The 57,457-nt window shown below is 36.7% G+C and carries 64 protein-coding genes and 1 riboswitch (1 of these 65 cut by a window edge); of the genes, 18 read left to right on the top strand and 46 right to left on the bottom strand.

Annotated features, from left to right (window positions below; all coding sequences use genetic code 11):
- The 11 genes from CCK98_RS13510 to azlC all read right to left on the bottom strand — a co-directional run.
- On the bottom strand, positions 1-362 hold the 5' end (the start) of the coding sequence (locus CCK98_RS13510) for a Ger(x)C family spore germination protein (RefSeq protein WP_088087069.1). 802 nt of this gene lie to the left of the window's left edge; only the first 362 of its 1,164 coding nucleotides appear in the window; it begins with the start codon at positions 360-362; its stop codon lies off the left edge, out of view.
- Positions 359-1,819, bottom strand: a complete 1,461-nt coding sequence (locus CCK98_RS13505; protein ID WP_088087068.1) for a spore germination protein — start codon at positions 1,817-1,819, stop codon at positions 359-361. The genes CCK98_RS13510 and CCK98_RS13505 overlap by 4 nt, the downstream gene beginning before the upstream one ends.
- A complete protein-coding gene (locus tag CCK98_RS13500) occupies positions 1,785-2,912 on the bottom strand; it encodes an endospore germination permease (RefSeq protein WP_088087067.1) in 1,128 nt (375 codons plus the stop codon). The genes CCK98_RS13505 and CCK98_RS13500 overlap by 35 nt, the downstream gene beginning before the upstream one ends.
- Before the next feature lie 223 nt (positions 2,913-3,135).
- Complete coding sequence (locus CCK98_RS13495) at positions 3,136-4,335, bottom strand: phosphoglycerate dehydrogenase (RefSeq protein ID WP_088087066.1); 1,200 nt, start codon at positions 4,333-4,335, stop codon at positions 3,136-3,138.
- Positions 4,336-4,518: 183 nt separating this feature from the next.
- Positions 4,519-4,599: riboswitch (ZMP/ZTP riboswitch) on the bottom strand.
- 95 nt (positions 4,600-4,694) lie between these two features.
- Positions 4,695-5,720 (bottom strand): low specificity L-threonine aldolase, encoded by a 1,026-nt coding sequence (locus CCK98_RS13490; protein WP_088087065.1) that lies wholly within the window; start codon positions 5,718-5,720, stop codon positions 4,695-4,697.
- A gap of 97 nt (positions 5,721-5,817) precedes the next feature.
- Positions 5,818-6,267, bottom strand: a complete 450-nt coding sequence (locus tag CCK98_RS35315; RefSeq protein ID WP_088087064.1) for a CBO0543 family protein — start codon at positions 6,265-6,267, stop codon at positions 5,818-5,820.
- A 181-nt stretch (positions 6,268-6,448) separates the two neighbouring features.
- Positions 6,449-7,267 carry a class I SAM-dependent methyltransferase gene (locus CCK98_RS13480; RefSeq protein WP_088087063.1) on the bottom strand — a complete coding sequence of 273 codons (819 nt, stop codon included), beginning with the start codon at positions 7,265-7,267 and terminating at the stop codon, positions 6,449-6,451.
- Between the two features lie 504 nt (positions 7,268-7,771).
- Positions 7,772-8,167 carry an aldo/keto reductase gene (locus CCK98_RS13475; RefSeq protein ID WP_088087062.1) on the bottom strand — a complete coding sequence of 132 codons (396 nt, stop codon included), beginning with the start codon at positions 8,165-8,167 and terminating at the stop codon, positions 7,772-7,774.
- 36 nt (positions 8,168-8,203) lie between these two features.
- Positions 8,204-8,575 carry an iron chaperone gene (locus tag CCK98_RS13470; protein ID WP_088087061.1) on the bottom strand — a complete coding sequence of 124 codons (372 nt, stop codon included), beginning with the start codon at positions 8,573-8,575 and terminating at the stop codon, positions 8,204-8,206.
- 152 nt (positions 8,576-8,727) lie between these two features.
- On the bottom strand, positions 8,728-9,060 hold the full coding sequence (locus CCK98_RS13465) for a branched-chain amino acid transporter permease (RefSeq protein WP_088087060.1): 333 nt from the start codon (positions 9,058-9,060) through the stop codon (positions 8,728-8,730).
- Positions 9,057-9,800 carry an azaleucine resistance protein AzlC gene (gene azlC / locus CCK98_RS13460; protein WP_088087059.1) on the bottom strand — a complete coding sequence of 248 codons (744 nt, stop codon included), beginning with the start codon at positions 9,798-9,800 and terminating at the stop codon, positions 9,057-9,059. Before azlC ends, CCK98_RS13465 begins: the two co-directional genes overlap by 4 nt.
- Before the next feature lie 225 nt (positions 9,801-10,025).
- Here azlC and CCK98_RS13455 point away from each other — a divergent pair, with 225 nt between their 5' ends.
- Positions 10,026-11,414, top strand: coding sequence for a PLP-dependent aminotransferase family protein (locus CCK98_RS13455; protein WP_088087058.1), 1,389 nt, complete (start codon positions 10,026-10,028; stop codon positions 11,412-11,414).
- 107 nt (positions 11,415-11,521) lie between these two features.
- On the opposite strand, the gene CCK98_RS13450 is transcribed toward CCK98_RS13455, so the two are convergent.
- Positions 11,522-11,917 carry a cupin domain-containing protein gene (locus CCK98_RS13450; protein ID WP_088087057.1) on the bottom strand — a complete coding sequence of 132 codons (396 nt, stop codon included), beginning with the start codon at positions 11,915-11,917 and terminating at the stop codon, positions 11,522-11,524.
- A 389-nt stretch (positions 11,918-12,306) separates the two neighbouring features.
- Between CCK98_RS13450 and CCK98_RS13445 the strand changes: the two genes are divergently transcribed.
- Complete coding sequence (locus CCK98_RS13445; protein WP_088087056.1) at positions 12,307-12,852, top strand: TetR/AcrR family transcriptional regulator; 546 nt, start codon at positions 12,307-12,309, stop codon at positions 12,850-12,852.
- Positions 12,853-12,970: 118 nt separating this feature from the next.
- On the opposite strand, the gene CCK98_RS13440 is transcribed toward CCK98_RS13445, so the two are convergent.
- From CCK98_RS13440 to CCK98_RS13425, 4 genes are all read right to left on the bottom strand, one after another.
- Positions 12,971-13,954 (bottom strand): aldo/keto reductase, encoded by a 984-nt coding sequence (locus tag CCK98_RS13440; protein WP_088090400.1) that lies wholly within the window; start codon positions 13,952-13,954, stop codon positions 12,971-12,973.
- Between the two features lie 233 nt (positions 13,955-14,187).
- Positions 14,188-15,195 (bottom strand): DUF3231 family protein, encoded by a 1,008-nt coding sequence (locus CCK98_RS13435; protein ID WP_256942341.1) that lies wholly within the window; start codon positions 15,193-15,195, stop codon positions 14,188-14,190.
- A 162-nt stretch (positions 15,196-15,357) separates the two neighbouring features.
- Positions 15,358-17,238, bottom strand: a complete 1,881-nt coding sequence (gene htpG / locus CCK98_RS13430) for a molecular chaperone HtpG (protein ID WP_088087055.1) — start codon at positions 17,236-17,238, stop codon at positions 15,358-15,360.
- Positions 17,239-17,470: 232 nt separating this feature from the next.
- The gene (locus tag CCK98_RS13425) at positions 17,471-17,818 is read right to left on the bottom strand and encodes a hypothetical protein (protein ID WP_088087054.1); all 348 of its coding nucleotides are present in this window, start codon (positions 17,816-17,818) and stop codon (positions 17,471-17,473) included.
- Positions 17,819-18,358: 540 nt separating this feature from the next.
- Between CCK98_RS13425 and CCK98_RS13415 the strand changes: the two genes are divergently transcribed.
- Entirely contained in the window at positions 18,359-18,544 is a 186-nt protein-coding gene (locus CCK98_RS13415; protein ID WP_088087053.1) for a hypothetical protein, read from the top strand.
- Between the two features lie 223 nt (positions 18,545-18,767).
- On the opposite strand, the gene CCK98_RS13410 is transcribed toward CCK98_RS13415, so the two are convergent.
- From CCK98_RS13410 to CCK98_RS13390, 5 genes are all read right to left on the bottom strand, one after another.
- Positions 18,768-19,199 carry a GtrA family protein gene (locus CCK98_RS13410; protein ID WP_088087052.1) on the bottom strand — a complete coding sequence of 144 codons (432 nt, stop codon included), beginning with the start codon at positions 19,197-19,199 and terminating at the stop codon, positions 18,768-18,770.
- Between the two features lie 8 nt (positions 19,200-19,207).
- A complete protein-coding gene (locus CCK98_RS13405) occupies positions 19,208-20,200 on the bottom strand; it encodes a glycosyltransferase family 2 protein (protein WP_088087051.1) in 993 nt (330 codons plus the stop codon).
- A gap of 23 nt (positions 20,201-20,223) precedes the next feature.
- A complete protein-coding gene (locus tag CCK98_RS13400; protein WP_088087050.1) occupies positions 20,224-21,912 on the bottom strand; it encodes a DUF6044 family protein in 1,689 nt (562 codons plus the stop codon).
- A gap of 51 nt (positions 21,913-21,963) precedes the next feature.
- Positions 21,964-23,127: a glycosyltransferase gene (locus tag CCK98_RS13395; protein ID WP_088087049.1), complete on the bottom strand. Its 1,164-nt coding sequence runs from the start codon at positions 23,125-23,127 to the stop codon at positions 21,964-21,966.
- A 71-nt stretch (positions 23,128-23,198) separates the two neighbouring features.
- Positions 23,199-23,819 (bottom strand): DedA family protein, encoded by a 621-nt coding sequence (locus CCK98_RS13390; RefSeq protein WP_088087048.1) that lies wholly within the window; start codon positions 23,817-23,819, stop codon positions 23,199-23,201.
- A 258-nt stretch (positions 23,820-24,077) separates the two neighbouring features.
- On the opposite strand from CCK98_RS13390, the gene CCK98_RS13385 reads away from it, so the two are divergent.
- Entirely contained in the window at positions 24,078-24,503 is a 426-nt protein-coding gene (locus CCK98_RS13385) for an EamA family transporter (RefSeq protein ID WP_088087047.1), read from the top strand.
- A gap of 126 nt (positions 24,504-24,629) precedes the next feature.
- Here the strand turns inward: CCK98_RS13385 and CCK98_RS13380 are convergent, their stop codons facing one another.
- From CCK98_RS13380 to CCK98_RS36260, 3 genes are all read right to left on the bottom strand, one after another.
- Entirely contained in the window at positions 24,630-24,872 is a 243-nt protein-coding gene (locus CCK98_RS13380; protein WP_088087046.1) for a hypothetical protein, read from the bottom strand.
- Between the two features lie 472 nt (positions 24,873-25,344).
- Positions 25,345-26,046 carry a hypothetical protein gene (locus CCK98_RS36265; protein ID WP_256942340.1) on the bottom strand — a complete coding sequence of 234 codons (702 nt, stop codon included), beginning with the start codon at positions 26,044-26,046 and terminating at the stop codon, positions 25,345-25,347.
- A gap of 5 nt (positions 26,047-26,051) precedes the next feature.
- Complete coding sequence (locus tag CCK98_RS36260) at positions 26,052-26,894, bottom strand: amino acid permease (protein ID WP_256942339.1); 843 nt, start codon at positions 26,892-26,894, stop codon at positions 26,052-26,054.
- A 246-nt stretch (positions 26,895-27,140) separates the two neighbouring features.
- Here CCK98_RS36260 and CCK98_RS13370 point away from each other — a divergent pair, with 246 nt between their 5' ends.
- From CCK98_RS13370 to CCK98_RS13360, 3 genes are all read left to right on the top strand, one after another.
- Complete coding sequence (locus CCK98_RS13370) at positions 27,141-28,052, top strand: MBL fold metallo-hydrolase (protein WP_088087045.1); 912 nt, start codon at positions 27,141-27,143, stop codon at positions 28,050-28,052.
- A 95-nt stretch (positions 28,053-28,147) separates the two neighbouring features.
- On the top strand, positions 28,148-28,843 hold the full coding sequence (locus tag CCK98_RS13365) for a YhcN/YlaJ family sporulation lipoprotein (RefSeq protein WP_142292151.1): 696 nt from the start codon (positions 28,148-28,150) through the stop codon (positions 28,841-28,843).
- Positions 28,844-29,140: 297 nt separating this feature from the next.
- Positions 29,141-29,962, top strand: coding sequence for a GDSL-type esterase/lipase family protein (locus tag CCK98_RS13360; protein ID WP_088087043.1), 822 nt, complete (start codon positions 29,141-29,143; stop codon positions 29,960-29,962).
- 133 nt (positions 29,963-30,095) lie between these two features.
- On the opposite strand, the gene CCK98_RS13355 is transcribed toward CCK98_RS13360, so the two are convergent.
- From CCK98_RS13355 to CCK98_RS13340, 4 genes are all read right to left on the bottom strand, one after another.
- The gene (locus CCK98_RS13355; protein WP_088087042.1) at positions 30,096-30,275 is read right to left on the bottom strand and encodes a hypothetical protein; all 180 of its coding nucleotides are present in this window, start codon (positions 30,273-30,275) and stop codon (positions 30,096-30,098) included.
- Between the two features lie 65 nt (positions 30,276-30,340).
- The gene (locus CCK98_RS13350; RefSeq protein WP_256942552.1) at positions 30,341-31,159 is read right to left on the bottom strand and encodes a histidinol-phosphatase; all 819 of its coding nucleotides are present in this window, start codon (positions 31,157-31,159) and stop codon (positions 30,341-30,343) included.
- Between the two features lie 128 nt (positions 31,160-31,287).
- The gene (locus tag CCK98_RS13345) at positions 31,288-31,851 is read right to left on the bottom strand and encodes a DUF2062 domain-containing protein (RefSeq protein WP_088087040.1); all 564 of its coding nucleotides are present in this window, start codon (positions 31,849-31,851) and stop codon (positions 31,288-31,290) included.
- Positions 31,852-31,994: 143 nt separating this feature from the next.
- A complete protein-coding gene (locus tag CCK98_RS13340) occupies positions 31,995-32,801 on the bottom strand; it encodes an HAD family hydrolase (RefSeq protein WP_088087039.1) in 807 nt (268 codons plus the stop codon).
- Positions 32,802-33,038: 237 nt separating this feature from the next.
- Between CCK98_RS13340 and CCK98_RS13335 the strand changes: the two genes are divergently transcribed.
- On the top strand, positions 33,039-34,301 hold the full coding sequence (locus tag CCK98_RS13335; protein WP_088087038.1) for a nitrate/nitrite transporter: 1,263 nt from the start codon (positions 33,039-33,041) through the stop codon (positions 34,299-34,301).
- A gap of 61 nt (positions 34,302-34,362) precedes the next feature.
- Here the strand turns inward: CCK98_RS13335 and CCK98_RS13330 are convergent, their stop codons facing one another.
- The gene (locus CCK98_RS13330) at positions 34,363-34,875 is read right to left on the bottom strand and encodes a hypothetical protein (protein WP_088087037.1); all 513 of its coding nucleotides are present in this window, start codon (positions 34,873-34,875) and stop codon (positions 34,363-34,365) included.
- 212 nt (positions 34,876-35,087) lie between these two features.
- Between CCK98_RS13330 and CCK98_RS13325 the strand changes: the two genes are divergently transcribed.
- Both CCK98_RS13325 and CCK98_RS13320 read left to right on the top strand, forming a co-directional pair.
- Positions 35,088-36,185 (top strand): AbrB family transcriptional regulator, encoded by a 1,098-nt coding sequence (locus tag CCK98_RS13325; RefSeq protein ID WP_256942338.1) that lies wholly within the window; start codon positions 35,088-35,090, stop codon positions 36,183-36,185.
- 72 nt (positions 36,186-36,257) lie between these two features.
- Positions 36,258-36,995 carry a metallophosphoesterase gene (locus tag CCK98_RS13320; RefSeq protein ID WP_088087036.1) on the top strand — a complete coding sequence of 246 codons (738 nt, stop codon included), beginning with the start codon at positions 36,258-36,260 and terminating at the stop codon, positions 36,993-36,995.
- 135 nt (positions 36,996-37,130) lie between these two features.
- On the opposite strand, the gene CCK98_RS13315 is transcribed toward CCK98_RS13320, so the two are convergent.
- Together CCK98_RS13315 and CCK98_RS13310 are read right to left on the bottom strand one after the other, a co-directional pair.
- On the bottom strand, positions 37,131-37,784 hold the full coding sequence (locus CCK98_RS13315) for a YcnI family protein (protein ID WP_088087035.1): 654 nt from the start codon (positions 37,782-37,784) through the stop codon (positions 37,131-37,133).
- 80 nt (positions 37,785-37,864) lie between these two features.
- Positions 37,865-38,440 carry a DeoR family transcriptional regulator gene (locus tag CCK98_RS13310; RefSeq protein WP_088087034.1) on the bottom strand — a complete coding sequence of 192 codons (576 nt, stop codon included), beginning with the start codon at positions 38,438-38,440 and terminating at the stop codon, positions 37,865-37,867.
- Positions 38,441-38,675: 235 nt separating this feature from the next.
- Here CCK98_RS13310 and CCK98_RS13305 point away from each other — a divergent pair, with 235 nt between their 5' ends.
- From CCK98_RS13305 to CCK98_RS13290, 3 genes are all read left to right on the top strand, one after another.
- Positions 38,676-38,993, top strand: a complete 318-nt coding sequence (locus CCK98_RS13305) for a hypothetical protein (RefSeq protein WP_088087033.1) — start codon at positions 38,676-38,678, stop codon at positions 38,991-38,993.
- Positions 38,994-39,131: 138 nt separating this feature from the next.
- Positions 39,132-39,353, top strand: a complete 222-nt coding sequence (locus CCK98_RS13300) for a hypothetical protein (protein ID WP_088087032.1) — start codon at positions 39,132-39,134, stop codon at positions 39,351-39,353.
- 576 nt (positions 39,354-39,929) lie between these two features.
- Positions 39,930-40,148 (top strand): hypothetical protein, encoded by a 219-nt coding sequence (locus CCK98_RS13290; protein WP_088087030.1) that lies wholly within the window; start codon positions 39,930-39,932, stop codon positions 40,146-40,148.
- A 252-nt stretch (positions 40,149-40,400) separates the two neighbouring features.
- On the opposite strand, the gene CCK98_RS13285 is transcribed toward CCK98_RS13290, so the two are convergent.
- The 9 genes from CCK98_RS13285 to CCK98_RS13245 all read right to left on the bottom strand — a co-directional run bounded on the left by CCK98_RS13285 (position 40,401) and on the right by CCK98_RS13245 (position 48,101).
- The gene (locus tag CCK98_RS13285; RefSeq protein WP_088087029.1) at positions 40,401-40,616 is read right to left on the bottom strand and encodes a hypothetical protein; all 216 of its coding nucleotides are present in this window, start codon (positions 40,614-40,616) and stop codon (positions 40,401-40,403) included.
- A gap of 120 nt (positions 40,617-40,736) precedes the next feature.
- Positions 40,737-41,063 carry an antibiotic biosynthesis monooxygenase gene (locus CCK98_RS13280; RefSeq protein WP_088087028.1) on the bottom strand — a complete coding sequence of 109 codons (327 nt, stop codon included), beginning with the start codon at positions 41,061-41,063 and terminating at the stop codon, positions 40,737-40,739.
- Between the two features lie 118 nt (positions 41,064-41,181).
- Positions 41,182-41,571, bottom strand: coding sequence for a DUF4440 domain-containing protein (locus tag CCK98_RS13275; RefSeq protein WP_088087027.1), 390 nt, complete (start codon positions 41,569-41,571; stop codon positions 41,182-41,184).
- A 22-nt stretch (positions 41,572-41,593) separates the two neighbouring features.
- Positions 41,594-42,049 carry a GNAT family N-acetyltransferase gene (locus CCK98_RS13270; RefSeq protein ID WP_088087026.1) on the bottom strand — a complete coding sequence of 152 codons (456 nt, stop codon included), beginning with the start codon at positions 42,047-42,049 and terminating at the stop codon, positions 41,594-41,596.
- Between the two features lie 277 nt (positions 42,050-42,326).
- Positions 42,327-42,908 carry an ATP-dependent Clp endopeptidase proteolytic subunit ClpP gene (gene clpP / locus CCK98_RS13265; RefSeq protein WP_088087025.1) on the bottom strand — a complete coding sequence of 194 codons (582 nt, stop codon included), beginning with the start codon at positions 42,906-42,908 and terminating at the stop codon, positions 42,327-42,329.
- 27 nt (positions 42,909-42,935) lie between these two features.
- Entirely contained in the window at positions 42,936-43,658 is a 723-nt protein-coding gene (locus CCK98_RS13260; protein WP_088087024.1) for a sigma-70 family RNA polymerase sigma factor, read from the bottom strand.
- A 317-nt stretch (positions 43,659-43,975) separates the two neighbouring features.
- Positions 43,976-45,457, bottom strand: coding sequence for a sucrose-6-phosphate hydrolase (locus tag CCK98_RS13255; RefSeq protein ID WP_088087023.1), 1,482 nt, complete (start codon positions 45,455-45,457; stop codon positions 43,976-43,978).
- Positions 45,458-45,524: 67 nt separating this feature from the next.
- Positions 45,525-46,958, bottom strand: coding sequence for a sucrose-specific PTS transporter subunit IIBC (locus tag CCK98_RS13250; protein WP_088087022.1), 1,434 nt, complete (start codon positions 46,956-46,958; stop codon positions 45,525-45,527).
- Between the two features lie 156 nt (positions 46,959-47,114).
- Positions 47,115-48,101 (bottom strand): LacI family DNA-binding transcriptional regulator, encoded by a 987-nt coding sequence (locus CCK98_RS13245; RefSeq protein WP_088087021.1) that lies wholly within the window; start codon positions 48,099-48,101, stop codon positions 47,115-47,117.
- Between the two features lie 197 nt (positions 48,102-48,298).
- Here CCK98_RS13245 and CCK98_RS13240 point away from each other — a divergent pair, with 197 nt between their 5' ends.
- Together CCK98_RS13240 and CCK98_RS13235 are read left to right on the top strand one after the other, a co-directional pair.
- Positions 48,299-48,496 carry a hypothetical protein gene (locus CCK98_RS13240; protein ID WP_066253763.1) on the top strand — a complete coding sequence of 66 codons (198 nt, stop codon included), beginning with the start codon at positions 48,299-48,301 and terminating at the stop codon, positions 48,494-48,496.
- A 135-nt stretch (positions 48,497-48,631) separates the two neighbouring features.
- On the top strand, positions 48,632-48,820 hold the full coding sequence (locus CCK98_RS13235) for a hypothetical protein (RefSeq protein ID WP_088087020.1): 189 nt from the start codon (positions 48,632-48,634) through the stop codon (positions 48,818-48,820).
- Between the two features lie 44 nt (positions 48,821-48,864).
- Here CCK98_RS13235 and CCK98_RS13230 read toward each other — a convergent pair whose 3' ends face one another.
- Both CCK98_RS13230 and CCK98_RS13225 read right to left on the bottom strand, forming a co-directional pair.
- The gene (locus tag CCK98_RS13230; protein ID WP_088087019.1) at positions 48,865-49,233 is read right to left on the bottom strand and encodes a hypothetical protein; all 369 of its coding nucleotides are present in this window, start codon (positions 49,231-49,233) and stop codon (positions 48,865-48,867) included.
- Positions 49,234-49,619: 386 nt separating this feature from the next.
- The gene (locus tag CCK98_RS13225) at positions 49,620-50,978 is read right to left on the bottom strand and encodes an MATE family efflux transporter (protein WP_088087018.1); all 1,359 of its coding nucleotides are present in this window, start codon (positions 50,976-50,978) and stop codon (positions 49,620-49,622) included.
- A gap of 537 nt (positions 50,979-51,515) precedes the next feature.
- Here CCK98_RS13225 and CCK98_RS13220 point away from each other — a divergent pair.
- Both CCK98_RS13220 and CCK98_RS13215 read left to right on the top strand, forming a co-directional pair.
- Positions 51,516-51,839, top strand: a complete 324-nt coding sequence (locus CCK98_RS13220; protein WP_088087017.1) for a metalloregulator ArsR/SmtB family transcription factor — start codon at positions 51,516-51,518, stop codon at positions 51,837-51,839.
- Positions 51,840-51,913: 74 nt separating this feature from the next.
- Positions 51,914-52,789, top strand: a complete 876-nt coding sequence (locus CCK98_RS13215) for a permease (protein ID WP_088087016.1) — start codon at positions 51,914-51,916, stop codon at positions 52,787-52,789.
- Positions 52,790-52,834: 45 nt separating this feature from the next.
- On the opposite strand, the gene CCK98_RS13210 is transcribed toward CCK98_RS13215, so the two are convergent.
- Both CCK98_RS13210 and CCK98_RS13205 read right to left on the bottom strand, forming a co-directional pair.
- Complete coding sequence (locus CCK98_RS13210) at positions 52,835-54,310, bottom strand: SulP family inorganic anion transporter (RefSeq protein WP_088087015.1); 1,476 nt, start codon at positions 54,308-54,310, stop codon at positions 52,835-52,837.
- Between the two features lie 357 nt (positions 54,311-54,667).
- On the bottom strand, positions 54,668-55,762 hold the full coding sequence (locus CCK98_RS13205; RefSeq protein ID WP_088087014.1) for an MBL fold metallo-hydrolase: 1,095 nt from the start codon (positions 55,760-55,762) through the stop codon (positions 54,668-54,670).
- 143 nt (positions 55,763-55,905) lie between these two features.
- On the opposite strand from CCK98_RS13205, the gene CCK98_RS13200 reads away from it, so the two are divergent.
- The gene (locus CCK98_RS13200) at positions 55,906-56,184 is read left to right on the top strand and encodes a hypothetical protein (protein WP_088087013.1); all 279 of its coding nucleotides are present in this window, start codon (positions 55,906-55,908) and stop codon (positions 56,182-56,184) included.
- A 46-nt stretch (positions 56,185-56,230) separates the two neighbouring features.
- Here the strand turns inward: CCK98_RS13200 and CCK98_RS13195 are convergent, their stop codons facing one another.
- Together CCK98_RS13195 and CCK98_RS13190 are read right to left on the bottom strand one after the other, a co-directional pair.
- Positions 56,231-57,061 carry a hypothetical protein gene (locus CCK98_RS13195; RefSeq protein ID WP_088087012.1) on the bottom strand — a complete coding sequence of 277 codons (831 nt, stop codon included), beginning with the start codon at positions 57,059-57,061 and terminating at the stop codon, positions 56,231-56,233.
- A gap of 179 nt (positions 57,062-57,240) precedes the next feature.
- The gene (locus CCK98_RS13190; RefSeq protein WP_066253749.1) at positions 57,241-57,441 is read right to left on the bottom strand and encodes a cold-shock protein; all 201 of its coding nucleotides are present in this window, start codon (positions 57,439-57,441) and stop codon (positions 57,241-57,243) included.
- Positions 57,442-57,457: the final 16 nt, after the last annotated feature.

Below are 57,457 nucleotides of genomic sequence, written 5' to 3'. Positions count from 1 at the left end.
TCTACCATTACTTCCTTAAAATGATTCCTGACTATTCTTTGACTTAAAACAAATGTTTCTACGTGGCCAAAAAATAAAGGAGGCTCCGACTTTTTATAAAGGTTACCCACAGCTAAATTTAGTGTTTCTCCAGTTGCTGATGCAATAAAAATCGGGATGGGTTCAGTAGGTTTACCTCCTTCTACCTTTGCTACATTAGCGAAATTTAAGGATTGAAGATACGCGATATACTCCTTCTTTTCTTCATCATAGTCCATACCAATTGCCACAACATAAGTTAAATCTTGAATATTTTTTAAACCTGAACAACCGGAAAGAATCAGACAGCCGGCTAAAAAAGAAATCATCCATTTCCTTTTCATGATTGATTTCCACCCCTTGTTGGATCATCTGGACTGGTTAAGGTTGTTCTTGACTTATAAAATTGCCTTGGAGCCCTAAGGAATGACTTAATCATTCCTTTTAGATTGATTGGCGAAATAGAGCCTAGGTATGGAGACCCAAAGGAAGAAAGGGTTGAAAAGTAAAAAACCGTTAGAATAAAGCCAATAATGACTCCGAATAATCCAAATAAGGTACCCATTAAGATAATCGTGAATCTTAAGATGGTACAAGCCGTACTTAAAGTTTGATTCACCAACGTAAAAGACGAGATGTAGGTAATCGCCGCTACAACCAGCATGGTCGGTGATGTTAACCCCGCCCGAATCGCAGCATCCCCTACGATTAAGCCACCTAAAACAGCGACGGTTTGCCCAATTGCTCTTGGCAAGCGTACCCCAGCTTCATTAAATATCTCAAACAAAAATAGAACAATAAACATTTCAAGTGGTGAAGAAATGGGCAGCCCAAAACGCGAGATTGTAATAGTCGCAACCAGTAAGTAGGGAACCTGTTCAATATTATAGGCAGAAAATGCTATCCATGCACCAGGTAAAAAAGCAGATACGATCAAACCTATCATCCTGATAATTCTTTCTAGTGATACATAAGCATAGCTTATGTAATTGTCCTCAGGTGATTTAATCTGCAATAATAAATTGACCGGTGCATAAGAGACTGTAGGATTTCCATCAACTATGAGAGCAAACCGGCCTTGATTCAGCGCTTGAACAATAAAGTCAGGTCTACCCGTATAGTCCGTACTCGGGAAGATGGAATACGGTCTATCACGAACATATGATTCAAGTTCATGAATACTCGTCAAGATATCCAGTTCTACTTTTTCTAACCTTTTATGGATTTCATCTAAAACTCGCTGATCAATTAAATCATCTATATACATGAGTACTACTTTTGTTCTACTTCTTTTACCAATCGTATATTTCTCTAAACATAAAGACGAGGTGTTAAGTCTTCGTCTTATTAAGGAGATATTTGTCTTTAGATCCTCCACAAAACCATCCTTAGGACCCCTTATTGAGCTCTCAATCGCTGATTCTTCAGGTTGCCGCATAGGAAAGTATCCTGCCTGAATACTTAAAAACGAATCACTGAATAAAAATAAGACATTTCCATCAAAAAGTAAATTTGATAAATCGTCTAAGGATTTCAAACTTACATCATCTGCTTGAAATAAAGTTTTCAGCTTTTTCTTGATAGAATCTTCTTTATTACCGCTGAGTTTAGGTAAAATATATTGATCTAAATAATGTATATCAACTAAGCTTTCAAAATAGATAATTTCAAATGTTTCCATTTCTGTATTGTGCTCTATAAATCGTAGGTCTTGACTTTTCTTAAATTGTATTTTTAGGTTATCGGCTTTTTCCTTTAACCTTCCATTATGAAGTGGATTCGAGAATATTTTTCTTACCATGTTTTTCATCCCATTTCTTTAATACTTTTATAATTATGGCTGATAGCAGGATTTGAAAAAGAAAAAATGCCATAATAGCCGGCAGAAAGTATTTATATATGGCATCATAGAAATAATATGTCTCGACTTTTATTGTCATCAGGCCGAACAAAAAGAGATACATGACACCAACAAGCTTTGGGTTCAGTCTATAATGTTTCTTTTTATTAGTAAAAAATGTACCTAAAAGATACATGAATAAACCAATTCGAATCAACGCACCGCTAAGCCATTGATATAAAGCAAAAAAATCTAGATGTGATATATATTCCCCAATGCTTAATACACGCCACTGTTCATAAGCTGGATACCGAAAGTGAATTGCTTCAGTAGGTCCAAACTCCATAATTGATGCAGAAAGAGGCCCTAAGATTAAGCCTGTTAAAAAAGTCAATAAAATAAACAACTGTTTAAATTTAATAGGTTCCTGTGAAAATGGCTGCAACAAGATAACCATGTAAATCTCAAGAAGTCCTGATAGAACATAGATTCCCCCTCTAATAAGAGGAGAATAGCCGTCTGCAAACACAGGAAATAATAAGCTCGGGTCCTTTAAGCTCGTGTTTGTAATTGCAATTAATATGCCAAATAACACCACAAGCGGCAGTAAAAAACCGCTAGATATAGCCATGCTCTTGACCCCAGCAAGTGTGATTAAAAAACAGACTAAAATCAAAATAAAATTAATCATAAAAACAGAAGCATCCGCGAGAAAATAGGCCTTTAACCAGATCATTAAGTCCCTAAAAGTTACATAAGAGCTTGTGAATAAAAATAGGATGACAGAAATCGAAAAAACGGTAGAAAAAGTCCTTCCGAGACGCTGTCGAATCATAGAAAAGAAACCTTCATTTGGACTGTTTTTTACAATAAAATACACCAGCCATAGAAAGAAAAGAGCAATCGGATATGCCACAATGACACTTAGCCAACTGTCTCTTCCAGCTGCCGTAAGCAAATTTGGGATAAGAAGGACATGATTTAGTAAACCTGTCGAAAGGATAAGCAACAATAATAATTGCCTTGGAAGGAGGATTTTAATTAAGTTTTGCATTAATATCACCGATTTTTCTCATTTTAGGTATTATTATCACCAATAAAGAAAAATATATGTTTTCAAGGTTAATCGGCTCACGATATACGGAATCATTCAACGATTTGATTTTTGATCCTTTCCAAGATTACAACTGCAACGGTCAGCTCAAAAGAAAAATATCAGAAATAAAAAAAGTTCAAGGCCCCATTAATTTTATTAATGGGACCTTGAACTTTTTTGTTTATATAATACGTGCGGTTACGATTCCACCGATTTGATCGATTTTTTCTTGCAATCCAGGAATGATATCGCCATTTACTTTATTGTCAATGTCAATCATCGTATAAGCATATTCCCCACGGCTTCTATTAATCATGTCTGCGATGTTTAAATTATAGCTTGAAATAGCTAGTGTAAGCTGTCCAACCATGTTTGGAACGTTTTTATGGAATACTGCCACACGTTTTTTTCCTGTATAAGGTATGGATGCGTTCGGAAAATTCACTGAGTTTTTGATATTTCCGGTTTCCAGAAAATTCTTCACCTGGCGAGCAGCCATAATTGCACAGTTTTCCTCTGATTCTTGCGTAGATGCACCTAGATGAGGGATTGGAATTGCATTTTTCATTTTCAATACATTTTCATTTGGGAAGTCTGTAATATACTGACCAACCTTGCCGCCTTCAAGCGCTGCTGCCATATCTGTTTCATTCACAAGCTCTCCGCGTGAGAAATTCAAAATGTGAACTCCAGACTTCATAATGCTAAAGGTTGCTTGGTTAAACATTCCTCTTGTGTCATCGGTTAATGGAACGTGAACAGTAATATAATCAGAATTAGCAAACAACTGTTCAATCGTCATCGCGCGCTGTACATTTCGGGACAAATTCCAAGCTGTATCAACAGAAATGAACGGGTCAAAACCAATTACGTCCATGTCTAAATCTAGGGCATCATTCGCTACAAGTGCTCCGATTGCGCCTAAACCAATTACTCCCAGCGTTTTCCCCTTAATTTCTTTTCCAACGAATTGTTTCTTACCTGCTTCAACTAGCTTCGGAACTTGGTCACCTTGGCCTTCTAAGGCTTTAGTCCATGCTATGCCGTCAAAAAGGTTTCGGGATGAAGCCATCAATGTAGTAAGAACCATTTCTTTTACAGCATTAGCATTCGCACCAGGGGTATTGAAAACCACAATTCCCTGTTCTGTACATTTTTCAACCGGAATGTTATTAACACCCGCTCCGGCACGTGCAATGGCCTTTACATTATGACCCAATTCTAGTGAATGCATATTAAAACTACGCACAACAATCGCATCAGGATTTTCACTGTCATTGTCAATCGTAAAATTATCCTTATTGAATACATTCAGCCCGCTCTCTGCAATATTGTTTAAGGTTTTGATTGTTTTCATTTTGTCTAATGTTGTTGTGCTCATCTTGTAATCTCCTCTATTCTTATATGATAGTTTGAAATTTCCTAAATTCATTAAGCAAGCTGAAAGGGTCAAATTTCATTAAAATCTGTATCTACTTGATTTTTAAAATATTAAAGTAATCTTGGCTCATAGCCGGTTGAAATATCCCCTCCTATAAACAGAAAGAGGTAAGGAATAATTCCCTACCTCTGCCCAGGCGAACGGCTACGAGACATTATGTGCTCCCTCACGGTAATCCGTGTTTCGCCAGTTACACATCGTCTTTTTAATTTCTCTTACTATATCAAATTTTCTTACAATAATCAAGCTAGAAAAGGCATTATTTTTTTGTAGTTTGTGTTCAGAAAATTTTCCGCTTCCTACATTAATTTTTTCAAATTCTCAAGAAAAGCTGTTACCTCTTCCTCTTTTGTTGCCCAGGATGTTACAAGTCGAATCGCCGAGTAATCGGTATCGACCTTTTCCCAAATATGAAAGGCATAATGTTTCTCTAATTCCGTAATCAGCGCATTTGGTAAAATCGGAAAGATTTGATTCGATGGAGAATGGGTTAGAAACGGAATATTTGCTTTGCTGATTTCATCTCTAAGTATGGTAGCCATCTTATTAGCATGCGCGGCCAAATCAAAGAACAAATTGTCCCTGAATAGTTCAAGAAACTGGGTGCCCAAAAGTCTCCCTTTTGCGAGGAGTGCGCCCTTTTGCTTCATATGGTATCGAAAATCCTCCTTAAGAGAATCCTTGCAAATCACCAAAGCCTCACCAATAAGTGCCCCATTCTTTGTTCCCCCGATATAGAAGGCATCCACAAGTGTTGGCAGATGACTTAACTGAAGATCATTTTCTGTTGAACAAAGCGCTGAGCCTAACCTTGCACCATCCATATACAATATGAGATGGTTCTTTTTACAAAAATCACTTAACTGCACGAGTTCACTCCGGTTATAAATTGAGCCAATTTCGGTGGAGTTTGATATGTATACCAGCTTAGGCTTGACCATATGCTCATCTGGATGACCGTCAAGTACCGCTTGCACATCAGATGGGGTAAGTTTCCCGTTCACTGTTTCAATTGATAGTACTTTATGTCCTGTCGCTTCAATGGCTCCCGTTTCATGCCCCAAAATATGGCCAGTACTCGCTGCCATTGCTGCTTCATGCGGTCTTAAGAAAGCAGAAATCGCAATTAGATTTGTTTGTGTCCCGCCTGATAAGAGGTGAATTTCAACGTCTGTCCGTCCCATTCTCTCCTTTAACAGTTCAACCGCTTTTTGGGAAAATTGATCCTCCCCATAGCCATCCTCTTGGACAAGATTGGATTCTATTAAAGCATTTAATATTCTAGGATGTGCGCCTTCGCTGTAATCGTTCTTAAAGCTATACATCAGATTGCCCCCGTCTAATTTTTTATTAGTGTAACTTCATGTCCATCCTAACATATTTCTTAAAGAAAGATGGGTAATTAGAGGATAAAAACGGTAATTACCTTATTAGTCTTTGAACAAATTTCATGTTAATTACAAGAATTAAAAAGATGAACGGATATACTGCTGCAGAATACCAAAGTTTCCATCCACTATAATAAAAAAATTCAGTTTGCACGGTGAACCATTCAAAAATCACTGAGAATATGGACCAAAGGATAATATAAATTGCTTTATATGCTATTTTTCTTTTTGTCGGATAATAATTAAGAAATAAAAAGCTAATGGAAGGAAAGTATAGAAAGATCCCAAGTAAAGCTTTCCATTGAAAACCCTTTTCAAAATAACCATAAAGATGATAATGAATATCGAGCACCATGTCAGTCGTCATTCCGTATGCATAAGCAAAAAAACAAGTGGCATAAATCTCAATTCTGCCTATCCTTTTTGGAACAAAAAAGGAAATTATATTAAAGATAATAAATATGATAAAAATTAGGATCCACATTATAAATTTCCTTCCTTATATCAGGCTTTACTTTCTACCCACAGTATTCCAAAATTTGGTTTCGTCTATTCTATGAAAGAAATTCAAAATAAAAGAGACCTCTGAGGGTCTCTTTTAACATTCTATATTGCTTTTTAAATAACTTGTTTAATGGATTGAGATATGGCAAAATTCAATCATTTTACTTTCTCTCAAAACGCAAATAAACAAACTTCAACATCTTAAATAAATCAACTACCCTCATCATGAGGCGAGTTCCACTTTCCCAATTCTTACTTGCGACTATACCTTTAAAGTACGATTCGCAAGATAATACCTTAATTTTAGATGACCAGTCTTCAAGTACTTTGGGATTGTTAACGTAGAAATACATTTTTGCACCTTTGTTCCCCGTTTTTTCCACTGTTCGATTTGAAGTCTTTAACATAAATTTTGATTCTGCATCGAAGTACAACTCGCCCCCTGGAAAGCGAATTGCCATTTCCTGAAAACTTTCTCTGAGCTGACTTTCCTGAAAATAGTAGAAAACTCCAGCAGCTATAAACAGAATGCCGCCTTCTTCATTAAATATCACGTCATCAAACCAAGAAACGTCAAAAAATGATTTAGCAATGCAAACGTTTCTCTGAGAATCTGCAATCAGAGTTTTGCGAAAAGCTATCGCATCGGGTAGATCAAGGTTATACCAGTTAATTGTCCCATTATCCACTCTTGAAAAAGTAGTATCAAGTCCCGCACCGATGTTTACAATAGTAGCCCTAGGATGTTTTTCTATATATGCGCGGATGGTATCGTCTATTTTTCGCGCACGTACTATATAGCTTATGCCACCGTATTCACCAAAAGTCTTCGCTATTTCAGTAAAATCAAAGTCGCAACCTCTAATAATCTCTATCGCTTCTTTGTCGTACAGTATTTCTGGATTCTTCTCACTGGCAGTGGCTCGTCCCCAAAGAGGGATTAGCATCGTGCCTTGAACAGATTGTAAATTTAATGTCATATAATCATCCCTCCATTTTTTTAAGCAAATAATTCACTTTATGCAAAGCGAAATGAAGATCGAATTGCTCTTCACTATCTAACTTGGATAGATCATTGACGAAGTTCTGATAAATTATTGTCCATTTTTCATGTTGTGAAGTTTTGCCTTTGTCTGTTAACTCAATAACAAACGACCTCTTATCAACTCAAGATTATTTAATAATCCCAATAGTAGTACTAGCTGTCGTCGCTGGTATATTGAAATTCAAATATATGAGAAGTAGACAATTAAATGAACCTCCAGGCAAATTTGATCATCTACCACCTATGGATTAACTCACTTTAAACTTAGCTTAAAATCATGTTTTATGTATAAAAAAAAGCTAAAATATGCAAGTTGTGTATAAAACTTGCATATTTTAGGCTTATTAATTTTATTTATTACTGTGTTGAAGCACCCAGTTAGTTAAACAAGAAATTAGTCATTCTTCATTTTAACAACCTTTGCTTCATTAAAAATTTGTTAAAAGAACCATTTTTTCCGTGGTACCGGGTAGTATTCTCCGGCGACAAGTTCTGAAGGTACGACTTCTTCAATTCGTAAAAGATCGTTTGAACTTAAATTCAGGTCAACAGCGCCTATTGAAACATGAAGTTGTGACTGCGTTCTTGCACCAATCAATGGTTTAACATCCTCACCCTTGGATAAAACCCATGCGATGGCAATCTGCGCAATGGTTGCTTGCTTTTCTTCAGCAATTTCACGCAATGCCTCTACAAGGGATAAATTCTTTTCAATATTTTCTTTGGCAAACCGCGGACCATTACTGCGTTTATCATCCAAACCTAGAACCCGATCTTTTGACCATGTGCCGCTCAATAAACCTCTTGAGAGAACACCATAAGCCGAAAGCGAAATACCTAATTCCCAAAGTGGTTGCTTATACGCTTAGAATTATTTCCGCCAAAAAGTTGAACAGTCTGCCTTATCCAAAATATTAAACTCGATCATTTTCTCAAGTAATGAGAAATCAACCGGACTATCCCAATGGATACCTACCAACTGCTTGGTGTGATCATAGCCAGCCTGCACAATTTCATCAGAAAAATGATTAATCCCTGCCATTTCAGGGGCAACAGCCAAATGATGTTTGGCTACGCTAAAGCCAATAATAAATGTGCCGTGATCGGTAAACATAGGCTGATTCCACGCAACTTTTGGCATTAAAGTTGGAAATTTCTTAGTTACCCAAGCCAAAACTTCTTCCGTTCGGGCCCGATGTTGCGGGTTATCAATATGCGCTAAATATTCAGCAAAAACTTCCATGTTGTTCCCTCCTAAAATAAAAGGTATTCCTTCAGAGAAATTCCTCAAACCCATTCGCTTGTAACTGTTTAAACTTCTACAGATAATACACAATCTCCTTCTTCCATAAACTTCCTCCACCATAGATTGAAGAAATAGTAATACGTGATGGATTAAAATACCAATTGAACCAAAATCATATATACAATCGTTCCTCCAGCTATAGACAGGAGCATGTTTTTCTTCCATAAGTGAAGCAACGCCACTACTACTACCCCAATCAATTCAGGTAAACCGTGCCTTCCAGAAACTAAACTCACGTCCTTAAAACAATAAATGACCAAAAGCCCAATTACTGCTGCTGGCAGTACTTTACCGAGATACTGTACATACTGCGGTGTAGGCTTACCCGATGGGAAAACGATGAATGGAAGAAACCTTGTAAGCACTGTGCCCAAAACCACCATAGCAATCGTAATAATCTGTTGCGTTAAACTCATTGTCATATGGTGCTAACCTCAACTTTCTCCATTGGCTTTCTAATGAGGGTCAGTAACCCAAGAATGGCAAACATCGCAGGGATAATGAAGTGGTCTCCGCCAAAAATAAAGAGACTGACAGTTGAAAGCCCAACACCGATGAGAGCACTGTGGTGCTTTTTCTCTTTCATCCACTGTTCAATGAAAATGACTACAAAGAGAGCAGTCATAACAAAATCGAGCCCTTCTGTGTTGAACTTGACAAGAGATCCAAAAATACCGCCAATTGCTGAACCTATGACCCAATAAGAATGATTGAGTAGTGTCACAAAGAACATAAACCAGCCCTTGTCTACATTCTTCGGAATATCAACGGTACAATTGATAGAAAAAGACTCATCGCAAAGACCATAAATCATATAGAGCTTCTTTTTCCCAATTCCCTTATACTTATCCAGCATGGATATGCCGTAAAACAAATGTCGTGCATTCACCATTAAGGTTAGAAAAAGGGCGTTAATCGGATTGAAAGCGACAAGCAATAAATTGGCTGCCACAAACTCCATTGATCCTGCAAATATGAATAGACTCATCAGAATCGGGTAAATTGCACTAAACCCTAATGAATTCATATAGATGCCATATGCGATTCCCAAGAATACAAATCCAGCAAAAATGGGTACTGTATATGGAAAAGCCGCACGAAATGCAATCCATATTTGATTTCTTTTTTTCAAATGATTCACATCCTCAATTGATAAATTTATTTAAATTTAACATACAAAATCCATACAAAAAATAAGATAATTGTATGGATTACAATTATCCCTACATAGAAAATACCCCCTTTTATCAAAATGGGGGTACAGATCGATTTTGTCCCTATATAAAACATATTCGTTTCTTCACCTTTTCAAACGATCCGATTTCATTATAAGAATTCCATACAAAAATGATATGATTGTATGGAACACATTTATTAGAGGTGTACTATGCCAATCAATTCATTTGAAAATTATCCAATGTCTTGGAAACCTGATAAGAAATCCTTAAATCGTCCTTTTTATAAATCGCTTGCGTTACTACTTGAACAGGATGTTATTAATGGGTTTTTGGCACCTGGGACAAAGTTACCTCCGCAACGAGAATTAGCGGATTTTCTTGACTTAAACTTCACAACGATTACCCGTGCCTACAAAATATGCGAGGTAAAGGGATTGATTTATGCCGTTACGGGAAGTGGAACATTTGTAGCTCCAAATGCCGCCCGTTCTATAACCATTTCCACTGATAAAACAGCAAACCTCATTGAGCTCGGATTTGTGGCATCGTTTGAGCAAACCAATGCTAGCGTAACAGAGGTTATTCAAAAGGTTGTGAACAAAAGTTATGTAGAACAGCTACTAAATTACAACGAACCGACAGGAATTCTACATCAAAAAACAGCAGCTCTAAACTGGATGGAGTCCTTCGGAATTCATACGGATCATGAGCATATAGCAATCGTTTCTGGTGCCCAAAATGCACTGGCAATTGCTTTAGCTGCTTTGTTTGAGCCTGGCAATAGAATTGCCACCGATTTATACACGTATTCAAATTTTATAGAATTAGCAAAAATGTTCCATATTCAGTTAGTCCCCATTCTCGGAGACGAGTTTGGGATGTTACCAGACGAACTTGAAAAGCAGTGCAGCCAAATAAATATTCACGGCATTTTCCTAATGCCCTCTTGCTGTAATCCTACCACAGTGATGATACCAGAGTTTCGAAAGCAAGAATTAGCTGCGGTCATCAGTAAGCATCGTTTAATTTTAATTGAGGATGATATTCATGCTTTTCTGACGGCAGGTATGATCTCCGATTACCAGAAGCCAATGTTCAATTCACTTCCAGAACAGAGCATTTATATTTGCGGCACCTCTAAGTCCATATGTTCTGGCTTAAGAGTTGCCTATATGGTCTATGGTGATGCGTTACGCGAGAAAATTCAGCGGGCTATTTTTAACATCAATGTAAAAACCTCATCTTTAGACGCAGAGGTAATTACAGAGCTTATTTTATCAGGGAAAGCTCATGAAATTGTCTCTCTAAAGAAACAGCTTGCACAAACTGCAAATGATATTTTTTTTGAATATTTTCCTTTAAGGAAGAATGTTGGACACCCTTTTAGTTTTTATCGTTGGCTTCCAATTCAAGGATTTAACGATGCCTTTCAGTTAGAATTGGATTTGAAAAGACAAGGTATTAGAGTTTTTCATTCTGACCGTTTTTTAAGTGGGCAGACCACCTCTGATAAGTATTTGCGCATTGCACTGGCTTCCACAAACTCATTAGATGAGTTAAAAATAGGATTAAGTATATTAAGACAGTATCTCAATTAATTCGAACAAAATGAAAAACGGATGAGAAAAATCATCCGTTTTTTTTACAATCGAAGCACGTTCGCTTTAATTAACGCCCCCTAGTCAACTGACTCGATGCGTTAGTTTTACAACGTATTAAACCATTCATCATCTACAGATTCAAACCAATCCGTTTCTCCTGGTGTAATTGCTAAGTGTACAAACCAACTGTCTTTTGTTGCACCATGCCAATGTTTCATATTCGGAGGAATATTCACCACATCACCCGTTTTGAGTAATTGAGCTGGTTTTCCTTCTTCTTGATACCAACCCTCACCACCAGTAACTAACAAAACTTGTCCAACTTTATGAGAATGCCAGTTATTACGAGCTCCTGGAGCAAAGGTTACATTCCCGATTGGTGCATTTAGTGGCGTTGGATCGGTAAACACCATTTGTAAAAATGCATCACCAATAAAGTTTGATTCTACTTTTTGTCCCAATGGAAAGATGGTGCTATTGCTTAATTGTTCATTTGCCATATTTTAATGCCTACTTTCTTTTGATTATTATAGTTGTTTTAACTTTGATTTTTCCTATCCAAGTGTATTACCCCTGAAATAACGACAATCCATCGCTAGTACCAGCATGACTGTACTGCCTGTCAGCGACATTGCGATACGGTGTGCAAGCAGTTCCCCGCCATGAAGAGAGACGTACTTGGTAATACTAAAAATTTTGAATACACATTATTCGATTTTCCCACATCAAGATGTTAACATAATAAACATTGATAAATTAATGAACATCTGTATATAATTATAATCAGATACAAAATACTTACAATGGTTAAATAAACACGTTTTGTTAAGTAATGAACAAATCAATTTAAATTGTTAATTATCTTTATGAAAGTTTGGTGACCCTCACAATGTCTAAAGTGGATAGAAGAATAGCCAAAAGCCAAGAAGCGATTAAAAAAGCAGTTATTGAATTGATGTCCGAACAAAATTTTGATGACATTACAATACAAGATATTTCCGACAGGGCCAATGTTAGCCGGGGAACGATCTATCTTCATTACACGGATAAATATGATCTACTGGATAAGCTCATTGCAGAACATATTGAAAAACTACGGGAGATATGTGAATCGGCATCTGAATTGGATTATATAGATGCAAATCTCCCTTGGTTCGAATACCTTGAAAATCATTATTTATTCTTTTCCACGATGTTAGCCAGTAAAGGAGCCCCTTCATTTCGTAGTCAGTTCCTTGAATTTCTCATCGAAGAATTTAAAGATGAAGTGGATGTAGCAAAAGGAAAAAATCAAGGATTAAATGAAGATGTTATTCTTCAATTTATTGTCACCTCTTACGTAGGGCTAGTGGAATGGTGGTTCAACAACGGAATGCCTTATACCCCTCGTGTGATGGCAGAACAAGTAGGGATTTTATTAGATAGGAATTTATAAAAAAACAGAGCAGTGTTGGCACGTTGGCACACTGCTCCTAAAGGAGTTCCGTTTCTTTAATGTTATGGTTTTTGTTATCATGTACACCATTAAAACACTATGTATAGCTCGTATTGAACTAAACTAAGGGACCAACTACTGGGTGCGGTACATATGGTTCCTCTAGTGATGCTATTTCTTCAGGTGTTAGCTTGATTGAAAGAGCTGGTACTGCATCTTCAAGATGCGATATTTTTGTAGCCCCAATAATAGGAGCTGCTACCGGTTCCTTTTGCAGCAACCAAGCAAGTGCAATTTGGGCGCGAGGTACGCCGCGTTTTTCGGCAATGGCAGCAACCTGCTTTGCGATCAATCTGTCCGTATCAGCAGTAGCATCATATTTAGACTTCTGAACTTGGTCCGTTTCGGAACGATGCGTTGTTTCTGCCCAATCACGCGTCAATCTTCCTGAAGCAAGCGGGCTATACGGAATCACACCGATTTTTTCTTCCTTACATAACGGCAGCATCTCACGTTCCTCTTCACGATACAAAAGGTTTAAGTGATTCTGCATGGATACAAACCGCGTCCAACCATTTTTTTCAGCAACATGGTTTGCTTTTAGGAACTGCCATGCCAAAATAGCAGAAGCACCAATGTATCTTACCTTACCAGCCTTCACAACATCATGCAATGCTTCCATTGTCTCTTCAATAGGTGTATTATAATCCCACCGGTGTATTTGATATAGATCGACATAATCTGTCCCTAGCCGTTTAAGACTCTTGTCAATTTCACTCATAATATGCTTTCGAGAAAGACCTTTTCCATTTGGACCTTCATGCATAGGGAAATATACTTTTGTTGCAAGAACGATTTCATCTCGATTGGTATATTCCTTTAAAATTTTTCCAACAATCTCTTCGCTTGTTCCATCTGAGTATACATTCGCTGTATCAAAAAAATTGAGTCCTAACTCAAGAGCTTTTTTAATAATAGGACGAGTTTGTTCCTCACCTATTACCCAAGGATGTACCCATCTCTCAGCTACACCAAAACCCATACAGCCAAGGCAAAGCCGAGATACATCCAAACCAGTATTTCCAAGTTTCATATAATCCAATTGATTTGTCCTCTCTTTCTTAAATAACATAGTTAACTATTTCCTATTATAACCAGAAGGAAAGCACATTCAATTGTTAAATATACGGAATTTGTGTATTACTAAACAAAACCATTAAAATTGTTCATTATCTTTTAAAATTGTAAGGAAAAAAAATCAACCCACTACCTCCTATATGAGAAGTAAATAATGAAAAGTGTCTCCAATGCAGCCCAAACCAGATAAAACTTTCATTATCTATTTTGATTTCGAATTGCTTCTCTATCTATCGATTGTGGAGGTTTTTCAAACCATCCATGATCGATCATAATTTTTGTCCCCTCTTCCGCATATGAACCTACCTTTAGAAGGTATTTTTCATAAGTAAGGGCTAAATCTTTCCGAAGTGAGGCGGCAATGGCAAGACCGAAGTCTCCAATCCCAATAGCACTTTGTACATTAGTATGAAATAACATCAATTTATCAGAAAAAGGAGCATCCGTGCTATTGGTAATAGTTGAATCCCATGTAGAGGGATAAGAATTATCGTCCTCTTTTAATTTTATCATAAAATCTTCTACCATTTTCTTCCCTAGATCATATCCTTCTTTAAAATAGTCACTTATTTTTTTTGACTGTGCTACTTGACTAAATCCTAATAGCATCGTTTTACCTACGTTTGCCACCTCTATATTAATACCACAATGAGCAACTTCCATTGCAAGCAATGGACGACGGTGACCTATAAGACCTCCAAGAAATGATCTCTCCGTAATATATTCCACTTTTTCTGGATATGAAAGATAAGGGGAACGTATAAACACGCCTTTTTCCTGCATCAATTTTGTATTTCTGTCATATAGCGTTTCCGTTTGGTCATAAAACAACTTAAATAAGTTACGAACATCTTCTCTCGCTGAAATGGATTTAGCCAAGCTATATGTATTTAATCCTGTTCTCCCCATATGATGTAGATAACGCATATAAGTTACATCAGAAAAGAGCTTTTTTGCCTCTAAATTTACATCTTGTTTTCCAAATCCATTCGGAAGAGGAATACCTTCTAAAGTAAATAATTCAGATATTTGTTGGATATGGTCATGTGCAGATTTTAGAGCGAATTCAATAATAGGTTTAATGTCATGGTCTTCGCAAGTTTGTAAAAAATGATTTAGAATACAAATTGCCATTGTATCACCAATGTATGTACTCCATAACATAGAAATTTCCGCCGAGGTTATTTTTGGGGAATGATGTTCCAATAATTTTCAACTCCATTAAAAGTTTTCACATCATTAGAATTCCCAATAAAATTGATAATGATTCGGATTCTTGTCTCGGTAGTCGAACCATTTCGATAAACCAAGGAGAAATTAAAAAAGCCGCCCTCACTTTTGTGCGAGAACGGCCAGTTCAATAGAATATTACACCATTATTTTACAAATATCATTCGTAAATTCTACTGGGTCACTGATTGGTAATCCTTCAATCAATAGTGCTTGATTGTATAATAACTTGGTATAGAGATCTAATTTTGATTTATCGTTTTCAAATGCTTCTTTTAATGATTGGAAGACTTCGTGATTGTTATTGATTTCTAAGACCTTATCCGCTTTGATATTTTGGTTATTCGGCATCGCAGCAAGAATTTTTTCCATTTCAATCGATATGTCCCCTTCAGTTGCCAGGCAGACCGGGTGGGACTTTAACCTTTTTGAAATCCTTACATCCTTCACTTTATCCGCTAAAATGGTTTTCATATAGTCAAAGAGCTCTTTGTTTTCCGTCTCTGTTGATTCGGAATCGTCCTTGTTTTCTTCCCCTTCGATACCCAGGTCACCACTTGAGATCGACTTGAATTCTTTTTCTTTGTAGGTCATTAACATTTTGATTGCGAACTCATCGATATCCTCAGTGAAATAAAGAATTTCATAGCCTTGTTCAGAAACGAATTCAGCCTGTGGTAATTTTTCAATTCGTTCAATCGATTCACCGGAAGCGTAATAAATATATTTTTGATTTTCTGGCATCCTTGATACATACTCATCTAATGTAACTAGTTTCTTCTCTTTAGAAGAATAGAACATGATCAGGTCCTGTAATAATTCTTTGTTTGCACCAAAGTCATTATAAACTCCGTACTTTAACTGACGACCGAAGGATTGATAAAATTCTTCATACTTTTCTCGTTCTTTTCTTTGAAGGCTTAGTAATTCGCTTTTGATGTTTTTGTTAATGTTTTTAGCGATCAGCTTCAATTGGCGATCATGCTGCAGCATTTCTCTTGAAATGTTAAGAGATAAATCTTCGGAATCGACCATCCCTTTAACGAAACTGAAATGGTCTGGAAGCAAGTCAGCACATTTTTCCATGATCAGAACCCCATTGGAATAAAGTTCTAATCCCTTTTCAAATTCTTTCGAATAGAAATCGAACGGAGTTTTTCCAGGAATATATAGGATTGAATTATATCTAATGGTCCCTTCAACACTGATATGGATATGTTTAATTGGCTTGTCAAAACCGTAGCGTTTTTCTTTATAAAAGTTCTCGTAATCTGCATCGGTAAGCTCGCTCTTATTTTTTTTCCAAATCGGAACCATGCTATTGATAATTTCTTCTTCTTGATAATCCTCGTATTCGGACTCACTGCCTTCCTTGAGTCTTCTGTTGGTAACATCCATTTTGATTGGATAACGGATGAAATCTGAATATTTCTTGATAATCGCTTTTAAGCGATATTCCTCTAGATACTCATCATAGTTTTCATCTTCACTATTTTCTTTAATCTTTAAAATAATTTCTGTCCCAACTGAATCTTTTTCTACCTGCTCAATCGTATATCCATCAGCACCTGTGGATTCCCATTTAAAAGCCTCATCGCTATCTAAATTTTTACTAATCACAGTAACTACATCAGCAACCATAAAAGCAGCATAAAAACCTACTCCAAACTGACCGATAATGTCATAGCCATCTTTTAATTCGTTTTCCTTTTTAAATGCTAGGGAACCACTTTTGGCAATCGTCCCAAGATTTGTTTCCAGTTCTTCTTTGGTCATCCCGATCCCTGTATCGATAATCTTAAGTGTACGGTTTTCTTTGTCAGCTTCCAATTTAATATAATAATTGGATTGGTCAAAACTTAAAGCATCGTCAGTTAAGGCTTTGTAATAAATTTTATCAATGGCGTCACTTGCATTCGAAATTAACTCTCTTAAAAATACCTCTTTGTGAGTATAAATGGAGTTAATCATCATCTCTAGTAATCGTTTAGATTCTGCTTTAAATTGTATCTTCGACATAGAAAAAGCCCCTTTCATTTCTTAATATGTAAAAACTGATTTAGGATTGTCTAAAAAGTAAATCAGCACCTATTAGCACTCTCTCCACCCGAGTGCTAATCCATATATTTAAATATCATATTTCACGTTGTCGTGTCAATAAGTATCTATTTTTATTTCACAAATCTTTTAACAAAGTGAAAAAAAGCCACCAATAAAGGCAGCTTATTCTTCCGTTTTATGAAGTGCGTTTTTACCAAACTGCAATCTCGTTATTGACCCGGAGCATTGCTGCCTCATGACCACTACGATCTTCTTTTTTTAATGAAACCTCTAACCTATCATCATTATCGAATTTTAAAACAATATTTTGATCACTAATAATTTTCGACTTCTTTACTTGATGGTTAATAAGAGAACATAAAGAATCTCGATATCCTAACGAGGCGCTTTCAAAATATCGGCCATTCACGACAGAAACTGGCAATGAATATGTAGTCAAGGTTCCATTAATCTGTTCACCTTCAAAATAAAACTGCAAATAATCTCTAATAAAAATGACTGAGCTAACTTCTGTATTTTCTAAGGTTTTAATAAACATGGTTAACCTCCGAACTTCAGCATATTAATACGCTTTTCTCCCTAATGTGAATATGAAAAAAGGCAGCAAACCCAACTCTCATTTTAATTAAAAACCAACTATTTAATTAAGTATTTATCTAATTCTGTAATACTTAATCCTTTTTTATTTACGCATTTATTGATGAGTTCAATTTCATAGTTCAACGATTTGGACAGTATGGCATTTTCAATTTTTTTATTAATATGATAAAGAAATTGTACAAGTACATCGAGCGGTAATTTATCATAAAAGTTAGCCAATTTCACACCTACCATTTTGGGAACTATTTTTGTATAACATATCATATTACTTGACTTTTTAAATGTGCAATTTATGAAAATATTATGTCAATTTTACATTTAGACCTAAATTGAGTGGTACTGATCCATTCTTCTTCCTTATTTCTAAAATCATTTCACTTCTACACATTTCTTTTGTAATTAGTTTTTACGTAATTGACATATTCGTAACGATATTGACATATATTTTATCAATCACATCGGAAGGAGGGTAAACCAAATGGATAATCGAATTTTTTTATTACTTGCTACAATTTTATCTGGTTTCGCACTTATTAGAGTTCCTTTAGCTGATTCATTTCTTGAAAGCGTTTCCCCAATCACTGATATCATCGGTATACTAACTGTTCTAATCTTCTCACTCGTCTTAATTTATAAAGGAGTTAGAAGTTTGTTCAGTAAGTAAATATGGTTATGGAAAGCACTCTATACGAGTGCTTTTCCTCTTTCAATTAAATGTTAGCCAGGTCCTAAAATAAATTCAAAATTTTTGCAATCAATATTTATTAAAGGAAGATTTACAATCCAAAACTGATTGAAAGGAGATTCTAAAATGAAAAAAGATACATACTCGATGGATTTTGTATATCCCCTGAATAACTCATTTAAAATTCTCCTCTTTTTCTTATTTATTTTGAATCAGTACTGAATATGACGGTATCCTTTTTTGAAAACACAAACAGCTTTTGCCCAAAATAGTTTAACAGCGTGTACAAACAGGTGCCTATTAGGACTGAGATATCGGTTTTAAAAAACGGACTGAAGAACTCATTTTTGTTTAGAATCCATTCGACAAAACTTCTTCCAATTTCATAAGAAATGAAATAGCAGCCCAAGATAACAACAATAAAGCGGATAGCACTCTTTGAGACTGAATCCTTGCTTTTGAACGTAAAATTTCTATTTAAAATAAAACTAACAAAGGCTCCAATCGAATTGCCAACAAAAGTGGCGATCCAATAGGACTGTCCAAGTAGATGTAAAAGAAGATACATAACGGATAACCCAACCACCGTATTAACAATTCCTACTATAATAAAGCGAACGAATGAATATTTCATAGCTTCTCCTATTTTTCAACTGCTGCCTTTTGCAGTTGTTCCACTAATAAACGCGAGTATAAGTCTTTTTCAACGGCATATCTTGGCCGTCTTTTTACCTCATGATAGATTTTACCGATATATTCTCCAATAATACCAATACCTAACATTTGTAAACCTCCAACAAACCAAATGGAAATAATTAAAGAAGTCCATCCGGATTCGGTATGACCTAATATTTCTTGGGTTATCGCATAGCCCTCTGCTATTGCACTTATTAACACTGCCAAAAATCCAATAAATGTGACAAATCGAATCGGGGCGACACTAAAGGATGTCATTCCATCAAATGCGAAGGCAAGCATTTTCTTTAGTGGGTATTTTGATTCTCCAGCAAATCTCTCTTTTCTGTCATAGTAGACCTTTGTGGATTTATAACCAACAAGTGGAACAAGTCCACGAAGAAATAAGTTTGTTTCTTTATATTTTAATAGCTCATCTAAAGCACGTTTACTCATAAGACGAAAATCTGCATGGTTTGGGACAAGTTTAATCCCCATTCTTTCCATCATCCGATAAAAACCTAAAGCAGTTGTCCGCTTAAAATACGTATCCGACTCTCGGCTATCCCTTACACCATAGACAATATCCTGTCCTTCCCAAAACTTTTCAATAAATTGATGGATGACCTTAATGTCATCCTGCAAATCCGCATCGATTGAAATGACACAATCCGATTGCTTAGAGGCTATCTCTAATCCAGCTAAGAGTGCATTTTGATGACCAACATTTCTAGCAAGCTTCAATCCTCTTATATTTGGATTTCTTTCATTTTCCACTTCAATTAATTCCCAGGTCCGATCCCTGCTGCCATCGTCCACAAAGAGGATCTTGCTGTCTATTGAAATAAGCGACTCCTCCATTAATTCAAATAAAACAGAAGATAATTGTGCCGACGTTTCAGCTAATACTTCTTCTTCATTAAAACAAGGGACCACTATTGTTAGCACCGGTTTATTCATTTGGAATCACTCCTGTAACCACATTATTTGACTTGGTAAAGGTAAATTTTCCAAGCAGAATCTCTTTGCACAAAGGCCTTTTTGAATACAAGTCCATTTTCATCCGTATTTAAGATAGGGACTGCTGAGAAGATATATTGTCCGCCCATCTTTTTAAATACTTTTGTATTAAGTTGTAAATGGTCGATCTTTACCTTTGAATCTTTTTTAAAATCATATTTTTTTCCTAATTTTGCGACAAAAAGATAACATCTGCCGCCCCATTCATCGAAGTATTCCTTCAAGGTAGGACTTTTATCTAATTCTTTCGAAATAATTTTCCGAAACTCTCGTTTATAAGCTAAGGGATAGAAATTATTATAGGTATCAAGTGTATAAAAACCATTATATTGAGCAATCGCTGGGTGGAGTCCTATACTTGCCACCCTGTAACTACTTTGTGGTTTACCGATATATTTTTTAATTTCATGAAATTGGCTTGTCGCATAGAATTGCTTTACAGAGGGCTTTCCAGCACTTCTGTAGACAATTTCATCATTTGCTGCAAACAAGACTAAAATCTGAACAATGAGACATATTTTAACAAATCTCCGCCAATTCTTTCCGAACCTCCAAAGTAAATAGGAACCAACTGCAAACATAAGATAAATAATTAAAGGTCTTAGGAAATGAAATCTTGCAAAGTTGAATGTATTTAGAAGAGAGACACGTTCCTTTAGCGGCTCCCAGCCTTTATAAAACCAAAAAGCATACCAAACGGATAAAACGATATTAAACAGGAAAAGATAAAGATAGCGATTTTCTAACCAGTCTCTTTTTTTATTTATCAACATCCATAGAACTAGAAAAGAAAGAGGGACGATTACTAAGGTGTGAAGTGTTAATACATGTGTATGGCCTAAAAAATAGTTTTTAAAAACTAATCGAATGGTGCGCCAAAAGCCAAGTTTTGAACTAACAAAATCATTTCTGCTGGTTGGTGCATCAGGAAACACTAACGAGTAAACAAGTCGATACTCTATCAGTAAATAAATAACTGTCATTAGTGCGATACTGGAAAAGAAGAGCCAATTGCTTTTTCTTTTTACGAGAAAATCTCTTAACCATAGCAATCCCATGAAAAATAAAAAGAAGAAAAATCCTAACACTAAACTAGAATAGAAAGGTAACAATATAAGAGTGAGCCACTCTTTCCAGGTATGTTTACCCTCTCTAATATTCAAAAAAGCCCATAATGCAAGTGGCATTCCCAAAGTACTAAGCATACCGGACGGCCAAAATGGGGTCAGGGCAAAAGCCACCGATACCCAAACACGGATAGGGTAAGCCTCTTTTTCTTTTACAAAATGATTCTTTAGAAGAAGATACATGCCTAAAAAGGCAAACACTCTTGTGATAGTTTGGCTTATAGAATACGCAAGCATCGAGGGAAACAGGTTATGCAGCCATTGTATCCCACTGAACTCCGTACCAAAGGCATTTCTAGGCAGGCCATTAATAATTTGCGGGAGAGTACTATTGATCCCGCCAAACAATTGGCCACTATCCTTCAACACTTTATACCAGGCAATGTTAGAATCTAGATTATCATGAACCCTTATATGGGCGTTTTCGCCTAAAATGAATAACGGCGATACATATAAAATCATGAGCAGTATTGCTAGATATAAATGTTTTTTCTCTTGACTTAAGTTTTTTTGAAAATTACACATTTTTTCACCGCATTTATAAATTCTTCGTTAACTGAGCTATTAATCATCTATTTAAACAACCACTGTTTGTTCTTCTCTCCCAAGTTCGACTGCACGGACAATGACATCAAGTGCATCAAAGGTAGCTGACTTTGTCTGGTACTTTCTTATTTTTTTTCTGATGGATAATAACGGGATCGAATCGTCTAACATGTGATGAATTTTAGAAATTAACTCCATTTTATTTTCAGCTTTAATTGCAAGACCTGCATTTACTAGATAATCGGCATTATCTTCTTCTTGTCCAGGCAGGGGATTGTATATTAATAAAGGAAGCTCCATAGCCAATGCTTCAGATATCGTTACGCCCCCGGGTTTAGAAATTAATAGGTCGGAAATTGCCATCAGTTCATTTACACTATCGCTGAAGCCCGTGACGAGGAAATGATGCTTAGAAGTCTTTAGTTCCTCCTCTATTTGTTTTCGTAATCTCTTATTACGTCCACAAATAATGATAAATTGCACCTGAGAAGTGAGGTCTTCAAAAGCTTGAAAGTTTGATAAGTCTTTCCCTATAAAACCATCTCCACCACCCATTACCAGAATGGTAAATTGGTTAGAGTTGAGACCGTATTTAGATGCGAGGACCTCTCGTGACTGTTGCTTCAAAAACTTTTGACAAATCGGGATCCCTGTATTATTAATTTTATAATTTTCTACTCCGAGACAAATCAAACGATCCCGTACCTGATTGGACCCAACGATATATTGATCTGTAAAAGGATGAATCCAGAAAGAATGGTCTGTATAATCTGTAATAATAGTAACGACAGGAATATCAATTAGCCCTTGTTCTTTTAATTTAGACATAATACTAGCAGCAAAAGGGTATGTGCTTACAACAACGGTAGGATTTATTTTTTCCACTATTTCAAGTAACGAACCCATACCGACTGTTAATAAAGCATTTAATTTATCAGAGAAAGAATTTTTTTCACGTGTACTTTTATATAGATAGCTATATACTTGAGGAAATTTTTTAATTATCCGCCTGTAAAAGTAATTACTTACAGGATAAAGGAAGGGATGAAGCCACTCCAAAACGTCTAAAATAATCGGTTCAACATTTGGCAGGGTAAATTCGATTGCTTCAAATATGGCAGTTGCTACCTGTTTATGTCCATCTCCAAATTTAGCTGAAAGTATGAGAATTTTATCGTTCGCACTTTTATTCATACTTATACTAGCTCCTCAAACGTGATTAGGATTCTTAATATTTACCAATCTTAGTGAATGTGAAAATATGCTTATACATTTTCATTACTAACTTTAACTGCTTCATTTCGCTTATTTTTCCATTTAAAAAAAAGATAAACGAGAGTTACAACAACTGCGATAATAATAGCTGGTGTTACAAATGGTTTTGCTGCCTGGTTAATTCGTTCCCATTTCGTTCCTAGAGTCATTCCTAGATAAAGAAATAGGATGGTCCAAGGTATAATGGCAAGAATCGTATAGGTGGTAAATTTCACAAAGGACATCTTTGCGATACCAGCAGGAATGGAAATAGCATGCCTTACAACAGGAATGAACCGTGCGGTAAATATAACACCTGTTCCATACTTGCTAAACCATTGCTCTGCAAAATCAACATGATGGGGGAGAATTAGTATATATTTTCCGTATTTATTTAAAAATCGTCTGCCTCCATAACGGCCTAACCAATACAAAAAATATTGGGCAATTATTCCACCTATAGTACCTGCAATTACGGCTCCTGGGAACGAAATATCCCTAATTGAAATCAAGTAGCCTCCATATGCTAATACAATTTCGCTTGGAATTACTTCTACCATTAATCCCAGGGCAATTCCTAAATACCCAAGACTTGAAAGCATATCAAAAACGGACTGAACCAAATGTGACATATGATTCCTACCTTAAGAACTATTTATTTACACATGTTGATTTCTTTTTGATTACTCCTTTACTTTGTATCATTCTAATAACGAAAATCACTTACCAAAACAGTTTGAATATATTGAGTACAGGTAAAGTATAGTGCAACAACCTAAAAATTGTATTAATGCAATATTAAAAATGAATTAAAATACCCATAAGTAGAGGGATTAGGGTTCCTAAAGTCGAACCAGTAGATTGATAGAAAAAGAAGGATGTGATTGGATATGTCCTGGCTTGTATTTGCTCTACTATCAGCTATATCAGCTGCATTGGTGTCCGTATTTGGAAAATTAGGTTTACAAAATATTGATGCCAACACTGCGACGGCCATTAGGGCCATCATAATGGCAATCTTTTTAATGGGAGTGGTCATTTTCGAGGGGAATTTAGGTAAAATCCCGGGAATTATCGGGGAAAAGAGAACTTTACTCTTCATAGTATTGAGTGGTGTGGCAGGTGCAACGTCTTGGTTGTTTTATTTTATGGCCTTAAAAGTGGGCAAGGTGTCTCAAGTAGCAACTGTTGATAAGTTGAGCGTTGTCATTGCTACACTGTTAGCTATTTTCTTTTTCGGGGAAAAGCTCAGTTTGGTAAATGGAATTGGCGTAGCGCTTATTGCTCTCGGCGTGATCATGACCGCATGGTATTAGTTTGTCAACTTAGTACTAAAAAGAGGATTCCTTATAGTAGGATTTTCGGTGACTGAAAAAAAAAGGTTGCAGTAGCAACCTAATCTTCTTAATCTAATAGTGTCATAATTCATGATGAATATGACATTATGCGTATTTTATTCCAGCAAGCATAATATTATTTTTATCCTGTGACCCGCAAGGTGTTACTGCATAAGTCATTTCACAAATTGGGCAATTCATAATAACCGTTTCTAATGTAAAGGTTTCTCCACACTCACAGCTAATCTCGTGCGCAAAAGTTGGTGCAAAGTTTTCTTTCCCTTTACTTTTAACATGATCAACTAGGTCTTTTCCATCTTTTAAATTCGTTGTACAATCGCAGCTCATTAAATAACCCCCAAGGATTTTATCAGTTAAATTAACAATAGCATAGAAACATATCAATCCATGGGTCTAAAAGTAAACATATTATGAACCTATCCAATTTACCCTTCTATGTAACGCTCTTTCATTTACCGGGGATGCTCATTTTTTCGTTACTTTGTCAATGTAACCCTCTTTCATTTACCGCGGCTATTCATTTTTTCCTTACTCGGTCAATGTAACCCTCTTTCATTTACCGCGGCTATTCATTTTTTCCTTACTCGGTCAAGGTAACCCTCTTTCATTTACCGCGGCTATTCATTTTTTCCTTACTCGGTCAATGTACCCCTCTTTCATTTACCGCGGCTATTCATTTTTTCCTTACTTGGTCAATGTAACCCTCTTTCATTTACCGCCGATGCTCATTTACTCACACACCTAAAAAAAAGAAAATGCAATCCTTCTTAAATAGAAGCATCGCACCTTATGATAGCTATCATCCATCGTAGTGTTCTCTTTCTCTCTCTTCTTCCTCAAACATTTCGTCATTATCCTTGATTGGGTTGCTCTTGAGCAAATCCTGTGATTTGTGAGAATCGTTTTTTTGCGAGAGAATTTCTTGTTCATTGGTATTTCCGTTCAGTTCCTCAGAAAATTCAGTCAAAAAACTTGGTTGATTTTTCATAATAGGTTTTCCTTTTCTTGTCGTATTTTGTACTTTGGACCTAGTGCTAAATCTAATCACATAATAAATCAATGAATATAAGACAACCATTACGATCCCTGCTACCAAACCAACTCCCTGCCCTGGAATAAACGGCATACACATAAGGACTATGATCATGCTTATTAACACAATCCAAGAAATGTACGGATAACCGCGCATTTGACAAATTCCTTCTGGGGGATAGCCTTTCCTTTTGCGAAAGCGGATAGGACTGGCCATTTTGACAACATAGGTAAATATTAAAGCGAAGCCGCCCGTGGTAATTAAAACCAAGTAAACTCTCGGAAACAAGAGCCCAAAACCTAATCCTACAAACATCGCAAATCCAGAAAATAAAATCCCTCGATAAGGTACGTGCTGATCATCCTGAAGCCATTTCGGCGCATGCCCTTCATCTCTTAGTGACCTGATCATTCGCCCTAGACCAAATATGCATGACAGCATGGCAGAAAGAATGGCCGAAATTAACACTATATTTATGGCCCGCCAAGCCCAACCGATTCCCCATCTCTCAAGCGGGCCACCATCGGACTCACGCTTTCATTTAATGATGCTGTTGGGATGAATGGCAGTAGGACCGCAGCATAGAGAATATACAATCCAACCAATGAAAACATCGTATAACGAATGGCTTTTGGAATCGTATCTCGCGGATTCTCTGCTTCCGTCGCGGCTAATCCAATGATTTCAAAACCTGCATAGGCAAAAATCACGAGGAGCATGCTTCCGGCAATCCCCTTTATTCCTCCTGGCATGATTGGATCTGTCCTCAACTCTCCAGCACCAACCGGCGGGGACCCTGGAAGTACTCCGAAAATTAGTACTAATGCCGTAAGGATGAAAAAAATAATCGCAAATATTTTCACCCCAGAAAGACCACTTGTGAGCTTACCAATCTTATCAGCCCCTAGAAGGTTCAGCAGCGTAACACCGATGATAATCGCACTTCCTAGCAAACCTATTGATACATTGGGAACCCATTTCCTAATTAGGATGGATATAGCTGTCGCTTCGCTAGACATGGATAAAACGGTTCCTGTCCAATACAGCCATCCAACAACGAACCCAGTCCCCTCTCCAAGTTCTCGTGATGCAAAATTACTAAAGGAACCTGTTGTAGGATTAGCTACAGTCATCTCTGACAAGGCGTATAGAATTAAATATACCAATCCACCTGCTAAAATATAGGAAATTAAAATTGAGGGCCCTGCTGCATGAATGGCGGCCGATGAACCTAGAAAAAAGGACCCGCCAATTACACTTCCTAAGGCCATCATGGTGAGCTGCCATGCGGACAGTCCTTTGCGGTTCTTCCCCATTAATCTTTTTCTCCCCTACCATTTATTTTATAAACTGAGGTTTACTGTTATTATTTACTCAGCTTTACAAAAAGATTCTGACAGGGAAAAACGCCGGACTTGCATGGTCTCCCAGTTTGCCATATACGAAAGACAAATTTTCTAAATTGATCATGATTGTTAAAAAAAAGCTTTGATACATGGTATCCTTTACTTAAATATCAATGATTTGGTTATAAAAAAAGTTCAAAAGAAAGTTGGTGAATATTGATGAAGGTATATACTAATTTGGATAATGTGAAGAGCTACAAATCGTTTAAGGACATGCGAAAATGGCAGAGTGAACGAAGGAAGAAAGTGAAGGATTTATCGGTTAATATTGAACAGTGTCCTTCTAAAAAAGTGAGAGAATTAAATGAAAACAGAAGCCAGACTTCTTATACTTGGATTGGACATTCCACCTTTTTGATTCAAATGAATGGGATGAATATTCTAACTGACCCTGTTTGGGCCAAGCGGATGGGACTAGAAAAAAGATTAACGGAGCCGGGCCTCTCGTTAGCAGATCTGCCAGAGATTGATGTGGTTGTAATTTCTCACGGCCATTACGATCATTTGGACTTCCCCACTTTAAAAAAATTAACAGGGAATCCCCAATTCTTTGTTCCAGCGGGTATGAAGTCCCTTTTTAACAAAAAAGGCTACCAGAAGGTAATTGAAATGAATTGGTGGGAGAGGGCCGAACATGGGGGAGTAACTATTCATTTCGTTCCTGCTAAACATTGGACAAGAAGGTCGCTGAAGGATATGAATACATCTCATTGGGGGGGCTGGATTTTTCAAACCCGAGAAGAAACGCTTTATTTTGTTGGCGATACCGGCTATTTTAGTGGTTTTAAACAAATAGCCGAACGATTTACCATTGATACGGTGTTTATGCCGATTGGTGCCTTTGAGCCAGAATGGTTCATGGCGCCAGCCCATATATCACCAGAAGACAGTGTGAAGGCATTCATTGAATTAAAGGCAAAAAACTTCGTCCCGATGCATTATGGCACTTATCGGTTAGCTGACGACACGGGGCCAGAAGCCTTGGAACGTTTAAACCGTGCGTGGGAAAAGCAGCAGCTGCGCAAGGAACAGTTAACGGTTCTTCTACTTGGGGAAACGGTATTTTAGTTATGGTCTTCTAATTTAAAATTTACCTGCTCTTTGACTCGCATAGTTCGACTTTAATTGGTCATTATATATTTGTAAGACCATTTTTAAGGGGAGTGACTTCTGTGGTGAAAAAAGGTTGGGTAACTTTTGTTTTAGCAACTACCTTAATAGGATTAACTGGTTGCGCAAATAATAAAAACAATGCATTGAATGACAATAATGCAGGCAATATGGGAGTAAACAATGTTAGAAACAATGCCATTAATGGTGTTAACGTAAGGAATGTTTCGAACCAAAATTTACGTGTTTCAGGTCGTGCCATTAGTAATGTAGAAAGCCTGAAAGAAGTTGACCAAGCCCATGTAATCATCCGAAATAATGATGCATATGTGGCCGTTCGATTAAATAATAATCTTCAAAATGGCACCCGCGCCAATAAAGGCACAACTGGGACGGGGCCAAATATGAATGCTACTTATGGGAATGGCTATAACTCCGGTACAACAGGTACCAATGGCTCTACAAATATGAATGCTACTACCGGCAATCTTGACAACACGGTTACCAATGGAACAAGAAATAATCGAGGAACTACAATAACTGGAACCCGTGTGACTACCACCAAACTTGATCAGAAAATCATCGATCAGGTCCGTGCAGCTGATCGAAATATTGACAACGTTTATATTTCTTACGATACCGATACTTTCGGCCAAATGACAAACTATTCAAATGATATTCGTACTGGAACAAACAGAAATGGCCTGTGGAACGATTTTACGAATTCTGTTAACAGGATGTTTAGATAAGAGCAAATCAGCTGCCGGATAATTTTCGGCAGCTTTTTTTTCTTTAGAATTGTTCACTCCAGTCACCGCTCACGATAAATTTCATGTTAGTTGGTTTGCTTCCTATTAGAAGGAAGTACATAGACGTGTCCTCCTTGAAACCCAAAGAAATAATTTCAATACTCCATTAATTAAACCTCTAGGTTCATACCAATTTTTCAGTTGTATCTCTATTTACCTTATTTTAACTGGAAATCAACTCCTACTTATTTTCACTTGTTATTCTTGATATAATAGAATATTCAAGGAGTGGTTGGTATGAAAATAGTAAAATATCTAATAGTTTTTGTATTCCTCATTGGCCTTGGTAGTTCTGCGTGGTTTTATTACCCGCAGTACCAAATCCACCAAATGAAAAAACACGCGGTTGCGGTGGTTAATAAGAGTTCTGACCAAGTCTCTTATCTCAATTATTATCGAAATGCTATAACTTCTCAGATTCACCATTTGGCGATTGGTGATTCTATTATACGTGGAGTCGGTGCAGGAAAGAATGAAAATTTTGTCAGTCTATTTTCTAGCAAATTGGCAGAACAAACCGCAAAACAAATTGAATTTCAAAATCAAGGGATCAATGGGATCACCAGTAGTGAATTAAATGACTTGGTTCAAGAGGGTCGATTTGATGAATCGATCAAGCAATCCGACATTGTCACGATTAATGTGGGCGGCAATGATATTCTTCGAATGGCAAACGGGCAAAATTTTCGTACCGTCATTCAAAGCTATGACCAATTGCAAACCACCTTCTCGAAAAATTTGTCTGAGATTACATCGAGAATTACCAAGCTAAATCCAAAGGTCACAATTGTATTCTTAGAATTGTATAATCCATTATCACCAGATGACCAACTGTACCCTCTGGCAGATAAAATGCTGCCAAATTGGAATGTTAATATATATGAGGTCGCTCATAAAGTCCCACGGTCGATTGTCATTGAAACAACAAAGGTCATTAACGGGGACCACCTGCAAAATCTTTCCCCTGATGGTGTTCATCCAAATCTGGCTGGATATACCGCCATTTCGGAGCAAATGATTTATCAATTTAAACATCAATTCAGAAAAAGCACCGTATAGAACCGAAGGAAGATCGGTAAAAGAACTCTTTAACAGCTTAAAAACCAACTCAAAAATACACCTTCCTCGTTTCATTTTTAGGAAAATGAATGTGAGAAGGTGTTTTTTTTGATTAAAAATAAATCGCTTAACACTATATTAGAGGTCTTCCCGAATCAGGTGAAAGATTGGGATCTCCACCACCAGTGATAATGGCGCTGTCTGGCTGAATATCATTATCCTCTAAGTTAGCTGTAAGATTTGTTTTGCTATTTTTATGATCATTTACATTATTTTGAAACTCTTGAGGTACATTCTTTTTCTCTTTATCCATGATTACACCGCCTTTTTACTTGTAGTGTTTGTAATTCAAGAATAAATATACAAAGCATGGATTTCCTAAATCCTAACTGTGACTCTCTCTTTATTTTTAAAATAAACCCATTTTTTGAAGCCGATTTCCTTAAGCCGCCGTTGAACTTGATCAAACTCGTCCCCTACTCGATGTGGATCATGGGCATCCGATCCAAACGTTACCTTCACACCATAGTGAAGTGCCAGCTCTAAAATATCATCAGACGGATACCAGCCGCCAACGTCTTTTGTTTTTCCGGATGTGTTGATTTCAATCGCGATATCATTTTCTCCAATCACCTTAATTGTATTTTCAACTGCAGCTGTCTGGATGGATGAAAAGGCAGGATAGAATCCTTTCATGGCATCAATATGGCCGAGGATTTGAAACATCCCACTTCGAGCCGATTGCTCAATAAGCGAATAGTAATTTTCTTTCGTTCTGATTTTTTCTTGTTCTGTAAGCCCATTCCAGCGCTTTTTATTAAAAATACTCACCCCGTCCACATGGTGAACCGAACCAATGATGTAATCAAATGGGTACGGCTCAAAACAGGATTGATAAATCTTCACTGACTCAGGGAAGAAATCAGATTCCACTCCAAGAAGAACCTCGATTTTATCGCTATAAGCTTGTTTCAGCTGCAGTACTTCGTTGACGTATTCGGGAAACATACTTTTTGCCATCGCGATATGGGGACGGAGCTGGTCTTCGTCACTACTAAAGTAAGGGGAATGATCGGCAATCCCGATTACACTTAGACCTCGTTCAATCGCGGCATCAATATAATCACGAATCTTACCGCGTGCATGGCCGCAACGATCATGATGTGTATGTAAATCAAATTTGGGATTTGAATTCAACTTGTCCACGTTAATCACCTCACCTATTAATATGTACATATATCAGAAAAGATTAATCAAAGTAAAAAAAAGAAAACACCTTCCACTATTTCAGATGTTAAGTGGAGGCGTTTTCTTTTTCGAAACAATTAAACATAATTCTGCTTGATTGAATTAAGAGGTGTTTCTCGTTTATTGCGTCTTCTTTTAAGCCTTTTTGTTTTTTCTTTTTCATAAAAATAATAAACAATAAAGTAAGAACTAAAGCTTAGAATCATCCCAAAAATGGTCATACCTATTAAAGTATGGAAGCCTCCATGAAGGATACTTATTAGACTATGAAGATCACCATGGATTAACTTTTGAAAAGAAAATGATGACTTGTGACCTATATTTACTTTCATCGGAAAAATCAATTTCCCAATTTTTTTTGCAAAAGGTAACAGAAGTACTGGAAGAAGGGTTAGTTTCCCGATGACATTACCAATAATGGATGCAGGTAATGAACCTTTCGCTAAACGGACGATTGGTACAAATAATATATAAATAAGCGAACCTGTTGAAAGAACCAACATTTCCAAACCAAGGCCCAGCGCAAATCCTAAGGATACTTTTCTAGCTCCACCAGGAGACCGTAGAAGTTTAGTAATATTAAACTTAAAAGCACGTCCAAATCGCTGCAAAAAATTATACTTTTTTGGTTTTATGCTCATGATGGGTATCTCCTTACTACATTAGATAAGTTTATTATACTCTATATGAGCCCTAACTACTATTCTAAGAAATCAATTAATTGAATAAAAATAGAGCTGATTCCATCTTGGAACCAGCTCTGCATTATATGGGATTTCACTGCTTAGGCTTTAACTTCATTATTTAAATGAACCCATTCTTGAGACAGGATTTCTTTGACAGAATCCCTTCTAGTTTTTCCACGAGAATATGCCTGTTCTCTTATATACACTGGCAATTGAATAAGTGATTTTAATTCGGCATAGGTACCATTTGGTTCAATTTCAATATCCACGATATTATAGCTCCATTCTATTTCCGCTGGGATATGAATGGCATTTAGACCAAGCTCAATCGCCGGCTTGATGTCTGTTTTGAGTGAATTTCCGATCAGCCAAGTCTTCTTTTTGTCTGCGTTTATATTGTTTAAAACCTGTTGCAATGCTTCTGTGGTTTTATGTTCAAAGATAAAGATTCTTTCTTCAAAGTAATCCGTTAAGCGCAATTGGGAAATTTTCCTATTTTGATTCTCTTCATCGCCTCCAGTAAATAAATATAGTTGATGCTGCTCTGCTTGTAAGGTATCCAAGATTTCATACATATAAGGAAAAGGTTTCACCTTTCTTTGAAAAACACTTTGACCAATTTTTTCTACTCGATTTAGTTCAGACGCTTTCATTTTTCTCCCCGTTTTTTCGCAAAAATACCGATAGGTTGTCACTAGGGATTGCGTATATAAGGAAGAATGCAAGCCATTATTTTCAACAGATTTTATATCAATTTCAGATTGTTTTTGGAGAATTTCCTGCTTTGGTACGGATTTAAACCATTTCTTCATCACATTTGCAAAGCTGTTTCTAGATTCTACAAAGTATTTATTACAGTGAATCAAGGTGTCATCTAAATCCAATATTAAGGTTTGTTGATTCATGAACCAATCCCCCCTTAAATAGTGGTGTAACATAAGTATATGGGTTAACTTCATTTTCATGATAAAATGAACCTTTCCCATCAAAAGTTAGTGCATAAGTATTAGCGGACAATGTAAAAGCACAAATAAACTTTTCAATATAATAAGTGACACTGACAAAAGCCAGTGTCTCGATAGACCCTAATTAAGATTTATATAGTATAATAAGGAAATTATAGCAAACAGGAGAAGAGAACATTGGAAAAACAAAATAGCAAGTATAGATGGGTCGTTTTTGTATCAATTTTATTAACGTATTTATTAATTGTTAGTCAACGAACAGCTCCAGGTTTAATTTCCGATCAATTGATGAAGGATTTCAACATTACAGCCTCTACGATTGGATTACTGACAAGTATTCAATTTTTTGCCTATGCTGGTCTGCAAATTCCTATTGGGATCTTGTCTGATCGGTTTGGCCCCAACTTTTTTCTAGTGATTGGGGCGCTTCTTACTGGAATAGGTACATTAATTTATAGTCTAGCCACGAATGAACTAGTGCTTCTTTTGGCTAGATTATTGGTAGGTACGGGTGATTCAGCTATTTGGGTTAATTTAGTGTTGATCCTAAATCAATGGTTTAAAGTGAGGGAGTTTGTTGGATTACTGGGCATAGCTGGAATGGCAGGGAGTTTTGGCTTTTTACTAGCGACCGTCCCCTTTTCTGCATGGATTACACGATCAGGCTGGCGCCCCCCATTTTTTACATCGGGAATTATGGTAGTTCTCTGTGGAGTGCTTCTCTACTATGTCCTAGTAAAAAAACCAAAGACTTTTGAATGGAACGATACCCTACCTAAAAAACAGAAAAAGCCGCGTGAAAAAACGCTGATTTTGTTACGTCGTATTTTTTCTACCCGCCAAGCATGGGCCACGTTCTTCTGTCACTTTGGTACTGTTGGAACGTATGTAGGATTTATTGGTTCGTGGGCTGTCCCCTATGGGATGCATGTTTATGGATTGTCTCGTTCAGATGCGAGTCAACTGATTATGGTAGGACTTTTCGGGGCAATTATTGGTGCTCCATTAACTAGCTGGATTTCCAGCCGCTTAGACTCGATTAAACGTCCGTATGTTATTGTTCACTGCATTGTGTTTTTATGCTGGGCGTCTTTCCTTTTCATGAATGGAAAGCCGCCAGTCTTAATGCTTACGATTATTTTCTTTCTTATTGGATACGGAAATGGAGCAAGTGCTTTAACGTTTGCGATTGTTAGAAAATCCTTCGATATCAAAGAAGTCGGGGTTGTTTCTGGCTTTGCTAATATGGGCGGTTTTTTAAGTGCTGTTCTTTTGCCAAGTATTTTTGGGAAAGTGTTAGACCATTTCCACGCATCTGCAAGTAGTGTTGGATACCAATATGGTTTTATTATTCCTGTCATATTTGCCTCTCTTGGGTTAGTGGGTGGATTGATTATCGTGGAGAAGCGACAAGAAGTTTTGCAAAGTCAGGTAAATTAATTTTCTTAATTAAACAAAAAACTAGGGAACTCATAAGGAGCTTCCTAGTTTTTTTCTGTTATTATTCGATTTTGTAATCCATGACCCACTCCGTGTTTGGCAGGTAGTTTATCAGGAAACGGCGTCCTTCCACATTTTTTTCGATTGGATATTGTGGATTTGGAGATATATTTAAGCGTTTATTATGGATTATTACAGTAATAGTCCCTTGGATTTCACCCTTGGAAGGTTTCTCATAAACAATTTTTGAAGGAATCCCTTCTAATATTGTGTAATTCTTTTTTATGTAAGCCGGTGAATCTGCCCAATACGCAGAAGCGCTGAACAAGGCTAGAGCTCCAAGTCCCAGAATCCCGAAGCGATAGATCCACATGACCGATGAACCGATATAAGGTAATTCTTGTACCCTGGTGAATCCCTTCCAGACATTTTTTACTTTTAAACTAATTAATATGAATGATAAACCTGCACCAGTTAAGCCAATCGCACAGAATGGGAAGATATTTGTATACATGCCAAGTGGGACTAATAAGAGGAAGGTAATACCCAGTCCTAAAATAAATGGTGTTTTCATATATTACTCTCCTTTCCAGCTATATTTTCCATGTAAACTTCCCGATTATTATGTGTAATTTTCCCCAAAATTACTTCACTCTAATGCACTAGTTTAGATTAAATTTCCACACCATGATAAAATAGTTTAAGAGCGGAATTACATAAATATCGTGTTTCCTTGCTTCAAGGTTGCTAATATTCAACTAATTTATAGAGATAGAAGGGTTCTGTTTGATCAAATTTGCAAATGACGACAAAAGGATTCGATTTTGTGTCTCATTGTTAATCGCTTTAATAGGAGGAATTACGTTCGTTGCACTACATACACCTATTCCATGGCTGCTAGGACCGATGGCAGCTGTTTTAATTGGCTCAAGGTTTAGAAAAGTTCAATTTTACTGGCCTAGTTCCATTCGCGACATAGGTTTAGTGATTGTCGGATATTCGGTTGGCCTCTCGTTCACAAAAGATGCACTTTTGGAAATAATGGCCAAACTGCCTTCCATGTTGCTGATGACAGTATTACTTGTTTGTTTTTGTGCTGGAATTGCTTTTGTTGTTTCTAAGTTAACTGGTGTAGATTATCCAACCGTGTTGATTGGAAGTATTCCGGGCGGGCTATCACAAATGATTATTTTCGCCGAAGAATTGAAAGGAATTAACATTACTACGGTGACCTTTCTTCAGGTAGCTAGATTAATAATGATTATTTTCTTTGTTCCTTTTCTTATATTAGGTCCGCTTTTTAAAAATACGACAAACACAACTTCGGACTTGTTTAATAGTGGTACAGTCTCCCCTATCCCACTTTTTCCAACCATCATTTGGTTTGTTGTTATTTGTGTGGTTTGTGCATTTCTAGCTCGGAAATTCAAATTTCCTACTCCCTATTTGTTAGGTCCAATTTTAGGAACAGCGGTCATCCATTTATCTGGCTTGCATGGTCCGGCGTTACCAGCTTCGATTCTTGATGTATCTCAATTTATGATTGGCGGGTACATTGGTTTGCTATTAAAGCCTGAAAAACTGGAGCACAAAACAAAAATTATTACACTTGCGTTCCTTAGTGGAATGGTAATGATTTTGGTCTCCAGCGGGCTAAGTTTATTACTTGTTGCTTACTACCCTATCAACCATTCAACCAGTTTTTTAGCTTTGGCTCCTGGAGGAATGGATCAAATGGGAATTCTCGCTCATGAGGTCCATGCCGATTTATCGATGGTGACCGGCTATCAACTTTTTCGACTCTTTTTTATTTACTTTGCCGTTCCACCGCTTCTAAGATGGATTTTTAAAGTCGGGATGAGAAAAACAGCAAAGACCCCTTAGGTCCCATGTTCCAAATATTTGTATTTTATTACTTGCAGATGTGTAAACTATGGGAAAAACGGAGATTAGAAAATGGAGAAGAAAATAGCAATCATAACGGATATTCATGGTAATTATTCGGCATTAAGAGCAGTTTTGAATGAGATTGACAAGGACGAAAAGACTGAGCATATCTATTGTTTGGGAGATTTGATCGGGATTGGGTATGAAACAAATGAGGTTCTTGAGCTCCTAAGTTCACGTGCTGATATTTCGTTTGTAATGGGAAACCACGATGAAGCTATTTTGGATATTATTGCAGGTAGAGAGCCTTATAGCAGGGGTAGTGAAAAGGTACATCATCAATGGATTGCAGCCCATCTAGACCATAAGTTTATTCCGTTTTTAACCGAGATTCCTGTCACATTAGAATCGATTTACAATGGTAAAAGATTGTTTTTTGTTCACTACCATTTGAGTGAACAAAATAAATTTATCTCCGTGGATAAAGAGCCAACCGAGGAGAAACTTGACGCCTTTTACCAGACATCTAATGCGGATATTGTTTGTTTTGGCCATCATCACGTGATCCATCACTTTAAATCCATGGAGCGACTCTATCTCAACCCAAGCTCTTTGGGCTGTAATTATAAGCCATTGGCCACCTACGCTGTTGTGACGATTGGTGAACAGGGAGATATTTCTGTTGCTTTTAGAGAAGTGCCGTATGACAATAAAGAATTTCTGATCGGTTTTAACAGATTGAATGTACCTGATGCGGAATATATTTTAAAGATATTTTATGGCAATCAACATTTGAAATTTATGTAATTCTGTTTACCGCATCTAAGTTAACCCCGCGCAGACTTTTTTATTCGTAAAATAATAGCCCCCGATTATAATTTCCTTAAAAAATGACGATGAGCTTGGATCATTCCAAGCTTATCGTCATTTTTTTAATAAGTATTACTTTTTACGAATGGCAAATACGAGAGCCACTAATGATAACAAGGCTGCAACAACCGATAAGATGGTCGGAAGTGAATTAGTGTTATCAGAGTCTGTTTTTTTAGCTTCAACTGTTTTTGTTTCTTCTTTTTTCGTTTCTTCTATTTTAGCATTGTCGTTGTGGTCATCCGTTGATGCGCCTGCAACAATGTCAGTAATGGAATGAGGGCTATCTGCTCCTTCGTCCCCTGTCCATTCTACTATGCTGCCATCTTTATAATATTGAAAAGCATCCCAAGCTGCTTTAGTTGCCGTTTCAGGGTTTTTTCCAACAAACGTAAATTGCTGGAATTGACCTGGTAAAATTCCGTCACCTGTTGCTTCGAAAGTAAATGATTTTACTATACCTTTCGCATCTTTTTCATCGGAATATTTCCATCCAGGGACTGGCTGATAAGACTTAATTTCAACTCCAGCTGGTGCTTTTAACGTGAATTTTGTCGTGGCTATATCCTTTTCAACGGGAACTTTAACTGTATATGTTTCCCATGCACCTGTTGTCGACGTTTTCGGTACTACTGTCACATGAGCACTTGCTACACTTGAGAATAATAATAAACCTAATACTGTTGGTAAAAACACTTTAGAAATCTTTTTCAATGTACGTTTCATCCTTTTTGCTCCTCTATTTTTATTTTTTACTGCAAACAATAGTAAAATCTACCTACTTACTTTCATTCTACAAATCATTCTCATTTATTACAGCCACATCCACTTTGACCATTCATTCTTTTTTGTATTTCTATGATGACTTCTTCGAATCGAAGAACTATGCCACCAAAGCCTTTTTGAAATTGATCGGCATGTTTTAATGAATCAAAAGCTAATACTTGTGGCTGGCAGCAATTCAAATTAAAATCTGCGTCAAGTAAGAAATACGCCATTTTTGCACTAATGGTCGTATCCTGAAGGAAATCGCGACAAATGATTTGAGAAACATCTTTTTCTATGTCCTTATATCGTAATAAGCCACAATGAGGACAGCAAAGGTGCTCTACCCTTAACTCGTGGGTTATAATTTGAACTGGGTGGCGATTATTTGATTCTTTCAAGCAATATTTACATGCGCATGAAGAAATGGTAGTTTCTTGTGTTAAGCAGATTCCACCTGAAGTTTTAATGACCTTTTTGTCCTCTATTAATGGCTTTATATCTCGATAAACGGTCATTTCAGAAACTTGTAAACGATTGCTAATTTCTGTAATCGATAGGGTTCCTTCATTATTTAACCAAGTTAATAGTTGCTGTCGACGTTCAATAGGTAACAATTGTGCACCTCCTCCAAGATTTGTAGAAATTACTTTTATATAATAAGATTAGAATACCTTTAAGATATTAACAAGGTATGAATGTGAATAACTTGTGAAATTTTATCAACAAAATCACATTTTCTCACAAAACTAAAATTGGTTGAATCAAGAAATAGGTATAAAGACTAAGGAAAATAGAAGGATTTACATTCCTAACATTTCTCTTAAAATACATAGAAGGAGGTAGAGTACAATGATTAAAAGAGTGATCATCCTTTTGGTGCTCTCATCAATTTTAATAGCATTAGTATTAGTAAAAGATCATACTTCTGCTCCTGTTAACAATACAATAACTAAAAACAATGGTTCCTCTGAGTACACCACGGTAGAATACAAGATTAGTAAAATCAAAGGGAAGCAATACTACGGAAAAAGTGATGACGGAACAGATATCATCTTTTCTTCAAAGAACATCCTTTCAGGTGATAAGATACGCGTTCATGATGTGGTCATATGCTATTTTGATAAGAATAATTTAGGTAAAGGTTTAGTTAAAGTGGAGAAGAAATAGATATTACAAGATACCCCCTTGTGTGGCTTCTGCCCACTTCATTCGAGGGGTAGATTTCTTTTTTACAGAAGTACTTTTGAAAAAAAGAAGAAATTTTCTATTCATTAACTACAATTAATTACAGAAAGGAAAATTAGATTGAAGGAATTTACAGTTTGCTATACGTTTGATCATGAGATAATAACCGAAAAAATGATAAAAGAATTAGATGTTAATAAAGAAGATGTTGAACAAGAAGTAGTTGAAATGATGGAGCGTAACAAATACTTTATCGTGAAAAATGATCAAGGGAATTATATTATAAATTCCTATTTAGTTCGTTTTGTAAGAATAATTAATGAAAGGATATTAGTCAAATAAACTAGCTGTAAGCCTTGGAAGTAATCTTTTGCCTCTCTATACAAGATTACTAAAATAGTGAACTCTTCATAATTACCTTGTTAAAAGCTAATTTAAAACCGTTTCTTTCCATATTCCTGGCGGATGTGTTATTCGGTTTTGTCGTAAAAAAGCAGCTGAATGAGATAAATTTAAAAAACCTCTTACGGATTCGATTGAATCCTCCGTTGTGTTCTGGTCGCTCGAAAAACCAAGGGCAACGGTTCGTGCCCATTCATATGATTCTTCAGCTCCCACTTTTACAATTGAAACATCTTCATTTCTTACATGTCCTTGGTTTGGATTCCAATCCTCTAATTGGAGTAATCGCCCCCGAACGCATTTATGTATCTTTCATTTTTCAATAAACATACCCAATATTAATTCTACACAGTTTTTTTCTTTTGAAAAGTTACGATTATTACCCCCAGCTAAAATTGAGGTAAACAGCATTTTTCAATTTTTTTTTGTATTAGTAATTTGGTCTAAATTTAACTCATATATTTTATATGAGCATTTTTTATGTATCACATACCATAAGAAATAGGTGAGACCAAAATGTTTGCTGTTCATTTTATTGAAAAAAATAACGTTTTATTAACTCAGCTGCTTAATCGTGTTCCAACCGAAGGTGAAGAGTTAAAAATTAAAGGTCGAAAGGCAAAAGTTGCAAGTGTTAAGAATATTGATGATCTCAATATTCATGTTCAGGTTACCATAGAGGTCGTTAATAAAAATAAACTTGTTGTAGATAATTCAAAAAAGAAAAAGCGGTAAACAAGAATAAGAACGTACATGTTAGATTTTCATCTCTAATATGTGCGTTCTTTTTATTTTTGTTTTCACAACCTTGAAATATATTCACAGTTGATTTTTTATCCTCTAACAGTGTAAATTATTGGTAATTTAGCCTAAATTTAGTGGAAATATGTCCTTCAAAATATACAATGCATAAGCTATAAAGAATTAATTTTTTGCAAAGAAGGTGAATTTTAATGACTCATGGTCATGGTCAATCACAATCCTCATTTATGCCTTGGGAACAGTGGCATCAGCACAATCCACACGGTAGTTGGCAACAATGGCACCAACAACACCCTTATATGCCTTGGCAGCAGTGGCATCATCACTATCCTCATGGCACTCATCATCAGTGGCAACAACAACATCCTTGGGTACCTTGGCAGCAATGGCATCACCATCATCCTCATGGTACCTGGCAGCAATGGCATCAAATGTATCCACATAGAGAAAAGTAATAATATACAGAATTATTGTCGAGGTGAATTATTCACCTCATTTTTTTACACTTAAAAGCACCATTATATCAAGGTAATTAATACAAAAATCAGCAGACTATTAAAGTCACATTTCAAAAAAGTTATGTCTCTCTACACGGCATACTCTGAGAGAAAAATTCTTGTACCATTCTTTTTTCCCTTTATCCTGTGCTATTCTATGAGCAGAATTTTCCTTCCAGTTTTTTATAGATTCTAATGAATCCCAATATGAAACTGTAATTCCTAACTCTTCATCCCTTGCACTTTCCACACCTAAGAATCCTTTTTGCTGAGAAGCTAACTCTACCATTTTATCTGCCATTTTTCCATAACCACTGTCACCTTTAGTTCTCTGTGAAGCAAAAATCACTGCGTAGTAGGGTGGTTCAGGCGTTTGTGCAATTCTACTCATATTTCATTCCCCCAAAAAGTTTAATCCTATCATAATTTTAATACATTTTCACTTATGAAAAAAGGAGCTGATTATCTACAAATGGTAGGTAACCAACTCCTTTTATACCTTCGTCTAGTTAATTATTGATTAATTCTGTCCCATAAGAGTTATCGATGGCACAAAGCCAATCCCCTTGTGAATTTTTCTTAAATACATAGGTCGCTTTTCTATCCATAGAATATTCCGAATCCTTTTTATCAGCAGCGAGTAGTGTCTGTGAAATGACTAATGCCGTGTCTCCAGCTTCTAGTATAATCATTTCACCCTGTGTTGGTACAACACTATTATTGAAATAATTTGCAATCGCAATAAATGCTTTTTTGATTTCCTCTTTTCCGCGTGCAATCATTCCAGGCTTTACAACAAGAATGGCATCATCGGTATAGTAATTCATCAGCGTATCAAAATCTTCCTGTTTAATTGCCATATCACACTTTTTGATGACCTCTTTTAATTCGTGTTCCATCATCTATCCCTCCCAAACATAATTATAAATCCATTGTCATAAATACACTATTTGGGTCGTCCATGTAATCCGCAAAAGGCATACAAAACTGGAACCCGAAACTTGCATATAGTCTTCTTGCTGGTTCAAAAGCATCCATTGATCCTGTTTCCAAGCTCAGCCTGTGATAGCCACGCTGTTTGGCTTCTCCGATTATGTGGTTAAGAAGTTGTTTGGCAACACCTTTTCTTAAATGTGAGGAAGATGTTCGCATGGATTTGATCTCTCCATGTTGATCATCAAGTTCTTTCAAAGCCCCGCATCCAAGTAGTTCACTTCCTTCCCATGCACTCCAGAAAGTAATCTCTGGTTTTCGTAATTGATCAAGATTTAATGCATGGATACTTTCTGGGGGGGAATTCAGTCTCATACCATGAAGATGCTCCCCCACCAATTCAGCCACTTCTGCTCCCGTTAAATTATCTATTTTTATATCCATAGAAAATCCCCCTAGTTTCTATATTGGAAAATATATTAAACTATTAGCAGGAATAGTTCTAGTATATTTTTTAATATTTCCATATCCAATCAAAAAAGCTGCCAATGGCAGCTTTCTTCAACGATTGTACCCAACTTGATTTTGAACTTGACCTGACACAAGTAACCTGCTAATTTGATTCTCTAAAATGTCAAATGCGCACCCCTAGAATAAGTGTAGACTAGTTCAGCTTCTATCGGTCGCATTTTTTAATACACTATCCCTCTTTCATAAAAACTCATTTTGGGTAGAGAATCTCGTCGATAATCCCATACTCTTTTGCTTCCTCGGCACTCATGAAGTAATCTCGGTCCGTATCCTTTGCTACCTTTTCAAGCGGTTGGCCGGTCCGTTCTGAAATAATTTTATTGATATGCTCTCTTAGCTTTAAGATTCTTCGTGCAGAAATCTCGATTTCCGTTGCCTGCCCTTTGGCTCCACCTAACGGCTGATGAATCATAATTTCACTATTTGGCAGTGCGTACCGTTTTCCCTTTTTTCCAGCAAGCAGTAACATCGCCCCAAATGATGCAGCCATCCCAGTGCAGATCGTCCTGACGTCCGGCTTAATGTATTGCATCGTGTCAAAAATGGCAAAACCCGCTGTAGTCAAACCTCCTGGGCTGTTGATATAGAGCGAAATTTCTTTATCTGGTGCGTCTGCTGCTAAAAATAATAATTGGGCAACAACACTATTGGCCGTGTGTTCATTAATTTCATCACCAATGATAATAATTCGATCCTTTAACAGTCGTGAATAGATATCATAAGAACGTTCTCCACGATTAGATTGTTCAATTACATATGGAATGGTACTCATTCCGACCCCTCCTTAATAGCAATTTGGCTATGCAGCCATACAGAGAGTGCTTGAAGGAGTGAAATTTGGTTTGGAATGTAATTTACCTGTCATGATCTTAGGAACTTTATTAATACTTGTTCGTAAAGGAAGTGCTTGAATAAGGATGGTTGGATCTTGATTTTTTAATGCTTCATAAAATAGGTCCGATAGCTGCTCCCTTTCTTCTTCTTCCCAAAACAAGTCAACTGACTGAACTTGCTTCTCTTCGTTTGCTTTTTCGAGTCGCTTTTTCGCACGATGAAGATTGGACTTCACAGACATTTCTGTAGAATCTAACATCGAGGCGATTTCCTTCAGCTGATATTGAAACCCCTCTTTTAACAAAAAGATAATAGCTTGGTTTGGGGTGAAATTCTTTAGGAGTATATCAACCGATTCCCTTGTGTTATCAAGTTGATTTGTTAAAGAATGAGTGGAAAAATCGGAATCTGCCTCAACCGTTTCATTTTTTCTTTTTCGAAGCATATCAATCCAATGATTATAGGCAATCTTATTTAGCAATGCAGTGGTAAGCTTTTGCGAGTGATTGCCATATTTTAAGGCCTTAATAAAGGTTTCCTGTGCGATTTCGTCTCCATCCCATCGATTGTGGGCAAGAAAGTGACAATATCGCAGAAGTTTTGGATAATTTTCGATCCAAAAGTCATTTTCGAACCTATCTTCGTTCTGTGACCTTGCTAAGTTAGCTTCTCTAAGATTGTGTGACATGTTTTCACTCCTTTTGCACTCTCTACACTTTAAACGTTTCGAGAGGGATGAAAAGATACGGGGGAAATAAATTTTCTTTTGTTAGAGTTACTTTATGTTGTTGCTATTTAATATAAACTTGACCATTTTAGAAATCAAAAGAAAAACTTTAGAAAACGCTCCTTTTATAATTAGGCCTGATTTATAGTTCGAAGTTTTCAAATATAATTGGAGCTTCTATACATGATTATAATGTAATTAAATAGTTAACAAAAAGCTGTCGATTAACTCAACAGCTTTAGTTTATTTCTATAAACAATGTAAGAAATAATTCACACCTACTTCTTCTTTAAATCCCATTTCTTTATATTGAACATAACACTGCCTTTTGAAGCAAAGAACCTAATTTGGTCACAATCTGACTCTGGGAAAATCCGTGCTGTAAAGACTTCTTCCCCATCATTAATAAATATCTCAACAGAAGAGGTATCTACGAACATATGAATCGAAATCTTATTGCTATTAAGGTGACATGCTCTTTTTGTCCCGTAAGAAATCCCAACCTCCTCACCAGAATAACTGCGATCCAAAATCACCTTTTGTTCGGCAAGATGATATTTAATTACGGTTTTTTTCGTATCATTCGCCCGAAACTCGATTCCACATTCTTCTGCAAAAATATCAGACATTTCACAATACAATTCAAAGGTTGTACCATTCATACCTGGGAAGCTTTTCACATCATTCTCAATAAAGTCCGTAATTTTTTGTTCAACTTTTCGAAGCAGTTTCATTTCTTCTATTGGCTGTTGGATTAATTTATCATTTTTCACCTTTAGTTCGCGAGGAATTGTTAAACAATGAGCCCAGCCGTTAGGATCCGTTGGATATTCTATTTCCGGTAATCCCATCCAGCCAATGAGAATTCTTCTCCCATCCGGTCCAAGTGTCGTTTGCGGGGCATAAAAATCAAAGCCGCGGTCAAGCTCACGAAAATCACCGTGGCCGAAATTTCTATTCGGCAGGTCTAGCTTCTTTCCCAGAATATACCCTGATTGATAAATGTTATGGAAATCATCGCCATGGGGTTCGAGCCCTTGAGGAGAAAATACAAAAATGCCTTGATGGGCGAGTTCAAAATAATCCGGGCATTCCCACATATAACCAAAATTCTCTAGCTCCGTTGCTAATTCTCCTTCAAAGTTCCATTGTTTTAAATTGGACGAACGATAAAGGACAGCAGTACCGGTTAAATTATCACGTTGTGCACCAATAACTGTATAATATTGGCCATCCTCAGACTTCCACACCTTTGGATCACGAAAATGGTCTGTATAACCACTTGGTACAGTTGAGATTACTGGCAGGTTCTCTTTTTCAATATCTCCTTGTTCATTCATAACAGCCAAACATTGATATGGATGCCTTTGCCAATTTACATCGCGTGTATTCCCTGTATACAGCAAAAATAAATTTCCATCCTGTTCAATTGCACTGCCTGAATATGCTCCATGGCTATCGAAAAAATCCCCCGGTGCAATGCCTATTCCTTCGTCTTCCCAATGCACTAGATCCTTTGATTTCACATGGTACCAATATTTCAACCCATGGACAGGTCCTAATGGAAACCATTGATAAAATAAATGATAGTAACCATTATAAAAAGCAAAGCCATTTGGATCATTTAGTAAACCTGTATTAGGCTGTATATGAAACGATTGCCTCCAAGGGCAAGCATTTACCTTTTTCATTAATTCCTGCATTGCTTCAGGGCTTTCATCTTCAATTCGGCGGTATCTTTTCTCTTTAGTCCACTCCATAATGTTTCTACTCCTTAAATAAATGGAAGAGAATCATTAATGATTCCCTTTCCGATTTTATAAATATCTATTTGGCTGATACTTGCTTTTTCGCATCGCGTTTCCCGAGAAAAATAGTAACTAGGAAAGCCGCAGCAAAAGAAATCGCCATGCCAATAATATAGAAAGTAATTGTTCCTGGTTTTATAGAAATGATACCTGGTAAACCAGCAGCCCCCATGGCAATAGCTTGCACTTTAAACAAGGTAACAAAGCCGGAACCTACGGCAGAACCTACGATTGCACCAATAAACGGATATTTTAACTTAAGGTTAACCCCGAACATGGCTGGTTCAGTAATACCTAGAAGTGCTGAAATACCTGCAGCAGAAGCCACTCCTTTTACTTTCGCATCCTTAGTCAATGTAAGGACTGCCAGCGTTGCCGCTCCTTGACCCACATTGGACATGGCTGCGATTGGAAAAATGAATGAACCGCCTGTTTTTGCAATATCAGCCAATAGCTGCGTTTCAATGGCGATGAAGCTGTGGTGCATTCCAGTGATGACAATTGGAGCATAAACAAGACCAAATAAAATTCCGCCAATAAAACCAGTTGTGTCATATAACCAAACTAACCCATCTGTTAGCAAGTTACCCGCTCCACGTGTGATCGGTCCGATTAATGTGAACGTAAGAATTCCTGTGATAAAAATAGATAATAATGGTGTAACTAAGTTATCAAGGAAAGAAGGGACTCTTCTTCGTAAAAATGTTTCAATTTTTGCTAAAACAAATGATGAAACTAGTACAGGAAGCACAGAGCCCTGATAACCTACCTTTTCGATTTCAAAGTTAAAAATCTTCCAAATTGGAACTTCGCCTTTAGCTACCGCATCAGCATACCCGTAACCATTTAATAAGTCAGGATGGACCATGAGCATTCCAAGTGCGGCTCCAAGATATGGGTTACCACCAAACCGCTGTGTTGCGGAGAAGCCAATTAAAATAGGCAAAAATACAAAGGCTGCATTAGCAAACGTGTTTATAAGTCCAGCCAAATCGGCGATATTTGGATAAGCTTCGATTAATGACTTTCCTGCAATAAAGAAATCCTTCGCAGTTAAGAGATTATTGATTCCCATTAATAAACCGCCGGCAACGATGGCTGGAATAATCGGAACAAAGATATCCGATAGCATTTTGACAAATTGTTGAATAGGATTTAGCTTCTTTGATCCTTCTTTGGAAACTTCCTTAGTAGACATTTCAGATAATCCTGTTAGTTTAGCGAGTTCCTTGTATACTTCATTTACTGTTCCTGACCCTAAGATAATTTGAAATTGACCACCCGTTGAAAAAGTACCTTTAACTACATCCATTTCTTCTAATTTAGCTTTATCAATGTTTTCATCTTCGTTTAAAACCATTCGTAATCTTGTTGCACAGTGTGCTGCTGCCGATACATTTTCCTTACCACCAATTGCATCAAGTATCTCTTCAGCAATCTTTTTGTAATTCATCAACAATCACCCTATCCTATCAGTTATTTTGTGGAACCGGTTCCGAAATTATTTAAAAAAAATCAATTAAAGGAACGAGTTCCAAGAGGTTTTCATAGGAACCGGTTCCAAAATTAAATGTATTAAAGTGGAACCGGTTTCATCTAGATTATAAGATTAATAGTTTACCTTGTCAACGCTTTCTTGCTCCATTATTTTAAATTTTGAAAGTGTTGTTTTTTCTATTTGTTCCTCATTAACTAATTTAACTATATTCATTGCGGCTACATGTCCTGCCTCTTTATAGAAAAACTTAGCTGTTGTGATGCCTGGAAATGTGATTTTCGTGACATCATAGCCGCCAAATCCAGTAATAGAAAGGTGGTCAGGCACCGTTAGCCCCTCCATATTTGCTGCTCTTAAAGCACCTAAAGCGATATTATCAGTTGCACAAGCAATAATAGTAGGATGGAAGCTTTTAATAATATTGGGGACATTTTTGATTGCATCTTCAATTTTAAAGCTTGTTTCAAAATAATGAACTTCACACCCAGGTTGTTCTGAAACTGCCTTCATGAACCCAGCTTTTCGTTTGACACCTACTGCTATATCCCTTTCTGAAACACCTAAGTAGGCAATTCTTCTATGTCCTTTTTCCAGAATATATTGGCCTAACTCGTATGCGGCTTGATAATCATCGTGGATAACGCTGTGAAAATTAGTATGCTCCTGCCCCACTAATATGGTGGGTACTTGAATATTATCAAAGGCTTCAATATGTCTTTCGGTGATTTCGGTTGCAAGAAGAATTATTCCAGCTACCTTTTGTTTGGCCAAACTATATATGTTTTCAATTTCTCGATCGAGATCCTGACTTGAGTTGGATATTACTAATTGATAGCCTTGTTCCCTTAGCTGGTCATCCATCCCAATCAGTGTCTGTGATGTGGCGAATGAATCTAATCTTGGGACAATCGTGCCAATAATATTTGTCTTCTTAGCTTTTAGGCTTTGGGCAAATTTATTAGGTGTATATCCCGTTTCTTTAATGACACTTTCAATTTTTTTACTGGTTTTTTCACCCACAGATCCCCCGTTTAAGTAACGAGAAACCGTACTCTTTGCAACACCCGACAGTTTTGCTATATCCGCTATTGTAATCATATCTTCAACTCCATTTAAACCAATCACTATTATGAATGTATTATACACAATTTCCACTCAATAATCGAAATTAGATAAAACATTCGATGTAAACGGCCTTATTTGCTGATTTTTGATGAAAAATAATGATGGACTATTTTTTCAAGCCTGATATAATCCATATAGAAAACAATAATTTATTTTTAAAGGTGGACATTATGGCGAACACTTGTAGATATGTTGTCAACGCACTTGGAAAAGGTGGGGAAACATATTATACGCTTTGTAAAGATAAACAAGAATTACAGAATTGGATTACAACCAATCAAGAAAAATTAATCATGGAAGAATTAAAGGTAACTGATAAAAATCAAACTTTATTCTCTAAACTATTTAACTTAAAAAAATTATATTAATCTTTTTTAGACGCCATTCTTAATAGAATGGCGTCATTATTTTTGTAGATTACTAGTGTATTCACGCCTAGCTTTTTAAAGTTGGAATTTTTTGTGAATATAATTATACTATATTTATTAGAGGGGTGATTTTTTGTGAAGGAATTGAAAGAAATTAATAATCAACCAGGTTCGAATAACAATAAAAATGATGTCAGGGTAACTAATAATTTCACTTTGAATATTAACCTTGGGGATCCATTAAATTTATTTGCTCTAATTGGCGGTATTTATATTGTTAGTAGATTAGTTAAAAAACGTAAAGGAAAAAGAAAAAAAATGTAATGACGCAATCATCATTACACTTTTTTCTTTTTTATGTGCATTATTCACTCTTCCAACTCTCTTAATTTCTTTCTTAATTCAATCATTACAGCTCTTGGGTTTTCAATTTCAAAAATGACATATTTATACTTTCCGAAATTTTCTAATTCAAAATGGATAAGTGGTACTTTATGTTCACATGAAAGGAAGTACCATTCATTACCAAACTTAAAGTTGCCTTCGTAAATATTGAGCGGTGCAATGGCGGTTCCAGGCATGCGGAGCATCCACATTAGAGGATCAAAATCATCAATATAAACACTTTTAATCACTTTGTAAGGAATTTTTAACTGCCACTTTAATGCAAAAATGCTTAAAAGCCCTGTTAACTTCAGTACGAATTCTTCCTCTTTAAAGTGTACTTCCCTTCCCATAAAGGGTCACCTCACCTGCAGATTTGAAACATACCATCATCTATATTTTACCATTGGAAGATTCAGTAAGCCAATTATTTATTAAATTTTCTACGTGACTCTAATCGGTGGAGTTATACAATTTCGGGCACGTAGACGTGCTCTACGTGACCCTAATCGGTGGAATTATACAATTTCGGGCACGTAGACCTGCTCTACGTGACCTAAAATGTGAAAATGAACAAAAAAGGGCACGTAGCTAATCTACGTAACCCTTTTTGTTTCCAGCAATATCAAAGTGTCCACTCCATGCGGACAAAATCGAAATACTGTCTTTTCGTGGTGCCTGACACCAAATAAAGACATCAATAAATAACACCAAATAAAGACTCCAATAAATGAGACCATTAAACCGCTCTACTGACGAATTTCCGCTTTTGGATGTATATCAGTCTGATGGATAGGGCTATTCCGGCTGCGAGCAGGCCGATGGTTAGTCCGATCCAGTAGCCTCTTGCTCCTAAACTCGTATAATGTGCGAGTAGATATCCTGATGGAAGACAGATGAGCCAATAGGCTATGAGTGTCATGATAAAGGCAAGGTTGACGTCCTTATATCCTCTTAAGGCAGCTTGTGCAGTTGCCTGGATGGCATCACAGATTTGGAAAAATAGCGCAAAGATTAAGAAATTAGCGGTTAAATTAATGACGGCTGTTTCATTCGAATATAAACCGGCAACTTGATAGCGAAATATCACTACTAATACTCCAGTCACAACGGCAATCAAGATGGCAAGATAAACTCCTAACCAGCTGTATTGTTTCGCATCTTTATAACGACGGGCCCCAACTTCATACCCGACTAAGACTGTTTGTGCCGTCGAAATACTAATCGGAATCATGTATAGAAAAGAGACAATATTTAATGCAGATTGATAGGCAGCAATGGTAGTGACATTAAATTTACTTAGTAGGATGGTAACCACCGCAAACATACTAGTTTCAAAGAATATAGAGAGTCCCATCGGCACACCGATCTTTAATATCTCTTTACATTTATCCCAAGAAAATTCTTTTAAATCAGCGAAAACGGAGTACGTAGAGAAAGGTTCTTGGGTTTTAACGATAAACACGGTCATCCCCATAATCCCCCAATACGTAATCGATGTTGCATAGCCTGCCCCTGCACCACCAAGCTCTGGAAAACCCAAGTTTCCAAAGATGAGCACATAGTTTAAAAAGAAATTGGCTGGTAAAGACAATAACATGATAATCATAATGACCCTTGTTTTGCCAAGTGCATAAATAAATGATCTAAGTACATTAAAAATAAATAGCGGAAGAATTCCATAGCTGAGTCCGACTAGATAATGAAAGGCAGTTTTTTTCACACCGGAATCAAGTTTCATTAAATCTAGGATCGGGTCTAACAAAAAGAAACCCAGGATGATGACAACGAGTGCAATTAAAATGGAAAGATATATTCCATGTTTCACCACTGATGCTACTTCGTTGCTCTTCTTTTCACCAAAGCGTTGAGCGGCAATTGGTGAAACCGCAAGAAGAATTCCGCTGATCCCCGTAAAAATCGGACTCCAAATCGAGGACCCAATCGCTACTCCGGCTAAAGCGGTGGAATGGTACTTCCCTGACATAATCGTATTAAAAAACACCATTGAAAACATGCCAAGCTGTGTAATTAAAATAGGAATCAACAAAATAAAAATTTGCTTTGTCTTTTCCTTTAACGTATAGGTTTGATTCATATACAGGTTCTCCTTGAGAAATAAAAATCCGAAACTTCATTATACTCTATATTTGATTATTATTCCTCCATTAAATTAAGAACCTTAGAAATGTTTGCCTTAGCAGGAAGATGATTTCTCATCTGCTGCATCTGTGCAGCAGGATTCGTTTGTATTAGAAGTTCCCGCTTGAGTTTCAGTTACCTCTTTGATCTCCACATTACAGCAACTTGAAGATTTGGATGTTGGTTTACCAGTCAGTTTTTTGAAAAAGTTCATATTACCCATCTCCTTTTTGAAGTTAATTTTAATAAATCAATTATTTTTGATTTATAAGTTAAATCAACTTTTTTTGATTTACAATTAAAGTATATTAACAATTTTTTCTATTTGCAACCACTTTATCAAAAAAAATTTATAAATGATTTTACTGTTTTCACGGACCAATTGAAATTTTTTTCTAAATCAATTTTTCTTGATTAAAAACATTGACATATGAAAAAATTGACCATATGATAAATGCATCAAGATAAATTGATTAATAAAGAAGGTGTAAAAATGGAACAGGAAATCCAATTACAGGATATATCCCTGGAGAAAGTATTTGAAAAATACGAGTTAAAGTTTAAAGCGATTGCAGATAAAAAGAGACTGCAGATCATGAATATTTTAACTCAAAATGGCTCAATGTGTGTATGTGACCTCGCACCAATCGTTGATATGACTCAATCAAAACTGTCCTATCATTTAAAGATCTTGTTAGATGCAAACATCATTTCAAAAGAAACAAGGGGTACCTGGAGCTACTACCAGTTGAATCAAGATGAACTAAATCATCTATTGTCCCATGAACTTTGTTGCCTATTCAAACCAACCTGCTGATTATTTTTTTAAGTTATAAATCAATTTTTTTTGATTAATATATCAATATTATTTGATTAATAGGGGGAATTAAAATGTGGATGGACATCTTTAAAAGTTTTTTATCAATTGCGTTTGAGTTAACGGTTCTGTTTATCGTCATTTCATTTATAATTAGTCTACTGCAGGGCTTTATTCCCTATGAGAAAATCGAAAAAAAGTTTGCAGGGAAAAATAAACTGTTCGCTGCCTTTACAGCAATTGTCTTTGCATTTATTACACCCTTCTGTTCCTGTTCGACGATACCGGTTGTCGTAAATATGTTAAAAAAGAAAATGCCTTTTGGGATCGTCATGATATTTCTGTTTGCTTCCCCTGTCCTTGACCCTACGATATTGACCCTTATGGGAGTTGTCCTAGGTTGGAAAGTAACGGCCATTTACACCGCTTTGACTACCGTATTTTCGATCATTATTGGTTTTACACTAGAAAAGTTAGGTTTTGAAAAATCTGTAAAAAATGTCGTTATGACAGGTTATCAGGAACAAAATCAAAAATTTAATGTGAAAATGGCGTTAAAGGAAACCCTCGATTTAATGAAAAGTGTTTATCCTTATTTAATCATGGGTGCTGCCATTGGCGCTGTCATTCACGGTTTAGTTCCAACAGAATGGATTTCCAGTGTGTTTGGCGAAGAACATTGGTGGCTGATTCCTATTGCCGCCATCATCGGGATCCCTTTATATATCCGTCTTTCCAGCATGATCCCGATTTCACAAATTTTTATTGCTAAAGGAATGGCATTAGGACCTGTCATGGCGATAATCATTAGTTCTGCAGGTGCTAGTTTGCCTGAAGTGATCCTATTAAAATCAATCTTTAAAAAACAGCTGGTTTTTACCTTTGTCTTATCTGTATTTGCCATGTCAACTATATCCGGATTTGTATTTTACCTATTAGAATCATCGTAAACATGCAAAAGAACGCTGGATTTTACTTATCCAGCGTTCATATATTTAGTGGCCAACTGCTTTTCCCAGTCCACCCGGTTTGTTGTGAACAGCAAGTTTTTCAATCAGTTTATTGCTTTCAGAGTTTAATCCTTTTAAGTTTACTTTAACTCCATTTTGATGGTACTTAATGACTACTTTATCAATCGCACCAATCGCAGAATCATCCCAAAGGTGGGCATTGGATAGGTCTAGGTCAATTTCACTAACGTTTTCTTTATAATCAAAACTGTTTACAAAGTCAGTTACTGAAGCAAAGAAAAGTTGCCCAGTAACATGATATATTTTTTTATTTGAGCCTTTAGCTGAACTTGATACTTTCACTTGTGAGATTTTTGAAGCAAAGAATATCGCACTTAAGATGATTCCCGCTAAAACCCCTTTAGACAAGTCATGAGTCTGTATTACTGTAACAACGGTCACAATCATCACAATTGTATCGGTAATTGGCACCTTTTTGAATGACTTTAGGCAAGACCAATCAAAAGTTCCAATCGAAACCATAATCATCACACCCACAAGTGCGGCCATTGGAATTTGCACGAGGAATCCTCTTAACGAAACAATCAAGATTAATAAAAACGCACCTGCGACAAAAGTGGATAATCTGCCCCTGCCGCCAGATTTGATATTAATACCAGACTGACCAATCATTGCACATCCAGCCATTCCGCCAAAGAATGCTGAAACAATGTTCGCAATACCTTGTCCAACGGCTTCCCTGTTCTTGTCACTCTCTGTATCTGTCAGATCGTCGACAATTGTTGCCGTAAGAAGTGATTCAACCAACCCTACAATCGCGATCGATAATGAATAGGGAAAAATTATATGAAGTGTTTCAAAGTTGAATGGAATGTCCGGAATCAAAAAGACTGGTAATTTGGATGTTAATTCTCCCATATCTCCGACGGTCCGAACATCACTGCCCGTAAAAATAGCAATCGTTGTTACTACAATAATCGCAACCAACGCTGAAGGGACAGCCTTCGTAAAACGAGGTAAGATATAAATAATGGCAAGCGCTCCTGCGACCATGGTATACATTTGCCATGACTCCCCTACGAAATGCGGTAATTGGGCAGCAAAAATAAGAAGCGCAAGTGCGTTAACAAACCCTGTCATTACGGACCTGGGAACAAATTTCATCAATCGCCCCAACTTTAAAGCTCCCATAATGATTTGTAAAACACCCGTTAGAATCGTTGCAGCCAGTAAATATTGCAATCCGTGGTCTTTAACCAATGTCACCATTAGTAATGCAGTGGCACCTGTTGCTGCAGAAATCATCCCCGGCCTACCACCAACAAACGCGATTGTCATTGCAATACAAAACGAAGCATACAATCCGACCATTGGGTCAACACCGGCAATAATAGAAAAAGAAATAGCCTCTGGAACTAATGCAAGTGCTACCACAATACCTGCTAATATATCGCCCTTTGTATTTCCAAACCATGAATATTTAATTTTATTTAAATCCAAAATTGCATCTCTCCCTTTGTTTCACTAAATGTACAGATTCTTACTGTACAGTCGTTTCTGATTTATAACTTGACTTTCAACTCTCATGAAAGTCGGTTCCGTTATTAACAGAAAAAAGTATAACGGATTGTGAACAATTTGTGAAATCCAATGTAATCGGACACAATCTATATTTGCTTTGTTTTGCGCCATTTCCTTTGGATTTCGTCTTATCTCCAAAAAATTAGAGAAAAGTGATGGGAAGCAAAAATGTATTTAATAAAAAGGATTCTTATCAATTAAACTGTAATAAATGATCAAACAAAAAAAGATTGATTCCACTTAAATAGCGGACATCAATCTTTAGCTTATGTCACTCTATTTCCACCAAACTTTATTTGGGTAATCTTCCGAACCAATATAAACCGTTTCACCGATTTTCGGCGTGGAAATAGCAAGATTTTGTGTTTTGGCCGCGCTCGTTACTCTATCGATTGGATCCGTCCAGTCATGTAAGGCTAGTGTAAAGGCTCCCCAATGAATTGGTATCATTATTTTCCCCTTCACATCCAGATGTGCTTGGACGGTTTCTTCTGGCGTCATATGAATTGCCGCCCAACGCCTGTCGTATTGACCGCATTCCATTAGTGTCAGATCAAAGGGACCGTATTTAGCACCAATCTCTTTAAAATGTGGCCCATACCCGCTGTCCCCACTAAAAAAGATATTAGTATCCTCCCCCTTTATTACCCATGAACACCAAAGGGTCGCATCGCGGTCTGTTAGGCTTCTGCCTGAAAAATGCCTTGCTGGTGTGGAAGAAATCTTAAGTCCTTCATGATGAAGCTCATCCCACCAATCTAGCTCTATTATGATTTCTGGACTCACTCCCCATTTCTCTAAGTGGCTCCCCACACCTAACGGGACAATAAATTGTTTGACCTTTTCCTTTATTTTTCTAATCGATCCATAATCCAAATGATCATAATGGTCGTGACTGATGATGACTATATCAATCGTTGGAAGATCTTCAATGATAAATGGGAGTCCTTTGCTATAGCGCTTTATGCCGAAGATTGGAAATGGTGTAGGTGTCCAGCCAAACATCGGATCTAATAGTATTCTTTTTTCATCCAATTCTAAAAGTAGAGCCGAGTGCCCAAACCAGGTGATTTTTGGTTGTGTAACATCCTGTCGATCCGAAAGTTTTAATTTTTCCATTCGGATGGCATTTTTAGGTCTTCCATTGGGATTACCTTTGATGAAATCAATTAATATCGAAACCGTTTCTTTAAAGCCATTTTCCATTATTGTTGGAACGCGGTTGACGAATTTCCTTTGATGAGAGAAGTTTTCGGATTGCTCATATTTCCTAAGCCTCTCCTTCGAAGCCTTTTTGCCAAACGGGGGATAATACCTTAGGAAAAAATAGGTGATTCCAATTAATCCTAAAACAATAATCAGTGCGATCATACAGGTGCCTCTTCCTTTTACATGTTTGTCATTCCTCCATCGTATCATCAATGGTTTCACTTTTCTATCAGGATGTGATTCCAATCACCACCTCGAACCTTATATTTTCTAAAATATATGCAAAGGGATCGGTGATATTTGATATGGAAATACAAATGAAGGATGTAGCTGATTTTGAATGCTATCACAATCGTCAAGTAATTCTTAACTACTATAATGATGAGGATTTTTTATGGAAGAGGGACGGATTCCACTTTGATTCTATCCAGTTATTAAATGAACAGCTGATATTTATGAAGAGGGATGTGAATTACCTAACCATATTATTGAAAAAATATGACACCTGTACGAAAAACATTGATTTTCAAAATTACTATATATTAAATAAGGGCGAGGATCGATTGGAGATTTATTTTCCTTAAATCAACACGGCGGATATAACAAAAATAGGACCTCTAAAAGAGTGTCCTATTTTTTAACGATTTTTGATGGGTTATTGATTTTATACAAGACCGGGACATCTACTAAGAATTCTTCGTCTATATCTTTTCCTTTTCCAAGTTTCTTAGCAGCAACTTTACCATCGAATTCAAGTGCATCCCCTATTGCCAATTCAAACTTTTTGAGTGTCTTACTATGGCTGCACCAGGCTAGACCGATTTCTAGTGGATTTTCCTCGTTGACAATCTGAACATTTTCTAAGACAACAACTTCATCATTTTCCTCATTAAACGGATTGTAAACGAGCGCGAACTGTTTTACATTGGCAGTAAAATGGACCTTGTCCACTGGAAGTTCGAGTTTTGGAGCCTTCTCCTTTTTAGGTTTCGGTTCCTTTGCTTTTGGTGGCTTAGTTGCTTCTTTTTTTGCAGGTTTTTCGGCTGGTTCTGTGATTGCCTCTGCAATTATTGGTTCACTTTCGTCCACAGTCACAAGATCGGGTGCAACCGTTTCTTTTTCATCAAATGTTAACAAGCTTTCTTTTCCAAAGCTCGATTGCTGCATTTCTTTTAAATAGGCTGGATGGATACAGGTGAGATTTCCATCTTGGAATTCAATCACAAGCGTATTAATATCCAATGCTCTCCCGTAAGTTTCATACCCTTTAATAGTTACTTGGCGCTGATAGTTTCGATCCTTGTACCAGAACTCTTTTTTCGCTTCTCTCGCTGAGGATAAACCCCATTCCTTGAGTTTCTCTTTGTAATGGTCCATATCACGGAATGTTTCATATTCACCTTTGGGCGGAATATACTTCGTCAATTCGGACTGCTCTAATTGAGGACGCTGGATGATCATCCTAACACTTCCTTCCACTATGTATGTGATTTCATTATATTTCAACTTCTGCCAATAAAAAAGGGAAAGAGCTTTTCCTCTTCTCCCTGCGGTATTTTTATGTATTTGCGTATAAATTGTTTGAAATTAAAAAAAGGCTCTACAAGAGAGCCTTTTCATTCACATTTATGTGGTTTAGATTATGCTTTACGAACGTTAGTTGCTTGTGGTCCACGTTGACCTTGTTCAACTTCAAAAGTCACTGCTTGACCTTCGTCTAAAGATTTGAAACCTTCGCCTTGGATAGCAGAGAAGTGTACGAATACGTCGTCTCCAGCTTCGCGCTCGATGAATCCAAAACCTTTTTCTGCATTAAACCATTTTACTTTACCTTGTTCCATTTGTGTTTCCTCCTGC

Origin of the sequence: Bacillus sp. OV166, assembly GCF_900177675.1 — a bacterium.
In the GTDB taxonomy this organism is placed as follows: domain Bacteria; phylum Bacillota; class Bacilli; order Bacillales; family Cytobacillaceae; genus Neobacillus.
The sequence above is the reverse complement of the archived record's forward strand: the minus strand, read 5'-3'. Positions and strand labels throughout refer to the sequence as shown.

Excerpts from the sequence above, each read along its gene's own strand:
- CCK98_RS13505 (WP_088087068.1), bottom strand. The coding sequence starts at position 1,819 with ATGGTAAGAAAAATATTCTCGAATCCACTTCATAATGGAAGGTTAAAG.
- CCK98_RS13500 (WP_088087067.1), bottom strand. The coding sequence starts at position 2,912 with ATGCAAAACTTAATTAAAATCCTCCTTCCAAGGCAATTATTATTGTTG.
- CCK98_RS13495 (WP_088087066.1), bottom strand. The coding sequence starts at position 4,335 with ATGAGCACAACAACATTAGACAAAATGAAAACAATCAAAACCTTAAAC.
- CCK98_RS13490 (WP_088087065.1), bottom strand. The coding sequence starts at position 5,720 with ATGTATAGCTTTAAGAACGATTACAGCGAAGGCGCACATCCTAGAATA.
- CCK98_RS35315 (WP_088087064.1), bottom strand. The coding sequence starts at position 6,267 with ATGTGGATCCTAATTTTTATCATATTTATTATCTTTAATATAATTTCC.
- CCK98_RS13480 (WP_088087063.1), bottom strand. The coding sequence starts at position 7,267 with ATGACATTAAATTTACAATCTGTTCAAGGCACGATGCTAATCCCTCTT.
- CCK98_RS13470 (WP_088087061.1), bottom strand. The coding sequence starts at position 8,575 with ATGGAAGTTTTTGCTGAATATTTAGCGCATATTGATAACCCGCAACAT.
- CCK98_RS13465 (WP_088087060.1), bottom strand. The coding sequence starts at position 9,060 with ATGACAATGAGTTTAACGCAACAGATTATTACGATTGCTATGGTGGTT.
- CCK98_RS13455 (WP_088087058.1), top strand. The coding sequence starts at position 10,026 with ATGCCAATCAATTCATTTGAAAATTATCCAATGTCTTGGAAACCTGAT.
- CCK98_RS13450 (WP_088087057.1), bottom strand. The coding sequence starts at position 11,917 with ATGGCAAATGAACAATTAAGCAATAGCACCATCTTTCCATTGGGACAA.
- CCK98_RS13445 (WP_088087056.1), top strand. The coding sequence starts at position 12,307 with ATGTCTAAAGTGGATAGAAGAATAGCCAAAAGCCAAGAAGCGATTAAA.
- htpG (WP_088087055.1), bottom strand. The coding sequence starts at position 17,238 with ATGTCGAAGATACAATTTAAAGCAGAATCTAAACGATTACTAGAGATG.
- CCK98_RS13425 (WP_088087054.1), bottom strand. The coding sequence starts at position 17,818 with ATGTTTATTAAAACCTTAGAAAATACAGAAGTTAGCTCAGTCATTTTT.
- CCK98_RS13415 (WP_088087053.1), top strand. The coding sequence starts at position 18,359 with ATGGATAATCGAATTTTTTTATTACTTGCTACAATTTTATCTGGTTTC.
- CCK98_RS13410 (WP_088087052.1), bottom strand. The coding sequence starts at position 19,199 with ATGAAATATTCATTCGTTCGCTTTATTATAGTAGGAATTGTTAATACG.
- CCK98_RS13405 (WP_088087051.1), bottom strand. The coding sequence starts at position 20,200 with ATGAATAAACCGGTGCTAACAATAGTGGTCCCTTGTTTTAATGAAGAA.
- CCK98_RS13400 (WP_088087050.1), bottom strand. The coding sequence starts at position 21,912 with ATGTGTAATTTTCAAAAAAACTTAAGTCAAGAGAAAAAACATTTATAT.
- CCK98_RS13395 (WP_088087049.1), bottom strand. The coding sequence starts at position 23,127 with ATGAATAAAAGTGCGAACGATAAAATTCTCATACTTTCAGCTAAATTT.
- CCK98_RS13390 (WP_088087048.1), bottom strand. The coding sequence starts at position 23,819 with ATGTCACATTTGGTTCAGTCCGTTTTTGATATGCTTTCAAGTCTTGGG.
- CCK98_RS13385 (WP_088087047.1), top strand. The coding sequence starts at position 24,078 with ATGTCCTGGCTTGTATTTGCTCTACTATCAGCTATATCAGCTGCATTG.
- CCK98_RS13380 (WP_088087046.1), bottom strand. The coding sequence starts at position 24,872 with ATGAGCTGCGATTGTACAACGAATTTAAAAGATGGAAAAGACCTAGTT.
- CCK98_RS36260 (WP_256942339.1), bottom strand. The coding sequence starts at position 26,894 with ATGGGGAAGAACCGCAAAGGACTGTCCGCATGGCAGCTCACCATGATG.
- CCK98_RS13360 (WP_088087043.1), top strand. The coding sequence starts at position 29,141 with ATGAAAATAGTAAAATATCTAATAGTTTTTGTATTCCTCATTGGCCTT.
- CCK98_RS13355 (WP_088087042.1), bottom strand. The coding sequence starts at position 30,275 with ATGGATAAAGAGAAAAAGAATGTACCTCAAGAGTTTCAAAATAATGTA.
- CCK98_RS13345 (WP_088087040.1), bottom strand. The coding sequence starts at position 31,851 with ATGAGCATAAAACCAAAAAAGTATAATTTTTTGCAGCGATTTGGACGT.
- CCK98_RS13340 (WP_088087039.1), bottom strand. The coding sequence starts at position 32,801 with ATGAATCAACAAACCTTAATATTGGATTTAGATGACACCTTGATTCAC.
- CCK98_RS13330 (WP_088087037.1), bottom strand. The coding sequence starts at position 34,875 with ATGAAAACACCATTTATTTTAGGACTGGGTATTACCTTCCTCTTATTA.
- CCK98_RS13320 (WP_088087036.1), top strand. The coding sequence starts at position 36,258 with ATGGAGAAGAAAATAGCAATCATAACGGATATTCATGGTAATTATTCG.
- CCK98_RS13315 (WP_088087035.1), bottom strand. The coding sequence starts at position 37,784 with ATGAAACGTACATTGAAAAAGATTTCTAAAGTGTTTTTACCAACAGTA.
- CCK98_RS13305 (WP_088087033.1), top strand. The coding sequence starts at position 38,676 with ATGATTAAAAGAGTGATCATCCTTTTGGTGCTCTCATCAATTTTAATA.
- CCK98_RS13290 (WP_088087030.1), top strand. The coding sequence starts at position 39,930 with ATGTTTGCTGTTCATTTTATTGAAAAAAATAACGTTTTATTAACTCAG.
- CCK98_RS13280 (WP_088087028.1), bottom strand. The coding sequence starts at position 41,063 with ATGAGTAGAATTGCACAAACGCCTGAACCACCCTACTACGCAGTGATT.
- CCK98_RS13275 (WP_088087027.1), bottom strand. The coding sequence starts at position 41,571 with ATGGAACACGAATTAAAAGAGGTCATCAAAAAGTGTGATATGGCAATT.
- CCK98_RS13270 (WP_088087026.1), bottom strand. The coding sequence starts at position 42,049 with ATGGATATAAAAATAGATAATTTAACGGGAGCAGAAGTGGCTGAATTG.
- clpP (WP_088087025.1), bottom strand. The coding sequence starts at position 42,908 with ATGAGTACCATTCCATATGTAATTGAACAATCTAATCGTGGAGAACGT.
- CCK98_RS13260 (WP_088087024.1), bottom strand. The coding sequence starts at position 43,658 with ATGTCACACAATCTTAGAGAAGCTAACTTAGCAAGGTCACAGAACGAA.
- CCK98_RS13255 (WP_088087023.1), bottom strand. The coding sequence starts at position 45,457 with ATGGAGTGGACTAAAGAGAAAAGATACCGCCGAATTGAAGATGAAAGC.
- CCK98_RS13250 (WP_088087022.1), bottom strand. The coding sequence starts at position 46,958 with ATGAATTACAAAAAGATTGCTGAAGAGATACTTGATGCAATTGGTGGT.
- CCK98_RS13245 (WP_088087021.1), bottom strand. The coding sequence starts at position 48,101 with ATGATTACAATAGCGGATATAGCAAAACTGTCGGGTGTTGCAAAGAGT.
- CCK98_RS13240 (WP_066253763.1), top strand. The coding sequence starts at position 48,299 with ATGGCGAACACTTGTAGATATGTTGTCAACGCACTTGGAAAAGGTGGG.
- CCK98_RS13230 (WP_088087019.1), bottom strand. The coding sequence starts at position 49,233 with ATGGGAAGGGAAGTACACTTTAAAGAGGAAGAATTCGTACTGAAGTTA.
- CCK98_RS13225 (WP_088087018.1), bottom strand. The coding sequence starts at position 50,978 with ATGAATCAAACCTATACGTTAAAGGAAAAGACAAAGCAAATTTTTATT.
- CCK98_RS13220 (WP_088087017.1), top strand. The coding sequence starts at position 51,516 with ATGGAACAGGAAATCCAATTACAGGATATATCCCTGGAGAAAGTATTT.
- CCK98_RS13215 (WP_088087016.1), top strand. The coding sequence starts at position 51,914 with ATGTGGATGGACATCTTTAAAAGTTTTTTATCAATTGCGTTTGAGTTA.
- CCK98_RS13205 (WP_088087014.1), bottom strand. The coding sequence starts at position 55,762 with ATGATCGCACTGATTATTGTTTTAGGATTAATTGGAATCACCTATTTT.
- CCK98_RS13200 (WP_088087013.1), top strand. The coding sequence starts at position 55,906 with ATGGAAATACAAATGAAGGATGTAGCTGATTTTGAATGCTATCACAAT.
- CCK98_RS13195 (WP_088087012.1), bottom strand. The coding sequence starts at position 57,061 with ATGATCATCCAGCGTCCTCAATTAGAGCAGTCCGAATTGACGAAGTAT.
- CCK98_RS13190 (WP_066253749.1), bottom strand. The coding sequence starts at position 57,441 with ATGGAACAAGGTAAAGTAAAATGGTTTAATGCAGAAAAAGGTTTTGGA.